The sequence below is a fragment of the Microbacterium sp. CFBP9034 genome (assembly GCF_034045255.1).
In the GTDB taxonomy this organism is placed as follows: domain Bacteria; phylum Actinomycetota; class Actinomycetes; order Actinomycetales; family Microbacteriaceae; genus Microbacterium.
Genome location: NZ_JAXCWC010000002.1, coordinates 1 through 57,671, shown reverse-complemented (window position 1 = coordinate 57,671; position 57,671 = coordinate 1). Strand labels below are relative to the sequence as shown.

The 57,671-nt window shown below is 65.1% G+C and carries 37 protein-coding genes and 1 tRNA gene; 21 read left to right on the top strand and 17 right to left on the bottom strand.

Annotated elements, in window-relative coordinates:
* Positions 1–38 precede the first annotated feature (38 nt).
* The 5 genes from SOM19_RS11560 to SOM19_RS11540 all read left to right on the top strand — a co-directional run bounded on the left by SOM19_RS11560 (position 39) and on the right by SOM19_RS11540 (position 5,245).
* Positions 39–1,151, top strand: coding sequence for a ParB N-terminal domain-containing protein (locus SOM19_RS11560; protein ID WP_320486753.1), 1,113 nt, complete (start codon positions 39–41; stop codon positions 1,149–1,151).
* The gene (locus tag SOM19_RS11555) at positions 1,148–2,080 is read left to right on the top strand and encodes a hypothetical protein (protein WP_320486752.1); all 933 of its coding nucleotides are present in this window, start codon (positions 1,148–1,150) and stop codon (positions 2,078–2,080) included. The genes SOM19_RS11560 and SOM19_RS11555 overlap by 4 nt, the downstream gene beginning before the upstream one ends.
* Positions 2,081–2,737: 657 nt before the next feature.
* Complete coding sequence (locus tag SOM19_RS11550) at positions 2,738–3,100, top strand: helix-turn-helix domain-containing protein (RefSeq protein WP_320486751.1); 363 nt, start codon at positions 2,738–2,740, stop codon at positions 3,098–3,100.
* 13 nt (positions 3,101–3,113) lie between these two features.
* A tRNA-Arg gene (locus SOM19_RS11545) sits at positions 3,114–3,185 on the top strand.
* A gap of 929 nt (positions 3,186–4,114) precedes the next feature.
* Entirely contained in the window at positions 4,115–5,245 is a 1,131-nt protein-coding gene (locus tag SOM19_RS11540) for a GTPase (RefSeq protein ID WP_320486750.1), read from the top strand.
* Positions 5,246–5,348: 103 nt separating this feature from the next.
* Here the strand turns inward: SOM19_RS11540 and SOM19_RS11535 are convergent, their stop codons facing one another.
* The 5 genes from SOM19_RS11535 to SOM19_RS11515 form a co-directional block, all read right to left on the bottom strand.
* Positions 5,349–6,458: an alpha/beta hydrolase family protein gene (locus SOM19_RS11535; protein WP_320486749.1), complete on the bottom strand. Its 1,110-nt coding sequence runs from the start codon at positions 6,456–6,458 to the stop codon at positions 5,349–5,351.
* 26 nt (positions 6,459–6,484) lie between these two features.
* The gene (locus SOM19_RS11530) at positions 6,485–7,498 is read right to left on the bottom strand and encodes a hypothetical protein (protein ID WP_320486748.1); all 1,014 of its coding nucleotides are present in this window, start codon (positions 7,496–7,498) and stop codon (positions 6,485–6,487) included.
* Positions 7,495–7,959: an ImmA/IrrE family metallo-endopeptidase gene (locus SOM19_RS11525; RefSeq protein WP_320486747.1), complete on the bottom strand. Its 465-nt coding sequence runs from the start codon at positions 7,957–7,959 to the stop codon at positions 7,495–7,497. Before SOM19_RS11525 ends, SOM19_RS11530 begins: the two co-directional genes overlap by 4 nt.
* 67 nt (positions 7,960–8,026) lie before the next feature.
* Positions 8,027–8,455, bottom strand: coding sequence for a hypothetical protein (locus tag SOM19_RS11520; protein WP_320486746.1), 429 nt, complete (start codon positions 8,453–8,455; stop codon positions 8,027–8,029).
* Between the two features lie 260 nt (positions 8,456–8,715).
* The gene (locus SOM19_RS11515; RefSeq protein WP_320486745.1) at positions 8,716–9,033 is read right to left on the bottom strand and encodes a MarR family transcriptional regulator; all 318 of its coding nucleotides are present in this window, start codon (positions 9,031–9,033) and stop codon (positions 8,716–8,718) included.
* Positions 9,034–9,165: 132 nt separating this feature from the next.
* Here SOM19_RS11515 and SOM19_RS11510 point away from each other — a divergent pair, with 132 nt between their 5' ends.
* The 11 genes from SOM19_RS11510 (at position 9,166) to SOM19_RS11460 (ending at position 19,856) form a co-directional block, all read left to right on the top strand.
* A complete protein-coding gene (locus SOM19_RS11510) occupies positions 9,166–9,906 on the top strand; it encodes a hypothetical protein (protein WP_320486744.1) in 741 nt (246 codons plus the stop codon).
* Position 9,907: 1 nt separating this feature from the next.
* A complete protein-coding gene (locus SOM19_RS11505) occupies positions 9,908–10,519 on the top strand; it encodes a M23 family metallopeptidase (protein ID WP_320486743.1) in 612 nt (203 codons plus the stop codon).
* A gap of 20 nt (positions 10,520–10,539) precedes the next feature.
* Positions 10,540–10,839: a hypothetical protein gene (locus tag SOM19_RS11500; RefSeq protein WP_320486742.1), complete on the top strand. Its 300-nt coding sequence runs from the start codon at positions 10,540–10,542 to the stop codon at positions 10,837–10,839.
* Entirely contained in the window at positions 10,839–12,293 is a 1,455-nt protein-coding gene (locus SOM19_RS11495; RefSeq protein WP_320486741.1) for a hypothetical protein, read from the top strand. Before SOM19_RS11500 ends, SOM19_RS11495 begins: the two co-directional genes overlap by 1 nt.
* Positions 12,293–13,783, top strand: coding sequence for an SCO6880 family protein (locus SOM19_RS11490; protein ID WP_320486740.1), 1,491 nt, complete (start codon positions 12,293–12,295; stop codon positions 13,781–13,783). The genes SOM19_RS11495 and SOM19_RS11490 overlap by 1 nt, the downstream gene beginning before the upstream one ends.
* A 143-nt stretch (positions 13,784–13,926) precedes the next feature.
* A complete protein-coding gene (locus tag SOM19_RS11485) occupies positions 13,927–15,387 on the top strand; it encodes a putative type IV secretion/conjugal transfer ATPase (RefSeq protein WP_320486739.1) in 1,461 nt (486 codons plus the stop codon).
* Positions 15,377–16,699 (top strand): ParA family protein, encoded by a 1,323-nt coding sequence (locus tag SOM19_RS11480; RefSeq protein ID WP_320486738.1) that lies wholly within the window; start codon positions 15,377–15,379, stop codon positions 16,697–16,699. The genes SOM19_RS11485 and SOM19_RS11480 overlap by 11 nt, the downstream gene beginning before the upstream one ends.
* 12 nt (positions 16,700–16,711) lie before the next feature.
* On the top strand, positions 16,712–18,514 hold the full coding sequence (locus SOM19_RS11475) for a type IV secretory system conjugative DNA transfer family protein (RefSeq protein WP_320486737.1): 1,803 nt from the start codon (positions 16,712–16,714) through the stop codon (positions 18,512–18,514).
* Complete coding sequence (locus SOM19_RS11470; RefSeq protein ID WP_320486736.1) at positions 18,511–18,903, top strand: HNH endonuclease signature motif containing protein; 393 nt, start codon at positions 18,511–18,513, stop codon at positions 18,901–18,903. The genes SOM19_RS11475 and SOM19_RS11470 overlap by 4 nt, the downstream gene beginning before the upstream one ends.
* Positions 18,900–19,397: a hypothetical protein gene (locus SOM19_RS11465; RefSeq protein WP_320486735.1), complete on the top strand. Its 498-nt coding sequence runs from the start codon at positions 18,900–18,902 to the stop codon at positions 19,395–19,397. Before SOM19_RS11470 ends, SOM19_RS11465 begins: the two co-directional genes overlap by 4 nt.
* A 12-nt stretch (positions 19,398–19,409) precedes the next feature.
* Entirely contained in the window at positions 19,410–19,856 is a 447-nt protein-coding gene (locus SOM19_RS11460) for a single-stranded DNA-binding protein (RefSeq protein ID WP_320486734.1), read from the top strand.
* Between the two features lie 64 nt (positions 19,857–19,920).
* Here SOM19_RS11460 and SOM19_RS11455 read toward each other — a convergent pair whose 3' ends face one another.
* Entirely contained in the window at positions 19,921–21,678 is a 1,758-nt protein-coding gene (locus tag SOM19_RS11455; protein ID WP_320486733.1) for a hypothetical protein, read from the bottom strand.
* 1,768 nt (positions 21,679–23,446) lie between these two features.
* On the opposite strand from SOM19_RS11455, the gene SOM19_RS11450 reads away from it, so the two are divergent.
* The 3 genes from SOM19_RS11450 to SOM19_RS11440 all read left to right on the top strand — a co-directional run bounded on the left by SOM19_RS11450 (position 23,447) and on the right by SOM19_RS11440 (position 27,041).
* Positions 23,447–25,879: a DUF262 domain-containing protein gene (locus SOM19_RS11450; protein WP_320486732.1), complete on the top strand. Its 2,433-nt coding sequence runs from the start codon at positions 23,447–23,449 to the stop codon at positions 25,877–25,879.
* Between the two features lie 80 nt (positions 25,880–25,959).
* Entirely contained in the window at positions 25,960–26,682 is a 723-nt protein-coding gene (locus tag SOM19_RS17035; RefSeq protein ID WP_341850258.1) for a uracil-DNA glycosylase family protein, read from the top strand.
* Positions 26,679–27,041 carry a hypothetical protein gene (locus SOM19_RS11440; protein ID WP_320486730.1) on the top strand — a complete coding sequence of 121 codons (363 nt, stop codon included), beginning with the start codon at positions 26,679–26,681 and terminating at the stop codon, positions 27,039–27,041. The genes SOM19_RS17035 and SOM19_RS11440 overlap by 4 nt, the downstream gene beginning before the upstream one ends.
* A 61-nt stretch (positions 27,042–27,102) precedes the next feature.
* Here the strand turns inward: SOM19_RS11440 and SOM19_RS11435 are convergent, their stop codons facing one another.
* The 3 genes from SOM19_RS11435 to SOM19_RS11425 form a co-directional block, all read right to left on the bottom strand.
* The gene (locus SOM19_RS11435; protein WP_320486729.1) at positions 27,103–27,783 is read right to left on the bottom strand and encodes a hypothetical protein; all 681 of its coding nucleotides are present in this window, start codon (positions 27,781–27,783) and stop codon (positions 27,103–27,105) included.
* 299 nt (positions 27,784–28,082) lie between these two features.
* The gene (locus SOM19_RS11430; RefSeq protein ID WP_320486728.1) at positions 28,083–31,022 is read right to left on the bottom strand and encodes an AAA family ATPase; all 2,940 of its coding nucleotides are present in this window, start codon (positions 31,020–31,022) and stop codon (positions 28,083–28,085) included.
* Between the two features lie 199 nt (positions 31,023–31,221).
* Positions 31,222–34,062, bottom strand: coding sequence for an A1S_2505 family phage non-structural protein (locus SOM19_RS11425; protein ID WP_320486727.1), 2,841 nt, complete (start codon positions 34,060–34,062; stop codon positions 31,222–31,224).
* 705 nt (positions 34,063–34,767) lie between these two features.
* Between SOM19_RS11425 and SOM19_RS11420 the strand changes: the two genes are divergently transcribed.
* Positions 34,768–35,274 (top strand): hypothetical protein, encoded by a 507-nt coding sequence (locus tag SOM19_RS11420; RefSeq protein WP_320486726.1) that lies wholly within the window; start codon positions 34,768–34,770, stop codon positions 35,272–35,274.
* A 41-nt stretch (positions 35,275–35,315) separates the two neighbouring features.
* Here the strand turns inward: SOM19_RS11420 and SOM19_RS11415 are convergent, their stop codons facing one another.
* From SOM19_RS11415 to SOM19_RS11405, 3 genes are read right to left on the bottom strand one after another with little or no spacing between them, the layout of a single operon-like run.
* Complete coding sequence (locus SOM19_RS11415; protein ID WP_320486725.1) at positions 35,316–38,861, bottom strand: TY-Chap domain-containing protein; 3,546 nt, start codon at positions 38,859–38,861, stop codon at positions 35,316–35,318.
* Positions 38,851–42,186: a UvrD-helicase domain-containing protein gene (locus SOM19_RS11410; protein ID WP_320486724.1), complete on the bottom strand. Its 3,336-nt coding sequence runs from the start codon at positions 42,184–42,186 to the stop codon at positions 38,851–38,853. The genes SOM19_RS11415 and SOM19_RS11410 overlap by 11 nt, the downstream gene beginning before the upstream one ends.
* Positions 42,173–45,268 carry a PD-(D/E)XK nuclease family protein gene (locus SOM19_RS11405; RefSeq protein WP_320486723.1) on the bottom strand — a complete coding sequence of 1,032 codons (3,096 nt, stop codon included), beginning with the start codon at positions 45,266–45,268 and terminating at the stop codon, positions 42,173–42,175. Before SOM19_RS11405 ends, SOM19_RS11410 begins: the two co-directional genes overlap by 14 nt.
* Before the next feature lie 224 nt (positions 45,269–45,492).
* On the opposite strand from SOM19_RS11405, the gene SOM19_RS11400 reads away from it, so the two are divergent.
* Positions 45,493–45,795 (top strand): hypothetical protein, encoded by a 303-nt coding sequence (locus SOM19_RS11400; protein ID WP_320486722.1) that lies wholly within the window; start codon positions 45,493–45,495, stop codon positions 45,793–45,795.
* Between the two features lie 47 nt (positions 45,796–45,842).
* Here SOM19_RS11400 and SOM19_RS11395 read toward each other — a convergent pair whose 3' ends face one another.
* The 5 genes from SOM19_RS11395 to pglX (SOM19_RS11375) all read right to left on the bottom strand — a co-directional run.
* Positions 45,843–46,949 carry a protein kinase domain-containing protein gene (locus SOM19_RS11395; protein WP_320486721.1) on the bottom strand — a complete coding sequence of 369 codons (1,107 nt, stop codon included), beginning with the start codon at positions 46,947–46,949 and terminating at the stop codon, positions 45,843–45,845.
* 161 nt (positions 46,950–47,110) lie between these two features.
* Entirely contained in the window at positions 47,111–49,318 is a 2,208-nt protein-coding gene (brxL, locus tag SOM19_RS11390; protein ID WP_320486720.1) for a BREX system Lon protease-like protein BrxL, read from the bottom strand.
* A 14-nt stretch (positions 49,319–49,332) separates the two neighbouring features.
* On the bottom strand, positions 49,333–51,843 hold the full coding sequence (gene pglZ, locus SOM19_RS11385) for a BREX-1 system phosphatase PglZ type A (RefSeq protein WP_320486719.1): 2,511 nt from the start codon (positions 51,841–51,843) through the stop codon (positions 49,333–49,335).
* Entirely contained in the window at positions 51,836–55,321 is a 3,486-nt protein-coding gene (pglX, locus tag SOM19_RS11380; protein ID WP_320486718.1) for a BREX-1 system adenine-specific DNA-methyltransferase PglX, read from the bottom strand. Before pglX (SOM19_RS11380) ends, pglZ begins: the two co-directional genes overlap by 8 nt.
* A 24-nt stretch (positions 55,322–55,345) precedes the next feature.
* Positions 55,346–57,671, bottom strand: a 2,326-nt coding sequence (gene pglX / locus SOM19_RS11375) for a BREX-1 system adenine-specific DNA-methyltransferase PglX (protein WP_320486717.1), incomplete at its 5' end; no start/stop codon positions are given.

Sequence of the window (57,671 nt, the reverse complement as noted above, 5' to 3'; positions counted from 1 at the left end):
GCACGATGCGGCAAGAACCACGTGAACGGAGCGCATTCATGCACCGATTGACAGAGCCGGTTCCGGTCGGTGAACTCGATCTCGACCCTGACAACCCGCGCCTCCCCGAAGACATCCAAGGCGCGAGCCAGAGCGCAATCCTTGAGTACCTCTATGAAAACGACGTTCTCGAGGAACTCATCGAGTCCTACTTGACTAACGGATACTTCGAGAGCGAACCATTGATCACTCTGCCTCCCCAGGACGGTCGCAGAATTGTGGTCGAGGGAAATCGTCGGTTGGCGGCGTTGATAATCTTGCACCAGCTGCCTGCGGCCCTCGAGGCAGGGATCACGCCTGAACGCGAGGAAGACATCTCCGATGCCCGCCTTGCAGAACTCGGCCTGGACCAGCTGCCAGTAGTGGAAGCCGACAACCTTGCGGATGTGGCCTCGTTTCTCGGATTCCGTCACATCAGCGGCCTGAAACGCTGGAATGCCGAGGCGAAGGCACGCTGGCTCTTCAAGCAAGTTGAAGCTCGAGCGGACTCCGCCACCGATCGTGGGGTGTTCTACGACGTCGGTCGTCAGGTAGGCAGCAATGCGCGCGGCGTGCGGTCCTCGTACGTCGCATACGGCCTGCTCCGGCACGCTCGCGACGTGCTACACCTCGACCCGCGGACGGTGTCTTACGTCTCAAGCGAGAGATTCGGTGTCTGGCTGCGGCTCCTGGGTACAGCAAACGTCCCCACTTACATCGGGCTCAACAACCGCCCCACCCTTCGGTACGAGGAGGTCAGGGCGCAAGTAGAGGGAGTTGATGCCGATCGTCTCGCCGAGGTGTTGAGCGATCTCACCCCTTCACCCGGCACAGGCCGACCGGTTCTTGGCGACTCTCGTGACGTCACTGAATACTCGGACGTCCTCGCTAGCGAGCCAGCGCGGCTAGCCATGCGGGAGTTTGCATCTCTCGATATGGGCATAGAGATCGCAAGGGAGGGCGACCTAGCTCCGCGCCTGCGGCAAATGACTAAGACGATCGAACTCCTAACCCTCGACGTCAAGCGCTACCAGGTCGGTACTGATGAAGTGAAAGCAGCTGAAGAGTTTGCCGCTACTGCGCGCGGGCTTGCAGCAACCGTCAAGGCCGCACTTCCCGAGGACGACGTGTGACTGTGACAGACGCCGGTTCGGTCATCGAGATAGACATCGACAGATACGGGCAGGACGCCAGAGTGAGTGCGCTGGCCGACTTCCTCGAGATAGCTGCCCTCTCTCGAATCCGAGTGACCAGAGCGGCGCTTGCGGATCTGATCGTTGACAACGAATGGGCGCGCAGGCCGGTTCGTAGATACCACCTCGCCGAGGACATGCCAGAAGAGGCCGACAGTTGGAGCGACGCGGTGTTCCGCATGATCGGCGATCGCGGAGCTAGCCTGCGAGATGTCTATCCATTTGAGGAGCGCGGGCGGAGTGTTCAACTGAAGTCGTCGGCGTGCGACCCGCGAGAATCGGCCTACGTCGCGTTGCTTGCGATAACCGCAGTGCACGCATGGAACCTACCCTGCACAGTCTCGGTAGAAGCGACGCTTGAAGATCTGGTGGCTCGGACATTGCACGCACTGGGGATGACCGTGGCGAACATCGGCGTCACAGATCGCGGCTCAGGCTTTCTGGATGCCCTCCGCCAGGGCGCCGCAACCCTGGGGCTTCGGGCGCATCCAAACCCGACGCCAAGAAGCGTTAGAGCCAAAGATATAGGCGTCGACACCCTCGCTGGCGTGGTTTGGGGTGATCAGCGCGTGGCCGGGCAGTGGCTGACCCTCGGCCAGGTGACTGTCGCGCAGAGTCAGTATTGGCCGCAAAAACTCAACGAACCCGAAGCGCCTCGTTGGGCGGACTACCTGCAGGAACTCATTCATCCGCAGGTCTTTCTCGCTATCCCTCATCACATCCAGGACGATCACTTGCGCAACATGATGGCCGGCCGGCGTGGACTCGTAATTGACCGTCTGCGGCTCGCCGCCCGGATGCCATCTAACACGGCAGCGGAACGAACCGTCATCGAAGCACTACTCGCATCCACCGTCTCGGGTCCCTAACCGGGCCGGTCCCGCGCCGGTAACTCGAGCACGTCTGCAGCGGATCACGCGGCGAACCATGCGATGGCCGTTCGATCGGTCGAGTTCGACCGCCTTGGCAGTTCGTTGCCGGGTCCGCCGGCGTAACCCACGCCACTCGCAAGTCCGGCATGACCCAGAAAGGCAGTCCGCTAGTACCAGATGGCGGGAATTGCCCGACACCGCCGATTCACCTCTGGGGGAGGCGCGCGACGAGTCGTTCGTCAGCGTCGGGCATTGAGTGCTGGCGACTGCACGCAACGGCTCGCTCTCGTCTATCGGGCGAACAGGGATCGCAAGAGAGCCAGCGCATCGTTTGCGCGAACTGTGCCCGCTGGCGTCTCGAGAGGACAGGTTGGGCGTCCACCAGGAGGCAGTCCACGCCCAGGCGGCAGCTTGCATGCTGCGCGCCAGTCGTAGGATCGGAGCTGATTGCGGCGCTGATCACCGGACAAATCGACGGTGGGCGAGAGGTCACCGTCAAGTTCCTGCGTCTCCAGTCGAGTCTCGCGCCCACTCTCGTCCCACTCACGGGCGTACCATGCCATCAGGACGGAACGGCGAGGGCTTCGGGTGATTCCGGGGCCCGTTCCATTTCGTGGGCGGGTCACGGAGGAGTTCATGCGTTACAAGGTCGTAGTGACGAAGGTCGAACAGGCGGAACGTTGGATCCGCGCGGCCGACGAGGATGCCGCCGCGCAGAAGGTCAAGGACGAGCTGGTCAGCCCCTGGGCCTACGCGGGAAAGTGGGAAATCAAGGCGACGCAGGTAGAAGTCGTCGAGACGCAGCCCAACGTGCCGGGATTCCAGCAGGAGTCGTCGTCGGAGTCCAGTGCGATGCTGCTCGATCTGACTGCCGCAGCGAGCGAGCTTGGCATCCCGCACCGCACGCTCTACGAGCTGACGAAGCGCGGGGACATCGAGTACACGAAAGTCGGTGGGCGCAAGTACATCTCGCGGGAGTCGCTTGCCGCATTCATCCAGGCGAACACCCACCGGTAATATCGAAGCGCTGGCCTCCGTAGCTCAGTGGAAGAGCCACTCCGTCCTAAGGAGAGGGTCGGGGGTTCGAATCCCTCCGGGGGCACCGTGTGATGTATCGCGACATATTTCTCGTATGTCGCGAGACATCGGTCATATGCGGCGCCATCGGCCCAGTCAGGTCTCGTTCGGTTGGGCGGCTTCGAACCTTTCCTAGGGCTCCCGCCGCTGGCTGATGCCCCTCAAGCAGCGGCAGGCGCACGAGATCAAGCAGCTGATCCCACAGGCCGAGTTCCCGGATCCACGACACGTCGGTGGCGGGGGTGGACTACGAGGTATCACCGCGGTCAGGATGCGATGCAGCGGCACCCAAGGCTGGCGTGCAGGCCTGACGAACCTGCTCATCATTGCTCCCACCGCGACCGTCAACCCACCTCGCCTGCGCCACCGAACTTGTGACGGCGCTCACTGGAGCACCAGGTGCGGCCTTGGCGGCTCGCCCCGCAGTCGCTCGACATCGTCTTTCACGGGCGTGACATTGCGATTGAGTACCAAGGAGCCCAACACTCGCGCCCGGTCGAGTTCTTCGGCGGGCAGACCGCGTTCGAGAAGCAGCAGGAACAGGATTCCACCAAGCGGTGGTTGTGCAAGAAACACGGGATGAATCTCACGAAATTCATCCCGACTACCTACTGAATGATGTTGTCCGGGAGATTGGCGATGCACTCGCGGCGACGCCCCTCAATAGCGGTCTGCCCACGCCGCAGATCTAGCCAATCGGCTCAACGACGCACACGACACCTAGCGCCGCCGCTTCGACCTGCGGCGAGGTTCCCTATGCGCCGGGTCATTCGCACCCGAGCGGGGCCGCAGTTCGGAAGTACGGACGTTCGGGCGATCAGGCGGTCGTCCTGCGGTGGCCAACCGGCTCCAAATCGACGCAGTGCTCATGCTCAACAGTGAAGGCACTTGGGTTTGATACATTCACAGCGCGTCGTGTGCGTTGGTGCCGACGGATCGGAGTTGGGGTACTCAATGAGTGAACTGGATGACGAGGTTGGCCTCGAGGCGGCCATCGAGGATGAAGCGGCTACCGAAAGGGCGAACATCGCACTCTTCGGCGCCACCGGCGCGGGAAAGTCGACGCTTCTGAACGCGATCTTCGGAGCGCCGATCGCCAAGACTGGCGTAGGTGAGCCCGTGACCAGCAAGACTGAGCTGTTCGTCAACGACGCCGGCACTCTCGCGATCTATGACGGTGAGGGTCTCGAGCTCGGCAAGAAGTCTCCCCTTCGCGACATCCGGCAGCGCATCAATCGGAACCGCAAGGCGGAGGAGGCGCTCATACACGTTGTCTGGTATTGCGTGAACAGCCAAACTGGCCGACTCGAGGATGGACAGCGGCGAATCATCTCAGATGTTGCCGCCCAGGGTATCCCCGTCGTGCTCGTCCTGACCAAGGTGAGCGTTCGAGACGGCGTGATCGACCCAGCAGCGACGGCGCTCGCGGACGCGATCGTGGGAATGAATCTTCCCATCGTGACGGGGCGGCCGATTCTCACGTCGGCTGTCGACGACTCATTCAATGGCGTGGGCCGACATGGACTCGAGAGCCTTCTCGAAGCAACGTATCGAGTCATTCCCGAGGCACAGCAGATTGCCATCGCAGCTGCTCAAAAGATCGACCTATCTATCAAGGCACGTTACGCACGCTCGTGGATCGCGGGTGCCGTGGCTTTCGCTGGTGGCGTCGGGGCCGCGCCGATCCCGCTCGCCGACGTGGCCGTACTCATCCCGGCACAGGCGGCGCTGTTGACCAAGATCGCAGCGATCTACGACGTCCCGAAGGCTAAGGCTGCGAAACTCGTCAGCGCCGGGACGGTCGCCGCGGCGGCCGGTGGGAAGCTAGCCGCTGGAAGTCTGGTGAAGCTTGTCCCCGGCGTCGGATCGGTCATCTCGGCCGGTGTGGCGGCGACTATCACGGGTGTCCTCGGCGAAAGCTGGCGGGCCACAATGGAGCTAGTGTTTACGGGAAAGCTGGACCTGGACGACGCAGACCAGCTGGCCGATCTCGCCAGATTCTTCACGACAAATGTCAAGCAGGGTTCGGGCGCTCCTACAGCGCCCGACATGCCACCGACTCAAGCGGCTCCGACCCCCGGCTGAGCAAGCAGGTTCACGACATCTCATTGCGGGGCTTCGTTTGCAGCAGTCGCATCCTTGAGGCGAGCCGACCAGTCCCGCGGCGGCACCCAGCCGAGTCGAACAGTTACACCGGTGGGAGCCAGAGCCGGACGATATTGCTCCAGTGTTTGGGGTCGGAGTTCCACGACATTGCGTGGTCTGAGTTGAACTCCTCAAGAAGGACCACGTCAGGACGCAATCTCGCCAGCGCGCTCGACTGCGAACTCGGCGCGGACGAGTCTTCGACGCCGTGGAGGACCAAGGTCGGAACGGAAAGCTCGTCGGCACGCACCAGCCAGTCGAAGGCAGCGATCGAGATCCCCGATGGTAATCCGACGACGCGGGAGAGCAATGGACTCTGCAACCAGGGGTGAGCGAAGGCGCCAAACCACGAAGGCAGTCCCGCTCGTCGACAGTTGGCGTTGATCGTGGCCTGCCAGTCGAGCACCGGCGACTCCAAGACAAGTCCGTCGATCACGCCATGAAACTCGGCATCAGCCGCGATCTGGAGCGCTATCGCCGCGCCCATCGACCAACCGAACAGAGTGATCCGGCGGGCGCCGTGCGCGATCGCGAATTTAAGTGCGGCACGAACGTCCTCGGTCTCGGTCGCACCGAGAGTCGAGCGCCCGGAACCTACCCTCGGTCCCTCGCCATCGTTCCTGTAGGTGACGACGAGCGAAGTGATGCCCGCTTCGGATGCGACCTGGACGCCGCGCAACGTACCGGCTCGCGGACTTCCGAGACCGTGGATGTGGATCGCCCAATGATCGCTCTCGCCGCCCGGAGACCCGATCAGCCAGGCGGGCGCCGGACCAGCCGGAGTGTCGACGACCACGTCCTCCCCATCCAGCCCAGCGTCGTGAGGGTCGCGAAAGTAGATACCGCTCCATGACGCGCGCTCGCCTTGGCGAAGACTGCCGTCCGGGGTCACGCCTGTAACAACCCGCGTGACCGTCCCTTCGTCCTCGGCGATCACGTTGCCCAGACGAACCCATCCCCCGCCCCCGAGCCAGAGGTTAAACAGCCCAGGGGCCGCTGTCCGCGCAGTCCGATCAAGGACCACCGCCTCCTCGTCGCCCTGCCGCACAACATCTCGAACGACGAGGTCGTAAGCCCGACCAGATACGGGCGCTGTCAAGCGCCGCGCGATGACGAACCCGACCCCGGCCGCAGCGGCAGCGACCACTGCCACGCCCGCCGAGGCAAGCCCGAGCCCTCTCACTGCGCGCGCCCCGGCCGACCAGGGCGAGCGGAAACCTCGCCGCCACGCGAGCCCGCGCCGCGCCCAATCAGATGCGCCTCGGCTTCGTCGACCAGCACACGCTCATCATCGCTCAACTCGAACGTGACACGGGGGTCGATGACGGCATCCCGAATCTCGACCACCTGCCGGTGCAGCTGCGTCTCGTCATCCTCTGCGGCGATTCCCGCGCCGTACTGACTCAAGCCCGGGCGCACCCGGCTTGCCCGGTCCCAGATCGGCGTCACCCGATCGACTAGCGCGCGAGTCGCTCGAGCGCGCGTTTGCGCCCGCCCCCACCGAAGCGCCGGCTGCCCGGCCAGGCCCAAGCAGAGGAAGACGAAGGTCGTGAGGAAGAGCGGGTCATATGCCGCGCTGAGCCCGAACATCAGCTCCAGGTTCCCGGCGACGTGCGCGAGGTCCATTGCGATGATCACGATCGACAGCGCGAGCCCAGACAGGCTTCCGGTCAGGAGTGCCACTGCCGGCAGGCGATCGGCCGCGCGACTCTCCCCGATCTGCCGCGCAGCGATGGCCGCCATCGCGGTCAGGATTACCCCGTCATACACGAACTGGATGATCGAGTACCCTGCCGCAGCAGGCTGCGCCCCAAGGTCGAGCATGAAGGTCGTCGTCGTCGATCCCCGGTCGATGAGGAGGAAGGATGCCGCAGCCCCGGTGAGCGCGATCGCCAGAAGCGTCCAGCCCAGTGCAATGCGGACGGTGCCCGGCTTGGCTCGGCTCGCTTTCGCTACGCCTCGGCCAAGGAAGAAGATCCCGACCATCAAGGCAAGGTCGGCGAGAAGCGTCGCAACGTTGGTGCCGCCAAGGAGGTCGTCGACCCAGATGTAGACGGGGTCGATGTTGAGCGTCATCGCGATCGCGATCGTGACGGCGGAGTAGGTGATGCTCCGGTCGGCTCGGCCCCGCCGCAGGATGAGGAGCACCGCGACGAGCGCCCACATCAGCGCCGAGACGAGGGTCGGTGTCACCCGAAGATCTCCAGGAATCGCGATTCGTGGAAGGCCGAGCCGCGGATAGCCGCTGCAAGGTGATCGGCAAGGGCCTCTGCGAGGATCTCGTGCGCGGTGTCGAGATCCTGACGACCGAGCAGGCGGCGCCGGGTCGACGCGGGGATGTCGGGCAGCAGGAAGTCAGGAGTTGGGACAGTCTGGTCATCGCCATGATCGAGGATCATGTGCGCGAGTTCGTGCAGCACGAATTGCTGCCGGTGCAGCGCTGACTCACTGTGGGCATGAAGAACGAGATCCTCGGTCTCGGTCTCGAGCCACAGTGCGCAGATGCCGTCCTGGTCGTTCAGATCCGCGAGTTCGACGATTCGGAGAGGGCGCTGCCTCCGGTGCTGTATCGCATCGACGAGATCGTCGAGCGAGAAGGCCCCACCGAGGCGGAGTCCATCCATGGCCGTCGACACGGTCGCTTCGATGTTCACGGCGGCATCACTTCCTTCCGCAACCATCTGCACTACGGTGTCGGCCAGCGACCGATCCGGATTGCAGCTATGTATGCGCCACTTCCTCGTCCAAGAACCTGCTGATCGCCGCGAGCGCCTCGGGCGAGATGTCGCCGAGCGTGCGCGCCGCGTACGACTTCACCTTCGCGGCCCTCATCGACCGCACGAGTTCGAGCTGCGCTCTGACCTTCGCCGGCATCGGCGCGTCCTCCTCCCCGATGAGGAAGGCGGCATCGACACCGAAGTAGTCCGCGAGCCCCTCGAACAGGACGCGGTCTCGCACGTACCGATGACCGTTGACCATGTAGGTCCATCGCGAGCGGGAAAGGTTGACTCCACGCTCACGCAGGAAGCTCGCAAGCTGAGAGTAAGTCGGCTCGCTCCCGGTCTCGGCAATCGCGACATCCAGCAGCAGGCGAAGGCGTGTCGCCAGGTCTGCTGCACCTTCCTTGCTCTCGTCTTCTGTCATCTCCATGACCGTTCCTTTGCCCTCGGGTTAGGCAAGGCGTCTTCGATTGGGCATGCCCAACAACGCCACATGGATGCTCAATGTACTCGTTGGGCATGCTCAACTCAACCCTTGCGGATACGCGCACGATGGACAAAGCTGGTCGCCACGACAACTTTGAGCATGCTCAACACAAGGAGATGCCGCCAACAGCACGGCGGGAAGAGGTCGAGATGTCAGCGAAGACGCGAGCCTCGTCCACGATGAGGACGAAGGATGCCGAGAGCCTAGAACTCCCCGAGCACCTGGCCGAGCCGCATCATCATCTCGGTGACTTGCGCGTCGTCCACGATGTAGCGCACGCGTTGCCCTCGTACGGCGACGTCGCGGGGCGGATCGGCGATGATCAGCCCGACGTCCAGCAGCTTCTCCAGCCCGTTGGCGACGGTCATCTTCGGAATCTCGAGCGCGTCGGCGATCTCGGCCCGCGTCTGCCCAGGGTTCTTGCGCAGGTGACCGATGATCGTCGCCTGCATCATGTTCCCGAGAGCCTTGATCGGATCCTCCGCGTACTCACTGTTCGCGGGGCGTGTGTAGCGGGGCACAGCCTCAGTCTGTCGCACGCCCGGATGCTCGTCCAGATGACAGAAGCAAAAAGTGCTTCACAAGTCGAGTGTAGTGTTATACGCTTCCCTCATGTCAAGGCCGGCACTGCTCAGAAGCCGCGGAGGTAGATGATGATCCAACCGCGCAGCCGGGCCACGCGCCGAGGTCTCATCTGGGCTGTCGCCGGGGGGCTGATCGTGATCGGCGCGGTCGTGGCGATTGTCGTCTCGTCGATGATGGCTCAAGTGCCGACCGCCGATCCGACTCCAACTGGTTCGAGCGGCGCGGCCTCCACGCCGCACGACACCGCCGCTCCTGCAGGGAAGTTCGTCGACCCCGCCGTTATCGAGCGCGGCTGGGTTCCCGAGCCGATCACACCCGACCCCGACGTCTATGTTCGCGCAGCGCTGGCCGCGGCATCCACTTTCGATACCCAACTCAGCACACGCCAGGAGTGGCTCGCGTATCTGGACACGTGGTTCACTCCCGACACCCGATATGCCTCCGAGCAGGACCGCGAAGACGACATGCGCGCAGCACAGCTCGAGCTGCGCCAGGGTGTCGTCCTCCCGGAAGAGGAATGGAAATCGCTTGCGAACGAAGACGGACGCGTGACGGCGACCGTGCCGGGCGAGATCTCGTACCAGCTCGTTCCGGATGACGCGTCCGGCGACATGCGCATCGGGACGGCTGATGTCGTCCTGACATACACGCGCGCAGACGGCGCGGGCACGCAGTCCCCGTACGACGAGACCGTTCGCGTGAGCATCCAGGTGCTGTGTGGAGCGGGCTCGATCCCCACGCCGGACAGCGCGCAGCAGCCCGGAGACTGCAAGGTCGTCCGCTACTTCTCGGGGTCACTGGAGGGCTGACATGGGCGCCCCGGTCGCTGCCGCAGCAGCCCTCGCGAACACCAAGACCGGGCGCAGAGTCGTAACGGGGGCACTGCTCGTCGTCGCGCTCGTCGCCGCACTGTTGCTGACGCCGCTGATCGCCATTCCCTTCGCCGTTGCCGGTCAGTCAGCGGCGGGCGCGATCGCGAATCGCCCCGCGATCGTGGCGAACGGCGCGTGGGGCTACCCACTCGCGGGCGACTACTGGAAGGGGCGCGGGTTCGGCCATAACCCCGTCGTCGGGTGCAGCTACTGCTCGACGAATCACAAGGGCTACGACATGGCGCAGTCGTGCGGTGCGACGATCTTCGCCTCCGGACCTGGCCTCGTCATCACTGCCGGGTCGTACTACGGCTGGGGAAACACCGTCCGCATCGACCACGGCGACGGACTCATCACGCTCTACGGGCACATGCAGTGGGGCTCGATCCGGGTCTCCGTCGGCGACGCCGTTGCCGCTGGTGCGCCGCTCGGCGCAGAGGGCAACACCGGCCGGTCCTTCGGGTGCCACCTGCACTTCGAGGTCCAACGGGACGGCGTCCCGATCGACCCACAACCCTTCATGGCCGCGCTCGGCCTTCCGCTCAAGTGATCCAACCGAGGGAGCAAGTCATGCGAACAGCACTCATCGCGCCGGCCGACGTCGACGTCCCGGACATCGAGCCCGACTTCTCGGCGCCTTTCTTCCAGGGCTTCCAGGTCATCGCGTCCTACATCCTGGCGGGCGCCATGCTCGTCGTCCTCATCATGCTGATCATCGCTGGCGCCGCCCTCGCATTCCGCGGCCTGGCCTCGGACCGCGTGCGCACGTGGGCCGGCGAGAACATCCTCTGGATCTTCATCGCCGCCGCCGTGCTCGGCGCCGCGAGCGGACTGTTCCAATGGTTCGTCAACTTCGACTTCGGGTTCTGATGCGCCGGCTCCGCCCCACCCTTTTCGGTGCGGCGCTGGGCCTCGGGCTCGCGCTGACCGCGGTCGCGCCCGCAAGCGCGACCGAAGCGGAAGCCGCGGCATCCGTCACCGTCGCACCCGCCGCCGGGAACGCAACCCCCGTGACGGGCGAGCCGTGGTCGTCGCCCGCCTATCCCGTCGATTGTTACCAGGTCGACGCGCAGATCACCTGCACGCCCCAGAACACAGCCGACATCAAGCCGCAGCAGTGCTTGATCAACGTCTTCGTCGACGGCGCGAAGGCCACCGTCTGCACGACCGACGAAGCGCATGTCTCCGCAATCAAGACCAGCGGCGGCAAGCCCTTGCTCGTCGAGTACGGCTGCTCGCTCGCCGACGTGGTCTGCGTGACGTTCGAGAACGCGGGGCGAGGGATGGCGCTCTCGGCGACGTCGATGATGTTCGCGGTCGCGCAGAACATGCGCTTCGACACCTCGTCGCTGCTGTGGACCGCTTCGACGAAGGAGTGGTCGTTCTGGCAGTGGGCTGTGCTCGCCATCCTGTTCGGCGCGATGGTGTGGGCAGTCGCCGCCGCCATCGTCTCGGGTGATCGCGCCGAGCTCGTCGGAGCGATTGTGCGAGCCTTCATCGCGATCCCTGCCACCGCGATCAGCCTCTGGGCGACGGGCCACCTTCTCAACGCGGTCGACGACCTCACGTGGTACGTCATGAGCCGCGACGGGTCGGGCGGATTGTTCGCGACCCTTCAGTCGGTCATGTGGGCAGGCGGCCAGGCGAACTACTTCTTCGCGTTCGTCATCCACGGCTTGCTGATGATCGGGATGCTGCTCCTCATGCTCGTCTTCGCGTTCCGCAACATCGTGCTCGCGGCGCTGATCGCGGTCGGACCGATCGCATGGATGCTGTACCCCGTGCGGGCCGTGGGGCCGCAGTGGGTCGTCCGCTATGTCTCCGCCGTCGTCGTGCTTCTCCTCACCGGGCCGCTCACGATCGGGTTCGTCACGCTCATCATCAACGGGCTCGCTACGGTGCGGACGATCTGGGACCCGCAGTCCTGGCCTCTCCTCATTGGGCTCGTTCTCGTCGCCTTCGCGCCGTTCGCTGTGTTCGGCCTATTCAGCTTCGTCGGCGCCGTCGCCGCTGACTCGATCGGCTCACGTGTCGGCGCGGGCGCGGGTCAGGCCGCGTCGAGGGCGGCGAGATCGGCCTCCCACGTGCCGAGCCGAATCGCTGCAATGCCCGCAGGCATCGGCACGCGGACGGCGAGCGCCGGCTCGCGGGGCGGCACCCCGACCTCGGGCTCGTCGACCGGCACCTCCGGGCGCAAACCCGCGGGGCAGCCGACCACCGGGTCCGGGGTGCCGCCGGCCACCTCGCCCTCTTCCTCGCCGCAAGCCTCCACCACAGCGTCGACGGGCAATCCGCCGCGCACTCGTACAGAGAGGACAGCGTGATGACCACTCACGACCTTGCGCGCCCGGTCCGACTTCCCCGGCGTTCACGACAGGGCGTTGTCATGGGCATGGACGGTTGGCAGCTCACGTGCATCACGATCGCTGCGATCGCACTGCTCGCGAGCATGAACCGTTTCGGACCTCCGGGACTTCTCTACGCGGCGCCGGTCTATCTGCCGATCGGAGGATTCGCGTTCGTCACGATTCACGGCGACTCCGCGCCGCGACAGGTCGGCCTGTGGCTCATGAAGCAGATCAGGCACATGGCAGGCGCGACGCGCCACGTCTACCGCCCCGAGCGCGCGCAGCTCGCGGGCACCCTGAACCTTCCCGGCATCCGCGCCTCCATCCGGTTGTGGGATGTCGACAGCGTCGCCTGCGCGTACAACCCGCACGATCGCTCCGTGTCGGTCACCGCCGAAGTCGAGGTGCAGGGCTTCCTCATGAAGGACCTCGCCGAACGCTACGACCTGGCGCAGCAGTGGTCGCCCGTGCTCGCATCGTTCACGCAGCGACCGGGCATCAAGCGCGCGGTGCTTCAGGAGCGCACCATCCCGACGACGATCCGTGCCGCACGAGATCACTATGAATCCGCCCGGCGCCGGCGCGGGGTCGACGAGACCTCTCCGATCGCCCGCAACTACGACGAGGTCATGAACACCTCCGAGTCGTTCGCAGTGTCGCACCGCAACTACCTGACGTTCACGCTCGATCTGATCGCTCTGGGCTCGCAGCTGAAGGCGCTCGGCGGTGGCGAGGATGCGGTCAAGGCGCTCGCTTCGCTCGAAGCGCGCAACCTTGCGGACGCGCTAAGCGCGGCGCGCATCCGAGTGCGGCGCTGGCTGACGGTACGGGATGTCGCGGCTCTCGCCCGCGTCGGGTTCGATCCCGAGTTCGCGGCCAACGTGCAGAACCGTGACGACGCGCACAAGGGCGTCGACCCCATCGCGATCGGACCCATGTACCTCGAAGAACCTCGAGGCGCGAACGGCATCGTCTACAGCGACTCAGCCGTGCACACGACGATGTGGATCCACGAATGGCCCCGGTCGGATGCCGCCATCGGCTTCGTCGAGCCGATCGTGTTCGCACGGATGCCGTCGACCGGAGAGGCGATCACGCACATCCTCTCTATCGTTCTCACGCCGGTCTCCGTGAAGAAGGCGATGCGCCGCATCGAGGACGACAAGAAGGTCTGGCGCGGCAACGAGAAGCTGCGCGCCAAGCGAGGCGTCGACGGATCGGCCGCGGACGCAGCCGACTGGGAAGCGCTCGAGCGGCAGGAAGAGGAGATCGTCGCCGGCCACGGTGAGTTCCGGTATGGCGCCTATCTGACGGTGACGGCTCCCGACCAGCAGAAGCTCGAGCAGGCGATCGCCGGCATGCGCAACGCGCTCGCGCGAGCGGGCATGGAGCCGCAGATCCTCTACTGCCAGCAGGCAGAAGCCCTCATGGTGAACGCGCTTCCTCTCGGTCTGGGGATGAAGTGATGGGCCGTCCCTTCGCGGTCTTCGAGCCGGGCGATCTCACGCGACGCGAGCGGCGCGCCCTCCGGCACGAGGCTGCCGGCAACGCACACGACGACAAACCCGCGAAGAGACGCCGCCGCGACCGTGCGCTTCCGCCAGCAGCTATGTCCGGCCCCTTCGGGCCCGGGCTCGCTCAAGGCGGCTACTGGAACCTCGCGCGTCCCAGCATCCCGGCCCATCAGGCCACCTCGCGACAGATCTCAGGCATCTATCCGTTCGTGGCGGATGCCGGGCTCGGCCATCGCGGTCCGATCCTTGGTGTCGACCTGAATGCCGATGCGCTGTGGCACTTCTCGCCGTGGGAAGCGTACGCCGACGCGTCCGACCGCGGCACCTTCTCGACGAACCTGCTCGTGCTCGGCGCCTATCGGGCGGGCAAGTCGGCCACGATCAAGACGCTCGTGACCCGATCGCTCGCGTTCGGCCATCAGGCTGTCGTCCCCTCTGACCCGAAGGGCGAGTGGGTGACCGTCGCCGAAGCCGTGCCGGGAGGCGTCGTCATCCGTATCGGCGGAGGAAGCGCCGCACGGCTCAACCCCCTCGACCGTGGCCCGCGCCGCGTCGATGCCGACGATGAGCAGCACGAGAAGATGGTCCGTCAGCGGCGCATCACAACGCTCGTCTCCCTGATCGAGATGGCCCTCGGCTCGACCCGACTCACGGCCGTCGAACACGCAGCCATCCACGACGCCCTCGCGCGCAGCATCCGCTCCACCGGCGACCGTCCCACCCTGCGGAGCGTCTACGAGCACCTCGGGACGATCGTCGACGACACCGGCACCGACTTCCGGCTCTCCGACGGCGCGGTCCAGCCGCGGTTCGTGCTGCGTCGCTTCGTCGAGGGCGACCTGTCGGGCCTCTTCGAAGACGAGTCGACCGTCGCGTTCGACGCCGACTCGCCGATCGTCGTCGTCGACACGAGCGAGCTCTTCGCACGCAGCGAGCTGGTCGCCCAGCTCACCCAGGTGTGCACGACGGCCTGGATCCAGGCCGTCGTGTCGGACCGCTCCGCCGGACGCACGCGGTATCTCATCCGCGAGGAGGGCTGGCGTGACATGACGTCGCTCGCGGCGCTGCAGATGTTCCAGCAATGGCTGAAGCTCTCGCGTCATTACGGCATCAGCAACGTCGTCATCCTGCACAAGATGGGTGACCTCGACGCCGTCGGCGACGCCGACTCGAAGGAGCGCAACCTCGCGTACTCGATCGTCGGCGACATCGAGAACAAGTTCATCTTCCGCGTGAACCACCAAGAGGCGGCTGCCCTCCGCGAGCGGCTCAACATTCCTGCGACGCATGTCGAAGACGCACGACGACTGCGCATGGGCGTCTTCCTCGCGTACATCGGCCAATACGCCTACGCGGTCGACTGCTTTGCAACATCCACACCGTGGGAGTTCGAGCTGTTCGCGACCGATTCCGCGATGCAGCCGGCGGACGACGGGATGCTGCAGCTTCTCGACCTCGAACTGCTCGACCATTTCTGGCCCGAGCAGACCCCTGCAGACGACGGCCTCGACGGCTGGCTGTCGCAACCCCGGAAGGAGACCTTCGATGAGCGTTGACACCGCTCTCCGCGTCTACGCGAGCGTCACAGGACCGACCGCGATCTTCACCTCCCCAGACGGGGTCGACCAGCCCATCACCGCTCCGCCGGGCCACGACATCCGTCACATGATCATCAAGCGCGCCGCCTCCGAGGCGCGGCACGCCGCCAGCGTCGTAGAGCTCGTCACCTCGGGCGACCAGGGCGAGTACCACCTCGTCGTCGACGCGCTGGGCGGGGTCACATCGGTGAGCCCGCACAGCAGCACCCCGCAGGAGGACGTGCCGCAGGCGGTGCGCGCAGTTCCTGACTACGAGAAGGCGTCAGAGGGAAAGGAGGTGAGCACCCTGGCTCAGGGGCAGGAGGCGTTCGGGAATTCCGAGACCCCTGCCCCTGAGCCGCTCGCCACGGAACCACGGCCTCGCCCGTCGTTCATCGCGACCTCAACGGTCGCCGCGCCGACGCACAGCGGATGGCGCGGCTTCCTGTCATCGTTCGGGCTGACAGGCGGCCCATCCCGCGCCGAGAAGGAGCGCCGCGACGCCCAGGGGCTCGTCTCTCAGCAATGGGCGGGATGCCGAACCGCCGCCGTCGTGAACGGCAAGGGCGGCGTCGGCAAGACGATGACGACGGCCATGATCGCCGCCGTGTTCGCACGCAACGGCGGCGGCAATGTGCTCGCGTGGGACAACAACGACACAAGGGGAACGCTCGGCTGGCGCACCGAGCAGGGACTCTACGACACGACGGTCCGCGATCTGCTCCCCGCGGCATCCGATCTCCTCGCGCCGACCGCCGGGATCTCGGGCATCGCGCGGTTCGTGCACCACCAGAGCGTCGACCGGTACGACGTGCTGCGCTCGAACCCCGAACTGCTCGCCGCGCATCAGAGGATCGAGCAGGTCGAGTTCGACACGCTCATGCAGGTTGCTGCCCGCTACTACCGGCTGGTGTTCTTCGACTCGGGCAATGACGAGTCGGCCGAGCGATGGCTTCGGATGGTCGACTCGTCGTACCAGCTTGTGATCCCCACCATCGCGGCGCCCGAGTCCGCTGAGTCGGCGGCGCTCCTGCTCGACGCGCTGCGCGAGAGGGACGAACGCTCTCGTTTGCTTGCCGACAACGCGGTCGTGGTCGTCACTCAGACAGAGCCCGCCGGCACCGCCGCGGCGCACCGGATCGCCGACGCCTTCGGCGGGAACGTCAGGTCAGTCCAGCGCATCCCGTTCGACCCGGCGCTCAAGTCCGGACCGCTGAGGTTCGATAGCCTCCACCGGGCGACGCAGGACGCTTGGCTGCGGGCTGCCGCGGCTGTCGCGAGCGGGTTCTGAAGAAGGCGAATCATGAACGGGATGCTGGGCAAGGCCATCGCGATCGCGATTGCCGGGGGTGTCGTCCTCAGCGTCGCCGTCGCGTTCCTGACCGAGGCCGTCGTGTATTTGGTGTGCGGAGCGGGGCCCGAGGCGGAGTCGATGTTCTCGGCGCTGTGGCTGGCGATCACCGGCGATGTCAGCGGGTTCGCACCGATTTCCGGGTGCGAATTGCCGGTCGTCGAGATCCGGATCGTCGACCTCGTCGCCGTCGCGCTCGTCGTGGCGGTCGCGGTGTGTGCGTGGATCGCCTACCGGCGATACCAGCAGTCCGACCAGTCGTTCATCAGCGACCTGCGCCGGCGGCCCGGGTTCGCCGAGGCATCCGAGATCAATCACCACCTGTCGGCGAAAGCAGTGCTCAAGCGGGCACGACAGCTGCGCCCCGACCTCAGCCGGCCGCGCCCGACGGACGTCGGGTGGCGCGTGGGTCGATCTCGCAGGAAGGACGTGTTCGTGTCGATCGAAGACTCCGTCGCACTCGAAGGCCCTCCGCGCTCGGGCAAGGGGTATCGCGTGCTCATCTCAGCGATCCTCGACTGGTCGGGTCCGCTCATCACGACATCGACGACGAACGATAACCTCACGGCGACGCTGCGGATGCGGGAGCGACGCGGAGAGGTGCACGTCTTCGACCCGCAGGGACTCTCGGGTACACGGCATCCGCTCCGCGTCTCTCCCATCGCGGGTTGTGAAGACCCCCTCGTCGCGATGCAGCGCGGCGCCGCGATCATCACCGGCACCGCTCTCGGCGCGTCGACGACGAACGGCGAGTGGGCCCAGGCATCAGGGGTCGTGCTCGGCCGCCTCCTGCACGCCGCAGCGGTCGCCAACTGCTCGATCGAAGACCTCTACAACTGGGGCACAAGCCCGATCCTCGCCCGACGGTCTGCCGTGTCGATCCTCCGCTCCGACGGCGCTCCGGGCTGGGGTGAGAACCTCGAGGCGACGCTCGCCTCCGACGACAAGCTCGTCTCGTCAATCTGGTTCGGCGTGCAGGGGGCGGTCGCTCCTCTCGCCGTTCCGAAGATCCGCGACGCGCTCACGCCGCGCCCGGGCGACGTCGTCTTCGACCCGCGCGCCTTCCTCCATGGAGCGAACACGCTGTACCTCATCGGCTCCGCTTCGGGCGCGTCGGCGATGGGTGGCTTCCTCGGCGCGCTGCTCGACGACATCGTCGAGGTGGCGCGCGTCCGCGCATTGGCGTCACCCGGCGCGAGGCTGCAGCATCCGCTCGGTCTGATCCTGGACGAGATCGTGAACATGTTCCGCTGGGGCAACCTCCCTCGCATCATGGCCGATGGCGGCGGCCGCGGCATCTGCACCTTCGTCGTGCTGCAGGCCCTCTCCCAAGCGGAGACGTCGTGGTCGCGCGCCGAAGCCGACACGATCTGGGCCGCCGCGACCGCGAAGGTGCTGCTCGGGGGCGCGTCCCACGTCGATCATCTGCGCGACGTCGAGGCCCTGCTCGGCACGCGGCAGACGCGGCGCACGCAGCGCTCGTGGTCGACGCGAGAGGCGGGGCACTCGACGAGCGAGCACCACGAACGGCTTGCGCTCATGTCGGTCGACGAGATCCGACGGATGCCTCAGAACGTCGGCCTGCTCGCCTACCGGAATCGCCGCGGCGTGCTCCTCGACCTCAGTGGCTGGGACGAGCGGCGCGATGCCCGCGACATCCAAGCCGGCAAGCGCGACACGGAGCGCGAGCAGCAGACGGTGTTCAGCGAGGTTGACCACCCCGCCCCGGCGCCCGAGGTGGCGAGCGAGCCATGAGCAATCGTCGGAAGACAGGGGTGCGCAGCGCGTACCGGGCGGAGTTCCTCCGCTCGCCGGCGTGGTTCGCGCGCCGCTCGCGATGGTTCCGCAAGCAGGATCGAGTCCGGCGCCCGCTTGTGTGTGCGGCCTGCGGCGGGCTCGCGACGAGCGCGCAGCTGGAGCTCCATCACCTCGACTACTCGGGCGTGCGTTTCGTCGGCGGTGGATGGCGGGCGTTCGAGCGCCACGACGACCTCGTGCCGCTGCATCCGTACTGTCACGATCTGCTGCACCGCCTCATCGACCGCGATCGCGTTCTCGCCTTTCACCGATCTCGCCGCGTCGCATCGGTGATCGCGCTGGAGCGTTTGCGGGTGAAGCTGCAGAGACAAGAGGACGCCTCGTGAACGACGACTTCGACCCGGAAGAGATCGAGCGCCTCATCGCGGCCGAGCTCGCGCGGACCGCGCCCGCGGGTGGCGCCGCCGATCCGCTGGGGACGCACCCTGTCGACTGGCGGAACCTGTCTCCGGAGCAGGCGAGTACCGAGTGGACGACCCTGCGCGAGTGGGTCGAGTGGTTCACCGTCCGCTACAGCGTGGCAGTCAGCGTCGTTCCAGGGTGCTGGTGGAAGCACGGTGCCCTCGTCGAGGAGCTCTCGGCACTCCACGTCGCCCACCTCGCAGCCTTCGACGACAGCGACAGCGGGCTCGGGCCCATCGGATGGCACGAACGCCTCGCGCTCGCACGCACCCGCCTCCAGCACGCGGGGGCGGGATGCTCCAGCGGACACTTCGAACTCAAGTCTCGCTCGTGGGATGCCGTCACTAACGAAGCGGAATGGGACGCGTGGATCACCCAGAGCCACGCCGGCCGAGACACAGTCGTGTCTCACGAATGAGAGGAAGAAAGTATGACGACCAGAATCCCGGTCACCATCGAGGGCAACCTCACGGGTGACCCCGAGCACGGCGCCGGTGAGTCGGGCAACGAGTACGCCCGCTTCACTATCGCGGTCAACGACCGCCGCCTGAACGAGACGACGAACCGTTGGGAGGACGCCGGAACGGTGTTCCACCGGGTCGTCGTGTTCAACCAGCAGGCGCGTCACGTCGCCAGCTCGCTCCGCAAGGGCGACTCGGTGATCGTCGCCGGCGACCTCCGCTTCGGCACCTACACCGACAAGGAGACCGGCAACACTCGCGAGACCCGCGACGTCGTCGCCGACAACGTCGGCGCGTCGCTCAAGTTCGCGAGCATCGCCGTCGAGCGCACCCCAAAAGCCACGAGCCCCGGAGCTGACGCCTCGGGGCCGGTGGCGACGCCGGTCTCGTACACCGGCGCCGGGGTTGCTCGCTGAGCTGAACCAACTCGAGCGGGACGAGAGTCAGCGTACTCTCGTCCCGCTCTCTGCGTCTCACTGGCTAGCGTCGACGTCGCAGCGACGATCTCGCGGCTCGGCGGACTCCCCATGTCGCATCCTGACCGAGCCGCTCGAGTGTCTCGGGCGGAGTATCGATTCGCCGGGCGACGATAGTCCGAACTCGCGTATCTGAGTCATGGGATAGTTGTTCGATCGCGTTCGGTCCCGAGGTCGGGTTGCCTGCAACTGCCAGCCGCACTGCCAAGTCGGGATCGACCGCGAGGACATCGAGGACTGGAGTCCCTCTGTCCTTCCTGCTGGCCAGCCTGCGTCGCACCTCGAGCTCGGGTGTGAGCCAGGACCGTGCGAGCGCTCGCACGGTTGCGTTGGCATCGGCGACGAGGCTCGTCCATGCCGTGGTCGGTGTCCTGCGGTTGGTCGCCACGAGTTGACGCACTTGTGCATTCGCGTCGGATGCCATGCGCGCAAGTGTTGTCGTCGGAGTATGTCTATTCATCGCAACGATTGAGCGCACCAGATCGTTCGGGTCAGCCGCGAGACGGATCAAGACCTTCTCCTCGGTGCGGGGGTGGGCTGCCACATACTGTCGAACTTCGGCGCTGACGTGACCCGCGAGCCTGTCGAGGGTGTGTGGAGCGGTCCGCGCCTGTTGCGCGACAAGGATTGCCACCTTGTAATCGGCATCCGGGCCGAAGGGCAACCGGTGGAGCATCTCTGATGTCGTGTTCGGGTGTTCAGCGAGCAGCTGCAGCTCATATGAGGACGCCGCGTGCTCGACCGTCTCGAGGACGCTCGGAGGGGTGATCGGGTTGTGGAGAAGCGAGGCGATGGCGGCTTGATTGTGGGAGAGCGCCGCGACCAGCTCTGGATCGCGCGTGCTCCAAGCGACGCTCCGGAGAACGTCCCCGGTATCTTCCGCCCGCACGATTGCTCGGCGAAGTGTCTCGTCTCCATGGTGCGCAACGGAGCTTCGAACCCTGGGCAACGGATCGCTGGAGAGCACCTCCAGGATGAACTCGGCTTCCAATGTGAAGTATGGTCCCGCGTGGGTCGCCATCGAGTTCCGGGAATCGGAGTCCATGGCACGCAGGAAGGTGGCAGCAGCTTCGGCCGGCGACGACGGTCGCGGCAGATCGATCGAGTCCTTGTTCTCCTCAGCAAAGGATCTGAGAGTCGCGTGGCGGCTTGCTTCAAAGCTCCAATATTGATTGACGCTCTGGACTTCTTCGTCTTCGCAAAGTGCCTCTGCTACGGATTCCGGAGTTGCTGGGTTGCAGCCTGCCGCCTTGCGGACTTGAGGATCAGAGTCCGCGGTCAGCTTTATAAGGATGTCGACCGGGGTTCGCGGCGATTGCGCGACCCAGATCCGCAATCCGGGGTGCGAGATCAACAATTCCACGGCGTTCCGCGGCAGATTTGGATTCTTCGTAAGTGATCCGCCGATTCCATACTGCAGATCTTTCTCCGCATTACCCGCCAGTTCGAATAGCGTTGAAGTTGGTGTCGCAGGGTTCTCCGCGACTCGACAGCGCACATGGATGTCGCTCTCCCTCGCAAGCTTCGCTAGGACGAAGTCGGGCGCAGCGATGTTGCTGGCTATACCGGACTTCGCAGCAGCACCATCCGGCTTCGAGAGAATGAGCGACTCCGGCACGGAAGGGTTCGACCAAACCGCCTCTCGCTCACTCTCCCCGATTCTGCGCGTCGAGGTGGCAAACTGCTTGAGCGTCTCGCGATCAAGGCTCGGGTTACGAAGGGCGATCTCGGCCGTCTCGGAGCCCCATTCGCCGTAAGCCAAGTCGCGCAGTACCTCAGGCGGAGTGGAGCGGTTCCGCGCTACAGCGTGGAGCACGTGGTGCTTCTGACGTTGTCGACCAGCCACAAGATCTCTGAGGACATCCGCTGGGACCCAGTCCTGCTCCAGGATTCGTGCAGTCGGGAGCGTAGTTGAGGCATGTGCAAGTTCGGACAGAAGCTCGTCCGTCGTTGCGGCGTGGGTGTTCAGGAGTTCGTGCACGGCAAGGCTCCAGCGAGCCCAGTCCCCATATTCGTCCTGGGCCTTCGCGCGATCGCGGATCTCCTTGCGTCGGCGTTTCGACTCGCTCTTTGCTGCTTCTGCGACGGCGCCATCATGGTCCCGCCTGAGCCTCGTGAGGATTGAGTCAGGAACGTCGCGGCTTGTCGCGAGCGCGCGTCGAACGATGCTCGATCTGTCCCTCGCCAGGGACTCCAGGACGGGACGATTGCGGCCGTCTGCGCGCTCTGCAAACCGCGTCCGGAAGTTCTCGTCCGCCCACAACGGCGACGATCGCACAATGTGATCGGGAATGAGGTAGGGGCTGTGGCGGAAGACCTCACCGGAAGCGAGCCGAGGGTCGGACGCGAGTCGCGAGTAGGCGCGACCTCGATCCTCCGGTGAACGCCGGGCGCCGGCAGCATCGAAGCAGACGTCAGCCTCTTCGTCCCACTCTAGGAGGGCGAGGACGGGCGCGGGCAGGCTCCTTGATGAGCGATCGTCGCGAAGTACTGCAGCCCGGTTGCGCGAGTCTCGATCTGCGACTCGGACAATGGGATTCAAGTTGAGGGAGTCAACCGAGTTCTCGGGGCTCAATGGACTGTCGTTCCTTTCGCGACCATGGCTCGGCGGACTCGTCCACCGTCCGTCGCGGCGTCGAGCGATCACGGACCACGGTGGCTGACCGATGCCCACACTATCGGCGTTCGATTCCCACGCGATGTGAGTTGGCCGGCCGATTCTCCCTAAGGGTGACTGAGCCGAGATCCACTCCCGCGCGGCTCTATGCGCTCCTGACCTGCCGGTCAGCGTCCAAGGCCGTTGCCTGAGTTCGGGGCATCCACGGCGCTCACGTCACGGGCCCGGCGGGTGCGGTCGATTCGCGCGCGCGCTCTACGACACCTGTACGGCGAGAGCTCCCCACACTGACGCGTGATCAACTCGCAGCCGGCGAGCAGACGCTCCTTGACCTCTTCGGGCGTATCGAGTCGCCGTCCGCGACTCCCCACAGTGAGCCCCGGCTGCACAAACGGCGATTCGCTGGTCGATGTCGAGCAGCGTCCGAGCGGCCTGAGAGAACCAGTCGTGCGGTGTCTCGAGCGGGGAGCCGACGGAGTAGCGGGATCGCGGGCGGCTCGACCGAACTCGGCGCGCGCCGCGCGCGTCGAGTCGTCGATGCTCACTGCCTGCGACCCGCGCATCACGTGAGCCCCGAAGCTGACGCCTCGGGGCGGTGGCGACGCCGGTCTCGTACACCGGCGCCGGGGTTTGCTCGCTGAGCTGAACCAACTCGAGCGGGGCCAGCGTCAGCGCACCCTGGTCCCGCCCTCCATGCTTCCGGGGAGCCGGTTCGAAGGAGTTGCAGTAACTGGAATCGACGTAAAGATTGATCATCAGCTGTCTTTGCGTCCTGCTCGCAGAATAATCAGCCGGCAACAGCGACGCGCTGCGGACGCTTCAAGGAGTGAAGTTGCGGCGCATTTCCACACTCCCCAGAAGCGGGCCGGCTCGATACATTTCACTAGGAGATGGCCCATGAGAGAAGATGCCCGTGTCGGACCTTGATGGCGTTCCTCCCCGGGTCTCCGTTGAGTTTCTTGTCCAGCAGTGGAATCAAGGGCTACCTGCGGCGGAGCAGTGGCATCTTGGCCTTGTCCAGCGAGACGAGGTTTGGAAGCCCACTCAGCGGGAACAGCTTCTCGACTCGCTGCTGAAGGCGTACCCGATCGGCTCGATACTCCTCGGACGGGACAGAGGAGTCGCGGAGACGTCGATCGTTTTCGAGCGGCTCGCCGACGGCACGCGAGCAGAGAAGGAGGTGAGTTCCGAGACCTGGCAGATTCTTGATGGCCAGCAACGCATGAGCACACTTGCATCGATCTTCTCGAAGGGTGCGAGCGGCCACATGGAGCTGGACATGGTGGATCCGCAGGCAAAGCCGCTCTGGGTGTCCCACGATGATGAGCGGCCTCCGCGGGTCGAGACAAGGTCGCAACGCGTCGACCTGGCTGGCTGGGTGGACTTCTGCGCTCGGCATGACCTTTCCGAACTGAGCACGGTGTCCGGCGATGTAGCGCAAGATCTCCTTGCAGAACTGGATGCCGAGTTTATGGAGCGCCTGACTGGCGGACGTGCCGAGGTCGCGCTTCGCCGACTCGCCGAACTGGCGAGCCTCTGGACGGAGGAGAGAGTCCCGGTGCTTGCCGCGCCGGTGCGTGACCCTGAGCAGCTGCTCGAGGTCTTTCAGAGGGTGAATGGTGGCGGCACCATCGTTAGCCAAGCTGACGTCTACTTCGCTGCGGTGAAGACATTCTGGCCTCACGCGGAGTCCAGCCTTCAGCGAATCGTTGCCCGACTTGATGGTCTCCTCGACAAGTTCTCGGTGCTCGAGCTCATTTCGCGGCTTGCGCGGGTTGCTCTGGGAGCGCGCGATCCAGTCAACGTCAACGTCGAGAACCTGGCCCGGGCACAGGGGCTGGTGCTTCGTCGGGCGCTCACCGAACTGTGTGTCGAGGACGCCATGGTGGTACACCGATTGGAAACCGCCGCTCGCTGGCTGGTCAACAATTCGCGCCTCGGCTGGGGGCTCCGAACCATCCACAAGCGCACGCTCTCCGCGGTGTTGGGGTGGGCCGCTTCTCTTCCAGAGACGGTCGACTGCCGAGCGATGATGGACGCGAACGGCGCAGCGATCGACGCCTTCCTGGCCGGTGTGACACTCCACGGCTATCGGGCGGCCTTCCGTGCCCGTGACCGCTTCGACCGTGTCGCCTTCAGCGAGGGCGTGGCAGCTGGGGTGGACGGACAGCCATTCCCGTCCACGCGCATCCGCGACGTCCTCTGCTTTGATGCTGAGGAGGATCAACTAGCCCGACTACCTTCGATGGACACCCTCGAAAGCCGCCTCCGTGCGGCGAGAATGAACGAGAGCCTGATCCTGTCCGTCGTGCAGCGTTGGGGTTTCCATGCCGGCGAACTGCACATAGACCACATCTACTCCTCGGCTGCTTCAGGCTATGACATGCGCATCATCGGGCCATATGGCCGCATGGTCAGGCATCCGTTGCGCGCAAGCACGATCAACTCGCTAGGGAACTACTGGCTTCTCCCGGGTTCGACGAACGAGTCGCTCGGCATGAGGCGCCCGGACGTGAAGTTTGCGAGTCTCAACACATGGCTTGCGGAAGAGGGATGGCCCGTGCCGGTACGGGCCCAGTGGTCAATAACCGAGGGCGAGAGTGGCGAAGAAGCATCGTTCCTCGCCACTCAAAGGGATCTCGTCGGAAGCAATGACGCAGTCGACGCCGCCATGCGTCGCTTCCAGGTTCTCGTGACCTCACGTGCGGACAGGCTCATCAACGGATGCCTGGCAGACGTTCCGGGAAGTATTGACTTCGCTCGCGGCCGGAATCAGCTTCGAGACACCAATAGACGCGAGATCGACGATGCCCTCGCCACAAACCTCGGCACCACCGCCCTTCACGCTGAGTTCGCCAGCCTCGGCGGATCGCGGAGCAGGACGCTCACGCCGATGCTATGGCACAGCCCCTGGGCGGGACGCGAAGATGAGATGGCGCGCGTCTGGGAGGCCGCGTGTGGACGGCGTGCTAAAGGCAGCCGGGTGGCACGCCGAGCAAATGACCGAGATGCGCTTGCCCGTGGCTTCAAGTACTACCGGCCCGTGAAGATCGCTCCCGCTGCAGACATGTGGGCCTGGTTCGGCGCGCGCTCGTCGGTCGAAGCCAACGACCCTTCGCCACTCGCGGTCATGTTCAACCGTGAACACGAAGCGATCGATCTAGTTCGTCGAACCCTGCGCGCATCATCGCTTGCCGACCTCGTACCTGCGGACTCCGCCGAGGACATTCTCATTCCAATTGAAGTTGACGACAGCCTCCCCGAGCACAAGGTCGTTGACGCAGTAGAGAACGTGTTCGATCAGATCGACATGATCTTCCAGATCTATGGGAGAGCACCGGCGTAGGCGGAACTCCCGGGCCGACCGCTGAGATGGCTCGCGACCGGCGAATACTGTGGATTCGGGGGAGCCGATAGGCTCACGCAATGAGCTTCGGGGAGCTGCCAGAGAGTTGGCGGACTGCGTTAGGGGCGCGCTCATTCGGTGACGCCCAGGTTGACCTGCTCTACGACGGCCTGGACCGAGTGCTCTCACCACCGCCTCAAGGAGGGGTCTCGTCGTTCGCTGCCCCTGACCGAGGACTCGTCTTCCGAGCCCTTCACCTGACATCGCCCGACGAGGTCCGCGTGGTGATTCTCGGGCAGGATCCATACCCGCAGGCTCACCCTGATCCCAACCCACCGCGGCGCGGAGTCGCCGACGGACTGGCATTCTCTTCCGCCGGTCTGTGGCCCCAACCGTCCCTGGCTCCGTTGCTCTGGAACCTGCGACGAAGCGGCTTGCAGACAGTAGCTCCATGCGGGGCCGACCTTGAGATGTGGGCGAGGCGTGGCGTGCTCCTGCTGAACGCATCGCTCGTCTACGCCGATGTGCCCATCGATCTATCCCTTCAGAACTCACTTCGCGAATTTTCCCGTGCGGTGCTTGCACATTGCGCGGCACTTGCAGCGCGGCCCGCCTTTCTTGTCCTTGGCGGCGTTGCCTGGAAGGTAGCCAAGCCAGTTCTCGGCACCCTGCCTCCGGAACAGGTCGTCCGCACCCGGCATCCGAGTCGACCGCCGTGGCCCGGTCCGCACGATCCGGCTGAGCCGTTCGTTGCGGTCAACACGTTCCTTGGAGCGCGTCAGATGGATTGGAGTGTCAGTTGAGCACCGACTCGGCGCGAGCGGCCTCGAAGCAGTGGTGGCGACGCCCGTGGGTGTGGATTGTCGCCGCGATTGGTGTGGCGATCGTGATCTCGAACGCGCTCACATTCCCCGGCGGTAGATACGACTGCATCTGGCAGGGAGAACGACCCGAGGGTGTCGTTGGTGAAGGCGAGCTAGTTGTGATCGTCGGGCAATGGCCGGGCACCTATCCGCTGGATGCTCGCGTCTATACGTCAACACAGGGGATGATCCACATTGACTCGGGGTGGACCCACGCCCATTCAACCTATGCGCGCGAGTTCGAGGCCATGTTCCCTTCGCAGGGTGGCCGCTATCAGGCCCACTGCGAGCTCCCGTAGCCCGCGCAGGCGACGAGCGGGTGCACTGTTGTGCACTCGTTCCTCTAATGAGACGCCAGCATCATCGTTCGCTCGGGCACTCTCCTATGAACCCCAGGTAGCAGACAGCTTCGTGAGACCGCTCTGGGACGTCAACGACCCGCTCGTTCTTCGTGTTCTCGCGAATCGAGAGGCGCCCCGATTCCACCAGTCCGCTGACTTCGCTGTACTCCTCGCGGGAAGCGTCGTTCTTCATCTCCTGGATCAGGTCGTAGTACTGTTCGCAAAGCTCTCGTGAGGACTCGTCGTGGGCGCGCCCGGCGCAAGCGAAGTCCCACTCATCGGTGTACTCGTCGATGCAATCCCAGTAGTTCTGCCCCACGTAACAGACATCCTTGTTGTCGTGGGTGACGTGCCAAGTCCCGTCTGACACCTGGACCGTTCGCGAGACTTCCCCCCGGTCGATTTTCGTCCAGGTTTGCGCGGTCGCGATTGCGAACACGAGAATACCAACGACGATCGCAACCGCGGAGAGCGCGATGGTCACCGGGATCCACCACCGAACGGTCCGGCGCCGCTCGTTGGTCAAAGTCGCGGCGCCCGCTGGTGCAGGTAGGCGCGTCTCACTTGACGCGCCCACCTCCGCTGCAAAGCGCCATGCGTTGACATCGGAGTCTTCCAGTCCGTTCTCTGCCAGCCACTGCGCGTACGCGACCGCCGCCGTTGCCTCCCGCAGCAACGCGGGGCGTTCCGAATCCGTCACAACCCGCAGATTATCGCCAAAGTGGCCGGCCACAAGCACTCCGTCGTGTCCGTGGCTACCGTGGCCGTAACGCCGGAAGCACCGTCATATGCGGATCGAAGCCGCGCCGGCACTCCGACAGCCAGGGGCTCCCGTGCAACGCGGCTTGAGAAGCCCCGTTGCGGCGTCGAGCAGTTAACGTTGTGGCGCGTTGCTCTGCAGCCAATCAACTGCGAACTGGGCGCGGTCATGCGGTGCTGCGTGTGTGCGAATGCCGTCGAGTCAGTGTCGACCTCGAGATAGAACGAGCCCGTCGCGCGTCAGGAGCCGATCGATGGGCCCCGTGCCGATGCCGCGGTGTCGCCGTGGATGACCTCCGCCTCAGCTTGGCGTGCCCGAGCCGTGGTCCGGTCGGCATCGCCGCGGTGCCGGGTACGTCCAGCGCTCTCGGCAAGGCTCCGCGACGCCGCGGTCATTCGGTCAACGAGCCGACGTCGAAGCTCGACGAGTTCACCTCCGACGCCAGAGTTGACCCCACGCCCATGCGCCCGCGCATCCTCCCCAGCAATACGCACCTCGAGCGACCCGAGAGCGGTCTGACTCTCCTCGAGCCACTCTTCGAGCTCACGCCCGGAGCCCGGCCCGCGATCCGACTCGACATCCCGCCCGACATCACCCGGCACCCGCGCGGCCCTGCCCAACTCGCTGCGGGCCGCGCGCACCGAATCCTCGATCGTCACCTCGGTCACCCCGCGCATCATGCTGTCCGCGATCTGCTCGCGCGCGGCATCCGCTGTCCACGCGATCGCGATCGCCTCGTTGTGGACCCCTCCGCGCGTCATGCCGACGTAGAGCCCAGAGGCATCCACGCCGGCGCCGACGATCGAGGCATCCGTCGTCTCGCCCTGGATCCCGTGCACCGTCGCCGCGTAGGCGAGGTGCATGTGGTCGGCGGCGTAGTCGAGGGAGACCCTGCGCACATCACCACTGTCGCCGAGTGCCACCAACTCGAGGTGGTCATGATCGATGCGCCGGATCGTCCACATCGCGCGGTTCTCGACATCCGCCGCCCGATCGTTGAGCCGCGTCTGCACAACGTCGCCTTCCAGCAGTCGCTGCTCACCTTGACCCACCGCGAGGCGGTCGGGTCGTAGCTGTCCGAGCTCGACCCGTCGCTCCTGGATCGCCTCGTTGATCGCGTCGGCCTCCTCGTTCGTGCTGGTGACGAGCGCGATCCGCTTGCGGGAGGCCGCCCAGCGGAAGTACGCCTCGACCATCACGTCGCGGGCGTGCGCAGCATCCGTCACTCGATGGATCTGGTCGCGCCGGTCGAGCTCCGCCGCGACCGCGAGGGCCTGATCCTTGGATGCCGGCTCCCGCATGCGCAGCGTAAGCGCGGCGTAGCTCGGATCGCGGAAGCGATGCACCGCCGTCAGCTCGACGACCGCAGTGGCCCGGCGAGTCATGCACGCCATCGCACCGGCGTGGCCGACCGGCATCGCCTGCAGATGATCGCCGACCATGGCGATGCCGGCGCCCGACTCGGCCGCGATCGTCGCGAGGGCGTTCGCGGTGTGGAGGTCGACCATGCCGGCCTCGTCGACGACGACCCGATCGCCAGAGTGAAGGACGAACCGACGCGGACCGGCGTAGACCTGCCCGGTGCGCGGATCGATCTCACCCTGCCCGAGCCTCGTCCACGCCTCGGCGCCGGCTTCGTCGCGACCCCACCGCCACCCGTGGTCGGCGAGTAGCGCGTGCAGGCTCGAAGCCGCTGCGCCGATCTCGCGGCCCGCGACCGATGCGGCCTTCTTCGTCGGCGCGACCACGACGAGCTGCCGGTGCTGAAGCTCGAGCGCGACGCGGGCAACACGGAGCATCGTCGTCTTTCCCGCACCCGCCGGACCGGTCACAGAGACGAGCCGATCTGTTCCGGCGATGGCTGCGGCGGCTGCGGCCTGGCCGTCGTCGAGGGTGAGATCGGCATCCAGGATCCGGTCCGCGAGTCTGAGGATCGTCGACCGCCGCAGCGAGTCGCCCGCTCGGGTGATCGAGTCGAAGCGCGCCGCAAGCTCGACTTTCAGCCGCGCGGTAGACGAGGCCATGAACGCCTTGATGTGCTGGGGTCGCTCGCCCTCACCCTGGAGCAGGTCGACCGTGTGCGCGAGGCTTCGTGCGACGACGTCGTCAATCAGTTCCTGCAGGTCGTCGCGGTGGGCAACGACACCGGATGCCGCGACAGCGCGCGTTGCGCCGGCCCGCAGGTCGTAGCTGCTGAACCGTCCGCCGCACGCGGTCGAGCGGGTGTCGGCATCCACGATCGCGCGCGCCGCGAGCAGCTCGCGATCGAGGTTTGCGATCGCAACCGCACGGTGCCGCACGGCCTGCCGCGCGCTCAGGATGCGCCCATCGATGGCGCGTAGCTCATCCTGGATCAGCTGCTTCCACTCCGACTCGTCCACGACACCGGGCTTGTTCGGGCGGTCTTTCGCCCAGGCGAGCCGGTCGATGTGCTGCAGGACGTCGTGGTCGGGATGCTGCCCCGGATGCTTCGACCGCCAGTCGAGCAGCAGCTTGGCGCGGTTCGCCTCGATCTGATTCGAGCGCCGCGAGAGCGGGCGCACGGCATGCGCGAGCTGCATGATCTCGCCGTCATCGCCGAGCGTGTATCCGTTGCGGGCGAGCGTTGCGATCCACTCCGGGTCGGTGCGCGCCGCGAGTTCGCCCTCGGCGTTGATGAGCGTGTGCAGCTTCATCGCGACGCGCGAGTCGACGTTCGACCACTTGCCGTCCTGCCCGAGCACCTTGACGTTCAGCCACAAGTGACGGTGGATGTGCGGGTCGAGCGCACGCGAACGACGGTGTTGCAGTTCGACGACTTCGATCCGGTGCAGTGACTCCCGGATGCTGCCGCCAGCCCCCCGGCGAGCGTTGAGCTCGCGCTGCCACGTCGTGATGATGCGCGCGCGAAGGCGGTCTTGCAGTGCTTCGTACTCGTCTGCGAGGTCGTCGTTGACTAGAGAAGCGATGCTGTACGACTTCGGCGCGTTGATCGTCCCGTCGAGGATGAGGTCGGCGTTCGGTGATCTGAGCTCGCGGCCGCGCGGGTCATCGGTGAAAGGATCGTGGCCACCGACCCAGCGTCGGAGTTCTTCGGCGTGGAGTGGGTCAGTGGTGATGTCGCCGTCTTGGACAGTGAAGCGGGTGACGTGAGCGGCGTCGCTTCCGCCGTACGCGGTGAGGGCTTCGACGCCGGTCATAGTACGCAGGTGTGAGTCACAGCTCCCCTTGAAGGCGTAGGCCATCGCCTGCCGAACCCCTTGGGATTCGACACCCCGCTTCCAGCGCTCAAGGCCACCGCGCATAGTTTGAGAGTACGCCGTTTGGGTCTAACTAGCGAGTGCTTACACAGAAAGTGCCTGCGTGCATTGCATGGTGTTCGACTTGTTGTAGGTGGTCTTAGCTCACTTGGGCCTCTGCGATGATCCGGGCCACGGCTTCCTGGAGGAATGGCGCAGGCGCGTAGTACGGCAGCGTCGTGGAGAGTGCCAACCAGGCCTCGTCGAGGGGCACGCCGAGATGCCTTGCCGCATACAGCGCGGCGACAGCAGAAGTCCGAGAACGCGCCTCGGCGCAGTGGACGAAGACTTCCTTGCCGTCGGCGCGGAGTTCGGCGATCACGTCGGCGGCGTCCGCGAGGGTAATGTCGAGACTGAGGTTCTGGTCCGGCTTGTCGATGAGCCAGATACGGATCGACTCGATCTCCGCGGGGACCTCCTTCGTTCCCAACCGGCCGAGTGACACGACGGCACTGACAGTGTTCGGCAGCATCGGCAGAGCGCTCTGCGAGCCGAGCCAGACGCCCTCATCGTATGGGTGACGGACGGGCGCCGTATGGCGGAAGTGCGGGTTCAGCACAGAGTCGCCCGCTGGCCAACCGTGACCGTCCGACTCACCGCGGCGAACGGCCAGGATCGCCAGACGGGCCAGGTCGTTCGTGTTGTAGCCCGGCCAGCCATGCACCTTGCGCTGCCAGGACAGCGGGATGCCGGAGACACCCCACTTCGCTCCGGCGAGGGCACCCGCAATCGCCGCGACGGTGTCTGTGTCGCCGCCGCCTTGGATCGCCCGGTGGATGGCCTCGCGGAAGTTGGATGCGCCGCGGACGGCAACGTGGGCAGCCTGGAACGCCTTCACCACCCAGCCGTTCTCGGCGCTGTAGTCGCGCGGGTGGCCGTGGAGGCCCTGGTCGATCAGCGCTGCGCCGTCGAGGCCGCGATCAGGGTTGATGATGAAGTTGCGCTGCTCCCACGGGTCAAAGTCGCCGGTGCGGATCGCCTGCCGGATGAAGAGGCACCACAGCGCGCATGCTTCGACGTTGCTCGCCTCCCAGTGGGTGAGCTGCGCCACGCGGGCTGCTGCTTCGACGAGCCGCTTCTCCCGCCCGTCTTCCAGGTAGGCCAGGGCGACCGGCGCGGTGCGCATCAGCGAGCCGTTGCCGGCGCTGCGGCCGGTGCTGTCATGGTTCGCCTTCGCCGCCGCGCGAGCCGCCGCCTCGGTGTGGACGCTGCCGAGCCGGTGGAGCACCTGTCGAGTCTGCGTCCCGACATCCTTGGCGGTCTTCGCCCATTCGTCCCACTCGCCGATGATCCAGCCGAGAACCGCCTCGTCGCGGAGCGAGTCACCCCGAGCGACCGCTTCAAGGATCGGGAGCGCCATCGAGGTGTCGTCGGTCCACTCGCCGATGCCGTGCCCGAAGGCGCCAACGCCGAACTCGGGCACGAAGTTGTCAGGGTGGGTCGGGCCGAACTCGTACTGCGAGCCGAGCGCATCCCCGATCGCCATGCCGACCATTGCACCGACCGACCGGTCGAGCCACTGGGCCGGGATCGTCGTCGGCGACTGCTTGCCGTGTGTCTTGCGCCCGACCGCGAGGCCGAGGGTGCGGGCTGGCTGCGCGAAAGCTGCGGCCGCCGGCGCAGCGGCGTGAGCTGGCGCAGCGGCGGGAGCCGGCGTCGCCACGAGCGCAGCCGCAGGCGCCGGGGTCGGCACAGGCACAGCCGCAGCCGCAGCCACCACCGGCAGCGCCTCCCAGAACTCACGTGGCAGTGCGACGTTCGCCCCGGCCCCGGCGAAGTACTTGGCGACCTGGGCGTGCGTGTACCCGGCGATGCCGGTGCCGATCGCGGTGACGAGGAAGACGCACCCGGGATGGCCTGCGGCGTAGCCCAGGAAGCGCTCGATGGCGGCTTCCATCGTCGCCTCGCCGCTCATCGTGTCGATCGCGTAGCTCTGCCCGGTCGGACCGTCCGCGACACCCCACTCGGCTCCGAAGTGGTCAAGCGCGGCCCGCGCAGAGCCACTGCCGTGCTTGCCCCTGCCGTTTGCACCGAACACGAAGACCTCGTACTCGTCGATGGCGGTGATTCGGTCGGCGCTGACAAGGCGTCCTTGGTGGTCGAGGTGCGCGTTCGTGGTCGTCCTAGGTGAAAGCACGTCTCTCTCGGCCCCCTTGCCCCGCTGATCGACATCGTCCGCAACACCGCTGTAGACGCGCGGATGCCCGTACTCGAAGTGAGAACCGCTCGCGTACTCCCCGGCTTGAGGCCATCGCGCGCCGAGCAGCTCGAAGGCGTGCTCGTACTTCTCGCGAAGCTTCGTGCGGGTGTCCCCGGGCAGCTTCGCGACCCGTTGAGGGTTGGTGTTGTGCAAGAGATCCGAGAGCTTCACCGCGCGAGCTGCGGCGTGCTGTGCGATCGCCTCGTAGTACTCGTCTCCCTGACCATCCAGCCGCGTTAGCAAGAGCACGACCTCGATCACCTCGGGGTGCACGCCGGCGAGCGCGAGCTCCTCAGCGGTGATCCCCGTGTCTTCGACGACATCGTGCAGCCACCCCGCGCAGCATTCCAGCGTCTCGGTCAGCGGGTCGAACCGCGATGCAACGGCGGCCGGATGATGGATGTAGTCGACGCCGAGCTTGTCGACCTGCCCGCGGTGGGCGATCACCGCAACGGCCTGGGCACGCGCGGCTTGGTCGATGCGAGCGGCCTGGGGGAGATCTGCCACGGACGGAGCGTTGCTCCAGTCGGATGGAAGCCTGCCCCAGTCGATCACCTCGACGCCATTGCTCGGTTCGGTCTCCAGCAGGTCCATCGGCTCTTCGCTGAGTTGGTCGTCCATTTGCTTGCCTCGTCGATCAAGGTGATGGGGCGGCCAAGTCCTGCGCCGCTCGGGTGTGCGAAAGCAGTCAATTGCTGACCCGTTCGCAAAGTAGATCAGGCTACAAGAGACCACCGACATTGGGGGATCGGCCGCCCTTCGGCAATCTTTGACCATCGGGACGCCGGTGCATACTTCGGCCCCGTCTGTTGCGAGGGGAACGATCGGGGAACGGGCCAGGGCCGAATGTCCGCAGCCACCCGCATACTCGTCGTCGTGCAACTCGCCGCATTGACCTCAGACCCCGTAGCCTCGACCCTCGGCTCGGAGATCGACGTCTGGCTCTCCGAGCTGACCGCGCCCGAGGCAGGGGAGTCGATCTACTGGGCATCCAGTCATCGCTCCGCCCCCGAGGACTGGGTTGCCGCACGGGGTGTCGAACACCTGGCCGTTCTCATTTCGATGTGCACCAGACGTGACAACAACGTGTGCCAGGTCTACGGTGCGCGTGACAAGTCCACGCGATCCACGAATGTCATCGGGCTCCAACCAAATCGAGGTCCACAAGGCGGTTTCGCAATACTGCTTCACGGAAGTGGGCGCGAGTGCCTCGGTGATGTCCGTCGGACCGGCCATCGGTTCGACAACTACGACGCCTTCAGCGCGGTCGCTGCTGCCGAGATGAGTTGGGCATGGGTTACATGCGGAGGAATCCCCCGCGGCGTCAACCTCCGCCCTCGCCGAGACTGAGTCCGCGGCGTCGGTCCTGCTCCCAGTCGGCACGCTTCCCCTAGCTCGGCGGCGGTCTGTCGGCATCGACAACTATCGTGATGAGAAGGAGGACACATGACCGATTCGAGCGATGCACCGCGGCGCCTGATCTACGGTCCCGCCGATTTCCGGGGGTACGACGGCGTCGTCATCGACGCCGACACTGGTGCGCGCTGGGCCGCCGCCACTGCGGCCCGAACGTGGGGCGAGTTCGTCAGCACAATGTGCGGGGAGGATTGGGAAGGCTTCGCTGCGAGAAACGAACTCGAACATGAGGGAATGGATGCTGCGGACCCCTTCAACTTCGAGGAATGGGTGAGCGAGACATGGGACGCCGCTCCTGAAAGCGTCGCCTACGACCTCGCCGCCCGTCGCATCGCAGAACTGAAGGCAGAACATCCCTCTGGACTCAGCGGGGTCGAGCAAGGGGGTGGGTCACCTGGCGGCAACATCGACGTCATCTCCGGTCCCTTGGACCAACTGGAGCTTCTTGCTTCGCTAATCGCGGCACACGATGGGTTCACGCTGGAGCGCGACGACGCCGCGGTCGAGGCGGGGATGCTGCGAAGCATCTGGCGTTAGGGCGGACCAGGGCCCAACACGCGGCATTCACAACGCGAAAGTCACTCCCGAGCCAGGCGCCGGGCGACATAGGCGTCGAGCTTCGGACTGTGGGGTCCAAACTCGATGTCGTCGTCGGGTGTCAAAGAGACTGCATCCAGGAGCGTTTTGGTCAGAATCTCTGCGATGCGCTCTAGTGGCACGTCGCTCGAGAAGGCCTGGTGATGATTGGGCAGGCCATCCTTTGGGTCTGGATCGCTCCACCCCAGGAAGCGCAGGGCCTCCAGCTGTCTTTCGTCGAGAGGTCGCGACAGGTATGCGTTGCTCGACAATTCGCAGGCGAAGCCACCTGCGTACTCGCGCAGGCCTTGGACATAGGGCGAGAATTCCGCCCCTGCTCGGTAGGTCTGCGCGGTCCAGACGTCGATCTCGCGGAGCAGGTACGTGAAGATGGCCCGGAGCGAATTCGCCGTCGCTGAACCTGATGCACCGCTCGCGTCCGATGGGTCGACGGCATCCGATTCCTGCGTTGGTTCGTCCAACGCGCGCAGACTAGCGACTGTCAGGGAGAGCTCGCCGCTCCGCCCGAGGAGGTTCGCGAGTTGGTGTTCGCCGCGTGTCGAGAAGGCCTGCGCGAGCTCGGCGATCGAGGACGCATCGGAGTCGATCCGATCCGCCAACGACTCGATAGCGTCTCCACTCGTAGGGCCGCCGGTCAGCGCGGCGACCTGGCCGAGCGGGTCGAACGCAAACGCGAGGGCTGTGACCTCGAGCGTTCTGTCTGCGTGAAAGATGAGAAACGCAATGTCGCCGGCAGCAAGCCCCAATTGCTGGACCTCTGTTCGGATGCTGCCGATTGCAATCTGCGGGCCTCTCCACGACAGGGTCACCGTGCCACCTCCGCGCACGGGAACGTCGCGCTTTTCGGCTTGAAGCAGATCGAGCTCTTCGCCGAGTGCGTTCGGCAGGGGTGTGCCGCTGCCACGCAGGTGCTCGCCGGTGATTGTCAACCGGTAGGCGACCGCCGTGCCGTGCCGGAAGAGACCGCGTGTCTGGGCGAGACCCTTTCGTCGCCCAGGATGCCGCATCTCTCGACGGGTGCGTCGGCGCACGATGCCGGCCTGCGTGATGAACGGATGAGCTGCGGCGTACGTTGCGATGCTGTTCGCTGACACATCTACTTGGGCTGTGATCTTCTCGACGAGCGTCGACAGAGCCGCACCCTCGGGCGAAGCATCCACAATCTGCCCGATGGACTTCTTGATTGACTGGTATCCCTTCAGCCCCCATTCCCTGAGCGCCCAGCTCTGGCGGCCCACGCGGGTGAACCGCTCGTCGTCCGCGAGCGCATTCTTCACGGCGCTCACAGCTCGTGGAACCCCGAGGCGCTCGTGAATTTCCTCCGCCGTCAAGGGCGCTTCCTCGGCCGCCAAAACTACGGCCGCGCGGTCGGCGATGCCGGCTGCGCCGACGAGTGCGTATCCGAGGAGCCGCTTCGTGCCGCAGTAGTCAAGCCACTCGTCCGTCAGAACAGTGGAGGACTCATCGATCGTGGCGACTTCCACGTAGGCGCGCCCGGTCGCGTGCCTCACGAGGAGTGCCTTGGTGCGGGCGACGGCGTCGGCGACACGAGGCCGGGCCGCCCAGTCGTCCCGAATCTCGTAGGAGTCGTCGAGCCGATCGAGCACACGCCACACGGGAGCGTCCATGCTGTCGATGGCCGCGGCGAGTGACGGAAACTGCTGTAGGAGGACCCTGAGGGGCAGCACGTCCACGATCGCCGCCCGGATCACGCCAGCAAGCCCTGCGAGCTCGCCCTCGGCGACCATGGCGGCAACCCGCGTCTTGGCCTTCGCTTCGCGTTGCCGAACGTATTCGCGAGTTATGCCGAGTTCGGCGCCGAGGACGTCGAGGGTCTCGGGCTTCTCAGCGAAGACCCGCCGTTGAAGGATGAGGAGATCGCGCTGGTCGAACTCCGCCAAGAGGCGCTCGAGAAGGTCGCTTGCCGACCCATTGCCCTCCGGTGCGGAAAGGACCTCGCCCGCCGAAAGTTGGCCCAACCGCTCTCTCGCGGCGACGACGGCCGGAGGCTCGGCAACCCCATCCGGAACGACGAAGACCGAGGCACTCTCGGCACCGAGCAGCCGATGCCAACGCGCAAGAGCCTCGATATCGGCCAGCGATTCCGCACGCCAAAGGTCAAGACCAAGACTCGATGATTCGGCCTCCACGACACGGGTGGCATCTCGGTCGGAGGACTCGGTGGGCTTGATCGAGACGAGAAGAAGACTCCTCAGGGTCTCGAGCACCGACCCCACGCCGACGCCACCCCAGCCGAGAACATCACCGACGGTGTACGGCGCGAGACCTGCGAACGTTGTCACGCCGTCGCGGACAAGTCGATTGTGCACACGTACCGAGAGCCGAAGCGCCTCGAGCGTGACATCTGGCCCGATGTGAGGGAATAGCTGTCCGAAGGTTTCCGACTGGCGACGCTCGATGATCGCCCGCGCATTCGCCTCGGTCTCCTGAGTCGCGACGGGGGCTGTGCCATTCGCCGGCAGTGCGGCGGAGGGAAGAGCCGCTAGGTTCTCTTCCGCGGAGGGATCTTCGCGTTGATTCAAGATGTCCAGGTCGTCAGCAGACACGCGTCCCACGAATCGTCTCCACAACCAGGTGAGAGCGTCATAGTCAGCAGGACCGAATTCGTCGCTGGACAGGATCGATCGCCCCAGAATCGCCGCGAGGTGCCACCACGCGGTCTTTTGGACAAGATCCCCCTGCTGAATCCACGCCGGCCGCGCGGGCAGCAACTGCGCGTGTCTGTTCATGAGGTCTTTGGTTGACATTCCAGTCGTGTTTTCGAGCGAGCGAAGGATGCCGTTGGCCAGCGCCATCTTCGAATGCATCTCGCCGAACCACGCCCTATGCAGGGTCCGATTCCGCTCCGATCGGTCCTCTGCGCTGTATGACATCCATGGCCACTGGCCGCTGCGAGTCGCCGCCGTGAGCGGGTGATCCGAGCCGATCTGCCGCACGCTGCTCTCGTCTACTTCGACGAAGAGCCGCACCACGGCTCGCACATCCGGGACGAGAAGCACCGCGAGTTCGATCGCCGCATCCACCGCGTTCGTCCACGGCACGCGATCACTCTCGAGATCGAGCTCACCGTAGACAGCCCGACTCACGGAGATGTCCTTGTTGACTGCCCTCCATCCCAGCGACTCCATCAAGCCACGAACGTCGGCGCCGTCCGCCTGCTGCGAGCGTGGGGTCCAGACGGCACGCGCCTGCTGGCCGAGGCTGATGCTCGCGACGCCGACATCTTCGACGTCCACGCCGATCATCAGACCGAACAGCGTGGGATCCTCGGCTGCACGGTGAAGCTCACGAGCGAGACCCGCCCACCCGGCCGAGACGTCGAGAAACGGCCTCCGGGCGATGAGAGAACTCACCGTAGTGCCGTCGCCGATGACACTCAAGGAGTCTTCCGCGCCCGTCCAAGCGACGAGGGACCGCGCCTCGTCCGCGCCTCGGGCCATCACCGGGAGAAAGCGCGCGCCCGCCGCTTCGTCGTGCAGCCAGAACGTGTGGAAGTCATGCGTCATGCAAATCCCCTGCCCCCAGATCTCCGCGGGGCACGTCGACGACCTGTCCTGCCGCCCCGGTCTCATTCAGAAAGACGAGACAAGCCCGCGCTCGCTCACTCGTTGCCGCCTCCAAAGCACGCACGTACGCCTGCAATTGCGGAGCGTAGTGCTTGGCACGAGCGGCGAGGGCAGCGGCATCCCGAACCGTGTCCGTCTTGTAGTCCACGATCACCAGTTCACCCGCGGAGCTGCGGAAGACGAGGTCGATGAAGCCCTCGAGCACCAGGCTGTCCTCGATTGTGCCGACGTACATCTCGCACCAATGCTCGCGGTCAAAGGCTGTTCGCACGACCTCTGCCGCGAGTGCGGACCGCGCGAAACCGGCAACCGTCGAGAGAAGATCCGGGATGCCTTCCGCTAGCGCCTGCGCGCGGGCTGCAGCGTCGACTCGCGAATCATCACCCTCGACCACCTGGAGGGTCCCGTGCACGGCACGGCCGATGACATTGCCGTAACGGCCCTTGAGCGACGACGGCAGGTCAGCACCTCGCACGCCCTTCGCAGCGCCGGCGATCTGCTCGGATAGCGCAGTATCTCCCGCCGCGTCATCCACCGCCCACTGGACCTCCGGCTCCGTTCCCTCCAGTCCGGATGCCGTGCGCGCAGAAGGAGCCTTCGACCGAGTGCGTGCGGCCGTGACGTCCTCGATCCACTCTTCGTAGTCGCGACCTGACCCGGGATCGCTCCGCAGTTCGAGTGGTGACGCCTGATCTTCAGCGCCGGACTCGTACCGCTCGGCCCCGGCAACATCGACCGCGCCCGCGTCGACGAGGATCTTCGCCGCAGTCTCTGGGCCGCGTTCAGCGCGGTGCAGCGACACCACGAGATGATCGCGGGCACGGGTCGCAGCGACGTACAGGAGGCGCCGGCGCTCGGCGTCATCCATCTGCTCGTCGATGGGTGAGGCATCGGCGAAGTCGTTGGTCTCGATCGATCCGCCGAGCTTGACCGCGTACCCGCGATCGCGCCAAAGCAGGCGAACACCCGTCTCATTGCGCGGCTGGCTCGTCATGCCGGAGAGCACAACCATGCCGAACTCGAGTCCCTTCGCGGCGTGCACGGTCATGACACGCACGACGTCGACGTCGGTCTCGGGCAGCAGCGCTTCAGCGACCCGCGCGGCGTCTTGTGCCTGATGTGACGCCCAGGCGATGTACGCCCGCAGCCCGCCGTGCTGAACGTCCGACCACGCGCGCGCCTGGTCGATGACGAACCGAACGCGTCCCCATTGATCGCGCGCCCTGGACGAGGGCTCCACTGTTGCCGCAACCTCGAGAACTCGACGGTCGACCGCGAGCTCGGTGAGCAGCTCGGCGGGGCTCAGCCAGCGGCTGCGACGATAGAGCCCGTTGAGGTACGCCATGGCTCGCCCGACAGGCGAGTCGGCGAGTTCGTCGCGCACCGGCGAGGTGACCGAGAACCGCCCGCCCCCGCTCCGATAGCGGAAGAGATCGTCATCGCCACACCCGAAGAGGGTTGTGCGCAGCGCCTGCACAGTCGCAAGCTGGTCGCTCGGGTCGGCGATCGCTCGCACCGCCGCCATGAGCGCGCGGATCTCATCCGCTTGGTAGACAAGGGAGCTTGATTCTGTGCGGTAGGGAATGCCGGCGTGGTCGAGGGACGCCTCGAGGAATCGGAGCGAAGTGCGGGCGGGCAGCAGGATGGCAATGTCGCCAGCGCGTACCGGACGCCATTGCTCAGCGCCTTGATCGAAGACGGTCCAGCCCTCTGCGATCGCGGTGCGGACGACGGACGCCACGTCCGCAGCCTCAGCCTCACGCAGGGCATCCGCGAGTGTGCCCCTCTCGTGTGGGTCGGCGCCGAGCACCGTCACGGCTGGTCCCGCGTATGAAGGATGGATCGTGCGGTGCGCGTCGAGCCCTTCGTACTTCGGCTGCCTGCCGGGATTCTCGACGATGATCCGGGCAAAGACGTCATTGATCCAGTCGAGAACCGACGGCACCGTGCGGAAGTTCGTCGTCAGCGACACGCGTCTCCCGAAGTGCGCGCCCGCGTCGAGGTAGGTCTCGATGCTCGCCCGGCGGAAGCGGTAGATCGATTGCTTGGGGTCACCGACGACGAACAGAGATCCGGCAGGCACGGAGACGTCCCGCCAGTCTTCGGCTTCGGCATCCGCTCCGCCGGCGATGCGGACTGCGAGCTCGATCTGGATCGGGTCGGTGTCTTGGAACTCGTCGAGCAGGATGCGCCGGTAGGTCCGCTGCAGGGCGACGCGGGCATCACCGTTGCGACGCAGCAGGTCGCGAGAGGCGACGAGCAGGTCGTGGAACTCCAACGCACCCGATGCGACGCGCTCCTTCGCCGTCGCGAGCACTTTGACTGCGAGCGCGCGCGTGAGCGGCCGCAGCAGAGCCTCGGAAAGGTCCTTGCCGAGCTGATCGGCGGCAGTGCAGAAGTCGACGACTTGGCTTCGCACGTCATCGATCCGGCCATCCCAGTTACCGGCCGCGCCGATTTGGCCGCGACCGACCCGCAGCGGATCTTTCGAGCGGTTGGCTGCCGCAGCAAGAGCGAACCGTTCGGCGGGTGACGTCGCCGCACGCAATCGGCCTGCGATGACGGCGATCGTGTCTACGGATGCCGAGAGTCTGTCGCCATGGCTCGTGCAAATGCTCCGCAATTCGGCGACCGCTACCGCATGGCGGAGGAAGGCCTCCGTATCCGGAGCCACGAAGTTCGAGTCACCCCCTGAGAGCACGTGGCTATCGATGAGGTCCCAGTCGCTTCCGAGGGCCCGGGCGAGCGAGCGCAGGTGATCGGGCTTGATGCCATTTGCAAGTGCGAGCAGCAGCGGTTCGGCGAGTGCGTCGTCATCCAGGAGTTCTCGCCACATGACCGACCAACGACGGTCGAATGCTATCGATGATCCGACCTCGTCAAGCACTTCGACGAGCGGTGGCATGCCCGCCTGGATCGGAAATGCAGTGAGGATCCGCTGCGCGAACGAGTGCAGCGTGCCGATCGCGGCGCCGTCGAGGTCGTCGAGCGCCGCCTGCGCCCTTGCGCGCGAGCTCCGATCACCGGCGAGCCGATGCTGCTTTTCGAACTCCGCGCGCAGGCGGTCCCGAAGCTCGGCACCGGCCTTCTCCGTGAAGGTGACCACGGCGGTGTGGGCGAGCGGTACACCGTCATCGAGCACCGACGTCGCGACGCGGTCGACCAGGGCGCTCGTCTTTCCCGACCCTGCACCCGCATCGACGAAGAGGCTTGCATCGACAGCCTCGCGGATTTCGCGGCGCGCGGTCTCGTCAGTCAACGTCATCGCTGGCCACCTCATGAATCGTCGGATCGATGAGCGCGAAGAGATCGGCGAGTGCCGCATCCGTCTGCTTCCTCGCTGATGCGGATCGCACGTGACCGTAGCCGACGCCGTCAGGGTTGCAGTAGCTGCACCGCGGCTTCACCTGCGACCAGTCATCTTTCGGTGGACGCGCAATGAACTGGCCCTCACGGATGCCACGCACGAGTGTCGATAGTGCTGTGCGATAGACCTTCTCGAGGTTCTCGTCGAGCACGACAGGCACCACGTCGCCGCGGCTTCGTCGCCCCACGAACCAGTAGCGTGCCTCGACCCGCTCCTTGCCATAGGCCGCACGAGCCGCGTAGGCGTAGAGCGGCAGCTGCAGTTTCGTCCCGCCGACGACCGGGTCGGTCGAGATCTTCTTGAAACTGTCGGAGCGTCCCGTCTTGAAGTCAGTGACGACGAGCGTTCCACTTCGGGTCTCGTCCACTCGGTCGGCGCTCCCGCGCATGGTGAGGACGCCGTCATCGATTTGGACGCGAACGGGCGGCGCTCCTCGCAGCCCGAATGCGAGCTCGCTGGCGACGACCCGAGCGTCACGCGCAGCCCGCGCGCGGTCGTCTTCGTCGAGGATCCACTCCAGGTCGGCGAGCAGGGCTTCGCGCTCGCGCTCCCACAGTCGCGGATGACCGGTGAGTCCGCGTCGCTCATAGCTCGCCATGATGTCCGCTGCGATCTCGCGCATGCGCTCGCGCTGCACCTGCGACCACGGTTCGCCGTAGTCAGGCAGGCCGTCGGCGAACTCCCGAGCGAGACCATCCATCGTTTCGTGCACGATGTTGCCGATGTCGCGCTGCTGAATCGTGATGATCTCTTCCGGATTCTCGAGCGCGTTGACGCTCAGGAGCCGCTCGACGAAGAATGTGTGCGGACAGCCGGCGTATCGTTCGAGCGCGGTCGGCGAGATCGGGATGCTGCCTTGGGCGTAGTCGGGCAGGCCTTCGACTTCGGTGAGATTGCCGTCGAAGCGAGTGAAGTCATCGGAGAGGCGGGCGGCCGTCAGGATCTCTGCGGCGTCGATCGCAAGGTCGTCGAGATGACCGCCGCCTGCCTGGTGGCGGAGACGCCACTCCTGCTCTGTGCTCGGGAACTCCGCGAAGCCGATGCCACGCCAGTGCGAGTCGACCGTGACGATCTCTGGCGCGGATGCCTCGAACCAGCGTGTCGCTTCGAGATCCGGCATCCGTGCCACGACTCGAAGGGTCGGCATGAGCCACCGACTCGGCAGACGCTCGGAACCGCGGCGAAGGTCACCGCGGGGAAAGCTCGCGGTGACGCGAGGGGCGCCGTCGAGGGCGGCGAGCAGGGCACGGTGCTTCGCACGGAGCTTGTCACGGGACGTCTGGAGCGGCACGGCTTCGCGGACCGTGTCGGGCAGCAGCGGATCGGGCACCTGTCTGCCGGGATAGAGGTCTTCAGAGAGCCCGAGGAGGAACAGATCGGTCACGTCGAGCGATGCCGCGGCCGAGATCGGTCCGACGAACACGCCATCTCCGAACCGGCCGACGCGCGGGCGACGCTGGTCGAGATCCACGTCAAGGATCTCAATGAGCTGGTCATGACTGGGCTCGATAGCGAGCTCGTCGAGTTCGGAGAGTCCCCGGAGGGTCGTTTCGATCGCTGTCGCGGCGCGCTGTTCGGGATCGGGGAGCCGATTCATCGAGTGCGCCGCGCCGAAATAGACCCGGAAAGCATCCAGCCCCCACTGGCTGAGGCTTGCCCAGCTTTTGCATGCCCGACCAGCGCGGAGAATGGCAGTCAGATCTCCCACGAAGGCGCGCAGTGCTGCGACTGCGTGGAGCGCTCCCTCCTGGTAGGTGAGCGATCCAGGGCTCACCGCCGGGTCTTCGCGGTCCTGATCGAGGCGGGCCTGCAGGCGCACGCGATGCTCGTCGAGCCGTGTCGTCCAGTCGCCGCCCGTGATGCCGGCGTCGCGGGAGAGCCGCTCCCACTGGGTGCGGGGAACCGTGCTGCCGTCCGCAGCCAGGATCGGCGCACGCCCGAGCCAGTCGAACACCGCAACTCGCTGCAGGTCATCGGGGTCGAGAGCGAGCATGGTGAGGAACGCGTCGGCGATGGCGCGGTCGCGAAGCGGCCGCAGGCCCGGCCCGCTTGCGGTGATTCCCGCCTGTGCGAGGTGGTCGTGGAGCAGCTGTGCGTACGGGACGTCTTTCGGATACAGGGCCGCGATTCGGTGCGCCGCGGTGCCGGCGGCAAGGAGCGCGACGATCTCGCGGACCGCGGCACGGACTTCGTCATCCGCATCGGACGCATGGATGACGCGGGATGCCGTCGCCGGCGCACCCGCGTCCGCTGCTGTCGACGTCTCATATGCGGGAGCATCGAACTGCGCCCGCAGATCGCGGTCGAGCTCCTCATTCCCGGTCGTCCCGACGATGACCTGGACGCCGACGGCCCCATCCAGCGAGAGCAAGAACGCGGTCTCCAGCTGGTCGAGCTCATCCGGTAGGTACAGAATCACCGCCCCAAGTGCTGCCGCGACCTCGGGGTCCTGATCGACCATCGCCGTGGCATCCCGCAGCACGGCGGCTTCGTCTCGTCTTCCCGCGAGTACTCCCCCAGCCACCGTCCCGTGCAGACGAACGAGATCCGCTGCCAACGGGCCGCCCGCCGCCACCGTCGCAAGCTGGGTCGAATCCAGCCCACGCAGCTCTCCGTGCGCCCGCGCGAGTGCACGCACCGTCGCGGGGTGTGTCGCGACCAGCTCGAACACCCCGGGTGCTGCATGCAGTTCGGCACGCCAGACAGCCGTGAGCCGAGCCGAGGTGACCGGCGGAAGCGTCGAGCCAACAAGCGACAGTAGGTGGTCGGCGACGCGGCGCAGGGTGGTCACGTTGACTGCCGCAACCCCGCGGCGTTCGCCGACGCCGTGAGCGAGCGCGCGGCGAGCCGTGATCGCTGCGATGTTGTCGCGGACGACGACAGTGACCGGCGCCAGCGAGTCGTCGCTCTTCAGTCGCCCGACAATATCTCTGAGCGTGTCGAGCGCCGCCGCGCCGTGTGCGGATGCCAGCGTGCGCATCGTGCCTCCCCATTTGCAAAGTCTTGAAGACTACATGACGCCTGCGACATTCATGAGAATCCGACCAAGGCTAATACCTGGACCATGCGGGGCTCGGGCAATTGCCGGAGTCAATGTCGGTGACCCGATGTAGTCTGATCGACTTTCCCGAACTGGGGAGGTGGGTTGGGCGCGAGCCCGTCCTTTCGGCACCGTCGATGCACCCTGACGAAGCGGAGAGATCCATGGCCAAGAAGACATACCACGACAGCGAACTTGAGCACGTGCCCGCTGTGATGCTCGGCGGACCGATTGACGGGTCACGGTATCGCATGCCCGTCTTTCCGGATGGGGTCGTTCCGACAGCCTTCAGCACACCGTTGCAGCAACCGCACGAGTCGAGCCCCCGCGCGGTGTACCTTCGCGAGGGCGAGGCGCCCGTTGGCGGCTACTACGTGTACTTCTTCGATCGGATCGATGGCTCGGGTGGCGCGCCGGTCCTGCATGCGACACCGGGTCGCAACCGGGAGCGGACCAATCAGGGGTAGCGATCGTCCGTCGACGGGAAGCCTGTTGCAACCACATTGGGACCCAGCTACTTCAACGGCGTGCCGCGGACTACCTGGTTCAGCGGATAGGAGCGAACGTTCTCGGCGCCACGAGTCGACTCGTGCTTCACGAGGATGTTGCCGGGGCGCTTCGTGTCGACACCGACGACGACCCCGGTCCAGTCGAGGCCGAGGCGATCGACAACGACGACCCTCGCGCCGACGTTCGCGTTTCCGACCCCCGCCGCTGCTGCCACAGGCGCCGGCTTTAGCCCGACCGGTGCGGCGCGCGCAGGCCGCTCCGCGGGCTGCGGTGGCTTCGGCTGCGCAGGGCGAGCCGCACCAGCGGCCTGCCCCCTACCAGAACCCTTCGAGCTCCCGGCAGGGAGCAGATCGCGAACCTGCTCCAGCGCGGCTGCAGCAGTCGGACGAGCGCGCGGATCGTAGGCCAGCATCGGGGTGATCAGGTCTCGGGGCACATGTTTCAATGACGTGAGCTGGGCGCCCCCACTCATTGCACGGCGCACGGTCTCGTCCTCACCGAAGGGATCCGTGCCCCAGAGATCTGGTAGCCGGACGCCGGCGGCGATCGCGAGAGTAACCCCGAGCTTGAAGACATCAGCTGCGGGCGCGAAATCCCGTTCCTCAACCACCTCATCGAGTTGCTCCGGGGCAAAAAAGCCGGGCGTTCCGCCAAAGCGCCCCTTCTCGTTCGCCTTCGAGACGAGACCGAAGTCAATGAGGCGGGCTCTGCCTGGCTCGAGCATGACGTTGTCGGGCTTGAGATCGAGGTGTACGAGTCCGACATGATGGATGGCCGCGAGAGCCGAGAGGATGTCGTGCGCAAGATCGAGGAGCTGATTCTGGTCCATCGGCCCGACCGTGCCGACCTGCTCGGCAAGGCTTCGCCCGCTGATGAGTTCGGTCGCGAACCAAGGCACGGACCAGCCTGCCCGCGTCTGCTGCGTCGCGGCCTCGAAGACTCCGGGAATGTACGGACTGTCGATCTTGCTGAGGATCCTTGCCTCGAGGAGGAAGGCGTTCGCTTCGCTCGCGAGCCAGGCATCGAACCGCGCCGGCGGGATCGGCACCTCATCCGGGGCAGGCGGCAGCATCAGCTTGATGACGCCACGATTGAGTTGTCCGCCAGCCACGCCGACCCGGGTAAGGGAGTGATCTTCCCTCTTCCAGATGGCTCGCCACGTCGTGCCCTGGCCTCCGCGCCCCAGCGGCTCCGTAAGCTCCCAGTTACCGACCTGTCGCCCTCGGATAACCTCCTGGAGCGCGGCCTGTGCGGGATGCAGACCTGCCACCGTCAAGCACCTTCGATCGGCGTGCGGGCGTAGGTGAAGGTCGTATCAGACTTGATGCGCCGGAATTCCTGCCGAGCCTCCGCGATCGCATTCGTCGGAGGCTCCCAGATGTCGAGACCCTTTCCGAGCAGAATCCTCCAGCCGTGGTCGGTGACGATTGAACGGTCGTGGATGCCATCGACGAGACGGATGTCGAGGTTGACGCCGAAGCTCAGTGCAGCTTCGCGCAAAGCGACGAGGCGCTCGAGCTGGTCCTTCTTGAGGTGATCTTTGTCCGTCTGCGTGGTGATGAGTTCGACGACGACCTCATCAGCCGGCCCCTTGGCGAGAGCGATAAGGCCAAGGAGGTCGCCGACGTTACGAACTTGGTGTGGCATCCGAATGTAGGGGTCGACGATCGTGATCTTTGCGGCACCGACGACGTACGGCAAAAGCACGTTCTCGTACGACACGCCCGTCTGTCCAGCTTTGAAGTCTCGAATTCCCTCGAAGAGGGGAGTTGAGGCATCCGGTACGACAGGCGTGTGGCTACCTTCCGGCACGATCGGTAGCGGCGGCGCAAGCGATACGAAAGCATGCGCCTCGTATGCCGGCTCCGGCGGGGTGTAGGTGGGCAGGTCACCGCCAGCGGCACCGGAGCCCGCGGCTTCCACGTCCCAATCGCGGCGATAGAGCTGCGGGTACTGGTTCTCCTCGACCGTGACGACGTCGTGCCAGGCGCCAAGCGAGTCCTGATAACCGAAGCGCGGCGGGTTGTCTCGCATGGTGGCGTCGATACGGAGAATCTGGTCCTTGACGCGCTTGCGGCCCTCGATGGCGTAGGCGAGCAGCTCTTCCATCTCCTCCGGGGTGGCGGTTCCCGTCGGGTGGATGAGCTTCATAAGACCGGAGAAGGTCTTGTTGATGCCGTCGCGATCGCGGGTGGAGATGTCAGAGCCGAGGCTGAAGTGCGCCTGGTACTTGTCAGAGAAGTCCTCGGAGCGCTTGGAGTGGAGGATCTCCGCGAGGTAGTCGACGACGAAGCCATAGCCGTCGGAGAACATCTCTGATCGGATCGGCGAGACTTCCCAGCCGGGAATGTAGTGGTGGATGCGGTCGAGCCACGCCGCGTCGCGGTACGAATCGGGGAGCTCGTCGAAGAGATCGGAATGTTGGAGCATGTAGGGCACGGTGTGCGACGTGTTGCCGATGAAGACCATGGAGGCTTCAGCTCCGAGCGGCTGGTTGCCGCGGTTGAACTGCTTGTTCGCCATGTAGTTCTTCATGATGTTGACCAGGTTCTGGTCGGTACGGCGGTTCGACGCGAACTCGTCGAAGGCAACCACGTCCCAATACCCGACGAGGCCGAGTTTGCCGTTCGCATTGTTGACGAAGAGCTTGGCGACCGTGACTTCGCCGCCGGAGATGAGGGCGCCGTTCGGTGAGAGCTCACTGAACGTGTGCGACTTTCCTGTGCCCTTCGGACCAAGCTCGACGAGGTTGTAGTTGCGCTCGACGAACGGGATGAGCCGGGTGAGCGCGATGAGCTTGCCTCTGGGGCTGAACTGCTCCGGGTTGAGCCCGATGGACTGCACCAGCACGTCGATCCACTCGTCCGTCGTGAACGAGGTGCGCGCCGAGTGGTATCGGTCGAAGTCAACGCCAGCGATCTGGATCGGTTTGAGGCTCGCGAGCACCCACGGCTCGGTCGGACCATCGCTCGGCTGATACTCGATGTCGCAGATGCACCAGACGCCGCCAACGAGCAGCTTCTGGTTGCTCGTGACGGTGTTGGCGTCGATGGGTACGCCTTTGATGTCGAGGTTCTCGAAAGACGCCTCGTAGAAGTCCTGCTTGGTGTTGAGGTCGACAGTGACCCGGTCAATTATCCGGTGCTTGCCCTTCTCGCGGATCGTCGACTGAATGAGCACCTTCTCGTTCCGGTTGACGTAGTGCTCAGCGAGGATGCTGCGCACCATGTCGATGCCGTCCTGGATGGTGTCTTCGTCGTCGGAGGCGGCGTACTGGCCGAGGAGATACTCGAGTACGTATCCGGGCACGACGGCGTTGCCGCGTACCGCTTTGACGAGGTCCTTGCGGACCACGGATCCGGCGAAGAGGTCATTCACCTTCCGATCGAGGTCGGACTCCTCTTCGGTGAAGGCAGGCACATAGACCTCTTCATCCTCGGCCACACCGAGATTGCTAAATGCCTCGTCGAGGTTCGTCATGGATCCTCCTCCCCCTAGAAGTCTGGCGTAGCCGTGATCCGGTTCGTGAACATGTGCTTGTAAGGCACCTGCCACGAATTGCTGTTCGCGCTCGGCTGTTCGAGTCGGAGTTCGACTTGCGCGCCAAGCGGTACTCCAGCGTCGGGGCGGATCTGAAGCTTGACCTCCTGCAGGCGATCGCGCTCATCACCCGACGCGGCGAAGACGATGACCACCTGGTCTGAGATCAAGGCATCGCCGTAGTAGAAGGCAGCGCGGAGCTCACGTGCGTGGGTCCGCTCGCTGATGGGTTCGGACTGCAGCAGGCTGATCCGCACGATCGCGTTTGTCAGCACGTCGCTCTTCGGCTTGATCTGCACGTCGACGGGCCTAACCCCGCTCTTGCCCTTGCGGGTGACGGTGACGACGGGCACGACGACTTCCTGCAACGTCGCGCCACCGTGGACGAAACGATCTGCGGCACCCTGTAGCTTCTGCGTGAGTCGGTAGATCGACTTCGGAATGTGCACCTGCCAGTCGCCGACGAGTCCGAGCTGTGATGACGCGTACGTGTTGAAGGAAGCTGTCTGTTTGAAGTCCTCGCCGAGCAGGAAGCGTCGGTCTCGGTACTTGATGTCACCGTGCGGTTCTTCATCTAGTTTGCTGCCATCGCCGATCTTCGATTCCTGGAAGAGAAACCCGTGATCGCTGGTGACGAGCACGTTCGCGTCGGCGGAGGTGAGATTGCCGATCAGCTTCGTCAGTTCTGCGATGGCGTCTCTCGCCGCCTCGGGCGTGCCAGACTCGGCGCCGAGCTTGTGGCTGCGCTTGTCGATGGTGTCGTGGTACACGTACACAATCTTGTGTTGCTGCAAATAGGGCCGTAGCTCGTCCTTGATTTTCTTCGCGAGCACGTCCTCGGCGCTGATGGCGGTACCGCCGATCGCGTCGAGGATCTTGGTTCGGTTGACGAGGCCGCCGGCCGGCTTCCCGTCGACGACGACGTCGCTTCCCTTGCCCGCAAATCCGATGGTCGTGTGCGGAAGCAAGGACGCCATGCCCAGCTGCGTGTAGCTCGGCAGGGCACCGAGGATGACGTCGAGCTTCGCGTCGTAGGCGATCTTCGTATCGCTCCGCAGTGCAGAGGCGAGCTCGTCGGCGACCTCATAGCGGAGCGCATCGGAGATGACGACGACGACGCGGCGCCCTTGCGAGACAATCGGGTCGACGAACGACTGGTAGAACGATCCCTGTGGCCGGTAGGCGACTGACTTCCACGACTGAACTGCATCGATCTGCTTTTGCCACTCGGTCGCGAGCGGAAAGACGTATTTGTTTGTGTAGAAGAGCTCGACCTGCTCGACGAGTGGGGCGAGCTGATCGGCATGCTCGGTGGCGTGGGTGGCGAGAAGGAACTGTCGGTAACGCTGGTCGATGCGGTACCAGCGGTCCTTGTACTTCGAGAGCCCGTCGTCGAAGTCAGCAATTGCGACGCTTAGTGTGCTGATGTCATGCAGCAGTTCGGCGGCGGAACGGATCGCGGTGTAGAGGGCGCGGATTGACGGGTCGAGCGTGTACCAGAAGGTGGTCTGGCGGGCCCTCTCCGCTTCCTGTAGGTCGCGGACGGTGAGGCTCTGGTTGCTGACGCCGAGCGCGAGGTCGCCGATGATCTTCCAGTCGATCGCCTCGAAGGCATCGGAACTGAGCAGCTCGTCGTAGTGGCGATCGGCGATCTGGGCTTCGACGCCGAGGTCGCGCTCGACGCGGCGGGCAAGCGCTGCCATTGCCTCACGGCTTCGGACATCGTTCCGCCACGCGCTGTAATCGTGCCGAAGCCCGACTCGAGCGGAACCGAAGTCGGCATTCGCGTGTGTGAACACCCACTCGACGAAGTCGCCGACCTTCGGGTTCGCCGACTCGTAACCGTAGATTCCTTTGGCCCCTTCCCAGTAGAAGTCAGTCAATCCGTAGGAGAAGAGCGCGTCGTAGCCGTTCGACGATCCAGCGGCATTCTCGATGAGCAGAGCACGGGTCAGCTCACCGAAGCTGTGCGCCTTGACCCCGAGCGCCACTGCACTCATCTTTGCGCGGAGCATCTTGCGGTCGTCTTCGGCGCTGAGTAGACCCTTGAGCTTTGCCTTGCGATCGGCGCTGTTGAAGAACTTCGGATGCTGAGCGACGACCGGTTGGAGGGAGAGCGGAAGGCCGAGGTCTTGCGCGTCCATCGAGGCACGATCAGCGGTGAAGACGCCGTAGGCGAGTTCGAGGTCCCAAAGCCAGTTGCCAATGCCGTCGGGGATGCCGCCCTTGCGGTAGACGATGAAGGCCTGGTTCGGCTGCTCCGTGAGCAGCCGATATTTGACCGCATACTCGTCACGGTCGACCCGGATGACCTCAACACCGTCGAGTTCCGCCTCGAGCTGGTCGAGATCGGCCTCGTACTCGCCCTCCGGGTCGTGCCAGAAGGCGATGTGACGATCACCAGCCTTACGTCCGCTCGCGAAGCGCTCAGCGAGTCCGTTCTTGAGTACGCCGAGGTCACTCACCGCCGCTGCCCTTCTTGAGACCGATGTCTTTCAGTGCAGCGCCGAGCATCTGGTAGTTGACGAGTACGCCGTCGTCGAGGTCGAGGGCGATCTGTTGGCCGGCGAGCGGGAAGAGCACGTCGTGCTCGTAGTCGCGGAGCTCGACGAGAACCTTTCGGATGCGGTCGGCCTCCTTCAGCGCTGCCGCTACTTCACGAGGGGACACGCCACCCATCCCGGCCGCGACGCGCTCCTGGTGCTCGAGGTTGGCCTCAAGCTTGCCGATGAACTCGCGCAAGTATCCGGTGAGCACCGTCGAGGCGGTCGACGGGCTGTAACGGTGCAGGTAGATGAGCGCGCTGAATGATCCCTTCGGACTGCGGAACAGCCAATAGATCGGGCGCTTCTTGTACCGCTTCACATGGTCGTCATAGAACGATTTAACGAAGTAGTCGCGGATGTCCTTCACACCGAGCGACTCGGTGACGAAGCTGAGGTTCTCCTCGAAATGTTCCTCACCGAACGCCGCACGAAGGAACGTGCGGAAGCGGGCGGCGATGTCGTCTTCGAACCAGTCGCCATCGACGATAGGGATGACGTTGTCCATGTCCGGCATGAACGACGGCGCAGGGACCCTCGCCAGATAGTCCTGGAGCGTGCTCCCCTGGTTCGCGAGGATCAGCCCCGGCTCATCGAGGCTGTACCGCCCGAACATGCAGCCAACAGCGTAGGAAGTCAGATCACGAACCGCATCACCGAGTGACAGTCGCTCGTAATCTGCCTGTGCCGCCGACGGATAGCGGAAGGCGGGGTCAGCGAACAATGAGGTAGTCGTACGCGTTGCGGTCGCCGACGGTGCGAGCCCGTATGCCACCGCGATGACGTCGTCGTTACGCCTCTCAAGCTCGGTGACTTGTTCAGTACGTCTGGTTGAAGCCGCCCAGAGCGTCCCCCAACCCTGCTCCACAGAAGCGTCCGTCCGCAGTCGCGACGAGGCGAATCCCCAGGAAAGTTCCTGTTCGTTCCAGTCTTCTGTTGAGAGCGCGACCAACTGGTCGATGTGCGACAGATCGATCGACTCGAAGTCTTGTGCCACTGGAAGGTTACTGAGGTTGCCTAGGCGGAAGTCGAGGGTCGGGCTGAGGGCGCCGAGAAACGGCAATGCAACGCGACTGTTCAAGAAGGCAAGGGCGAACTTAAGCACCTCGGGAGACCCGAACCCCGACGGTCCGGTCGAGTCGAAACCTAGGCCCCGCCCGTAGTATCGCAGAGAGAAGTTGCTGCCCGCGATCCGAGTCCAGGACACAGACTCGCGGAAGAAGTACTGGGTGTTTTGAGGTCTGGCCCTGGGAGACGCCTTGATCTCCGCGCCGTCATTCGACCAGTCAACGACGTACTCCTCGTTGCCTGCCCACCGCCGAAACGGCCCACCCTTCTTGTACGGCAGCCAGTTTCGCACCCCGCTGGGCCGGGATAGGCCAATGGACGTGCGGTCTTGAGACACCTCCCACCAGCGACGAAGGAACCGCTCGTTTTCGCCCGTATTGATCCCCTCACGGAGCTCGATCACTTCCCCGAGCCGGTGTCCTTGGCCGAAAGCATCTACCTGCTCGTCATCGAGTCTGTAGGCCAGTACCCCCCCGGGAACTGTAGAAAAGTCTCGAAGCGAATGAAGGTGAACCTGTGGTGCACGCGCAGCGCGCAGCATCTGCCGTGCCGCGTCAGCCATCGCAGCCTCCCCGTAGAAGCCGGTCAGGTCGATGAACGGGGCCACCGCATCCGGTGAGCCAGCACGGTTCCACACCCACGCGACGGTCGAGACGACCTCGCCACCGATGGTGTCAAACGCCCCGGACCCGAGATGGATAAGTGAGCTCATCCGGCTAGATGCCACATATCGCTCGCGCAACGACCGGAAGCTGGGCAGGAACATCCACGACTGCATGGAGATCATCCCGATCGCTCCGAGCGGCGCCACAAGGTGCCAGCACCGCTCGATGAACATGGCAAACAAGTCCGACTTCGAGTCCCGATATTCGGAAGCCGAAAAAGCAGCTAGGTCTGCTCCCATCGTTCCCGCCCCCATATATGGGGGGTTCGCTACCGCGATCGAATACGGCTGGGACAGATACCCGGTCTGCCTGAGTACCGCGCCAGCCTTCTGAAGAGTCTTGCCATGGAGCAGATCACCGTTGGCTTCAGCACCCTCGATCGCCGCTTTGAGTGGTGCGATGAGTTGCTCGTTGGGTTGGATGAGCGAGCCGAAGGTGTCGGCGTGCTCGAAGGCATTCCAGAACTCGTCAACGTCGCTGCGGACAACGTTCACACCGTTCGCAAGCGACCAGAGGTAGTCGAGCTCCGCAGGCTCGAAGTGGATGTTCTCCAGGACACGAATGTTCGGCTGGATGGGGTTCTTCAGGAAGAGCTTGCGTCGCGCGGCGGCCTTCATCGTGAGAGCGAAGGCGGCGAGAGCGCCGGCGCGGGGGTCGATCTCGGTGCCGTAGAGGTTGTGCTGCAGGATCAGCCCGGGGATCTCGGCGGGGTCGTAGCCCTTCTCCGTGTAGATCGCGTAGAGCAGGTCGAAGGCGTAGGTGAGCATGTGGCCCGATCCGACGGCCGGGTCGATGATCTTCAGCTCCTCCGGCTTTGCGATCTGGAGGAAGTCCGTCTCCTCGTCGACGGGCTTGATGTAGTACTCCATCCGCTCCGCCAGGCGAGAGGACGGGTTGTTCAGCAGCCAGAGGCGCCCGAGCGAGTTCTCCACGAGGTAGCGCACGATCCAGTGCGGCGTGAAGAGCTGGGTTGCTGCGGGGATCTCGGCGGCGCCGGCCTTCTTGTTCTTCTTGAATCCGTCGAAGACCTCGTCTTTCCGCTCCGAGATGTAGAACTGGTAAAGCCATCCGATCACCTCGACGTCGCGGCATACGTCCTCGGTGAGGGTCTTCACCGCGCGGTCGCGTACCGAGTCAACGGCAAGCAGCGCCGCCGGAATGAGCAGCTCGGTGTAATCGCCCTCGCGCTCGAACATGAACGGCATCGCTTTGTGCCAGGAACGGCAGTACGCCTCGAGGAGCAGGCCGTAGGCCTCCCCGTCGGGGTCTTGGCTCGGGCGGGTTCGATTGAAAAGCGCAGTGATCGTCTCCTGCGTCTTCGCCGGCACGACGGAGCTGTCAAAGGAGCCCGCCTTCGCCTCGGCGAGCACCTCTGGTTGACCGGTCGTGCGGCCCGCTTCGGGCGAGACGATGGCGGATGGGGTGTAACGGTTGGCATCCATGAAGCGCAGCGCGATGATCCGGTTGAACCAGGTGTACGCCACCCGGTCGACCACCTGGTCGCGACCATCCCTGGCAATCGCCCCCTCCAGATTGCGAACCGCCGCATGCGACTCGACCCGGGCAAGCGAGTTCTCCTCGAGGACGACAGTGACCCGCGCGCCAACCTCCTTCATCAGATCGGTGCGCGCCCTCGTGGCGAAGGACTTCAGCGGTGCAGTCTCCATCAGCGCGTGATCCGCTCTCCGAGGTCATTCACTGTTCGCGCCTTTCGTCAGCCCGATGTCTTTGAGAGCGGGCCGGAGCTTCTGGTAGTTGACGAGGACGCCGTTGTCGAGGTCGAGGGCGATCTGCTGACCTGCAAGTGGAAAGAGCACGTCGTGCTCGTAGTCGCGGAGCTCGACGAGCACCTTGCGGATGCGGTCGGCCTCCTTCAGCGCGGTCGCGACATCGCGAGTCGACGCTCCGCCCATGCCGGCGGCGACGCGCGCCTGGTGCTCCAAGTTGGCCTCCAGCTTGCCGATGAACTCTCTCAGGTACCCGGTGAGCACGGTGGACGCCGTCGAAGGGTTATAGCGATGCAGGTAGATCAGAGCGTTGAACGAGCCCCTCGGGCTGCGGAAGAGCCAGTAGATCGGGCGCTTCTTGTACCGCTTGACATGGTCGTCGTAGAACGACTTCACGAAGTAGTCGCGGACGTCCTTCACTCCGAGCGATTCGGTAACAAAGCGCAGGTTCTCCTCGAAGTGCTCCTCACCGAAGGCAACGCGAAGGAACGTGCGGAACCGAGCGACGATATCATCCTCGAACCAATCGCCGTCGACGATCGGGATCACGTTGTCCTGGTCCGGCATGAACGACGGGTTGGGTACCTTCGCGAGGTAATCCTGAAGCGTGCTCTCCTGGTCCGCCAAGATCAGTCCTGGCTCGTCCAAGCTGTACCGCCCCAACATGCAGCCAACGGCATAGGAGACGAGGTCGAGTACCGCCGCAACCGAGGCAGCGTGGCGCGCGGCGTCCGGGGCAGCCGACCCAAACCGGCTGAGGTAGTTGGCGCTGAGCGCGACATTCTGGATTGGAATTTCTGGACTGAGCGATTCCTCCAGGCCGTACACAACGGCGAACTGCCTGTTGAGGCTCTCTTCCAGTTCGCGCGCGATTGATGTGGCCTGCTCGCCCACCGCTATTGCACTCTCAATTGCTTGTTTCACGGTGGTCTTAGGGTGCTCGAAGAGGGTTAGGCGAGCGAAGTCCCACGAGCGCTCGTCACGATTCCAGTCCGTCCGGTATATCTCGATTAACCGCTCCACAATGCCTTCGATCTCGTCCGAGGAGCGCACCCGAACGGGTAGCTCCGCGATCGTGCCGACTTCAAGGTTCATCGAGGTTGACGATGCGCGGAGCATTTCGCGCGCCACAACGGAGTTACCGAACGCCAGTGCAGACAGCAATGTCGAGTGATCTATCGCGAAGATTGACGTGCCCGCCACATCAAACAGGAAACCGGCCGGGAAGTAGCGGAACGCGGGTTCGGCTGTTCCCACTTTCGACCAGGACGCCGACTCGCAGAAGTAGTACTGAGGGCTGCGTATGACTGACTTGGGTCGCTCCGCCATCAGCTCCCGTCCGTCGTCTTCCCAATTGACGACATACTCCTGGTTTCCGTACCAGCGCCGGAACGAACCACCTTTGTTGTATGGAAACCACTTTCGCCCGCTCTCCGCGGCCGCCTCTCTACTAGGTAGGGCAAGCCCAAGCCGCGCCGCGCCGACCTCAGTCCAAAGGCGAAGGAACCGTCCATTGTCGGCGGTAGCCATCCCCTGTCTCGGATCTGCGACATCAGCCAAGCGCTGGCCGCCCGCGAAAGCAGCCAGTAGGGCCGGGCTCATCCAGTAGCTCAACGTCCAACCGGGGACCTGCGCGACCTGGCCACCACTCAACTCAAATCGGATTTCGGAGTCCGCAGTGGCTGCTGTTTCGAGGAGTGCCGCGTTCTTCGAATTCTCGTTCGGGAGGTCGTCCAGTTTGATGAAGACTCCGGCGGTATCGCGGTCCTCCACGGCTGCAAGAATGAAAGCCGAAGTCGAAACCACAGCCCCTGCGATCGACTCGAAGGCCCCGGTCCCGAAGTGAGCCACCACTCTCACGGCAGTGGCGCTCACGAGCTTCTTCCGGAGCTCCTCAAAGCTTGAAAGGAACATCCATGACTGCATCGTGATCATCGCGACGTGGCCACCACGCTTGGTCAGCTCGCCGGACCGTTCAATGAACATCGCGAAGAGATCTGACTTCGAGTCCGGGAATCGGTCTCTTGCGAAGGCGGACAGCCTGGGTGCCATGTTCTTGCCACCCATATACGGTGGGTTGGCGATGGCCACGGAGTACCGCTGCGTGAGGTACTCCGCCTGCTCGATCGCGCGGCGGGCGCTCGCTAACGTGGCGCCGTGCACGAATTCGTCGACACCCTCGACCGCCGCCTTGAGTGGTGCGATGAGTTGCTCGTTGGGTTGGATGAGCGAGCCGAAGGTGTCGGCGTGCTCGAAGGCATTCCAGAACTCGTCAACGTCGCTGCGGACA

Coding starts and splice junctions, on each gene's coding strand:
- SOM19_RS11560 (WP_320486753.1), top strand. CDS start 39: ATGCACCGATTGACAGAGCCGGTTCCGGTCGGTGAACTCGATCTCGAC.
- SOM19_RS11540 (WP_320486750.1), top strand. CDS start 4,115: ATGAGTGAACTGGATGACGAGGTTGGCCTCGAGGCGGCCATCGAGGAT.
- SOM19_RS11520 (WP_320486746.1), bottom strand. CDS start 8,455: ATGGAGATGACAGAAGACGAGAGCAAGGAAGGTGCAGCAGACCTGGCG.
- SOM19_RS11510 (WP_320486744.1), top strand. CDS start 9,166: ATGATCCAACCGCGCAGCCGGGCCACGCGCCGAGGTCTCATCTGGGCT.
- SOM19_RS11505 (WP_320486743.1), top strand. CDS start 9,908: ATGGGCGCCCCGGTCGCTGCCGCAGCAGCCCTCGCGAACACCAAGACC.
- SOM19_RS11500 (WP_320486742.1), top strand. CDS start 10,540: ATGCGAACAGCACTCATCGCGCCGGCCGACGTCGACGTCCCGGACATC.
- SOM19_RS11495 (WP_320486741.1), top strand. CDS start 10,839: ATGCGCCGGCTCCGCCCCACCCTTTTCGGTGCGGCGCTGGGCCTCGGG.
- SOM19_RS11490 (WP_320486740.1), top strand. CDS start 12,293: ATGACCACTCACGACCTTGCGCGCCCGGTCCGACTTCCCCGGCGTTCA.
- SOM19_RS11485 (WP_320486739.1), top strand. CDS start 13,927: ATGTCCGGCCCCTTCGGGCCCGGGCTCGCTCAAGGCGGCTACTGGAAC.
- SOM19_RS11480 (WP_320486738.1), top strand. CDS start 15,377: ATGAGCGTTGACACCGCTCTCCGCGTCTACGCGAGCGTCACAGGACCG.
- SOM19_RS11475 (WP_320486737.1), top strand. CDS start 16,712: ATGAACGGGATGCTGGGCAAGGCCATCGCGATCGCGATTGCCGGGGGT.
- SOM19_RS11470 (WP_320486736.1), top strand. CDS start 18,511: ATGAGCAATCGTCGGAAGACAGGGGTGCGCAGCGCGTACCGGGCGGAG.
- SOM19_RS11460 (WP_320486734.1), top strand. CDS start 19,410: ATGACGACCAGAATCCCGGTCACCATCGAGGGCAACCTCACGGGTGAC.
- SOM19_RS17035 (WP_341850258.1), top strand. CDS start 25,960: ATGAGCTTCGGGGAGCTGCCAGAGAGTTGGCGGACTGCGTTAGGGGCG.
- SOM19_RS11430 (WP_320486728.1), bottom strand. CDS start 31,022: ATGACCGGCGTCGAAGCCCTCACCGCGTACGGCGGAAGCGACGCCGCT.
- SOM19_RS11425 (WP_320486727.1), bottom strand. CDS start 34,062: ATGTCGGTGGTCTCTTGTAGCCTGATCTACTTTGCGAACGGGTCAGCA.
- SOM19_RS11420 (WP_320486726.1), top strand. CDS start 34,768: ATGACCGATTCGAGCGATGCACCGCGGCGCCTGATCTACGGTCCCGCC.
- SOM19_RS11415 (WP_320486725.1), bottom strand. CDS start 38,861: ATGACGCATGACTTCCACACGTTCTGGCTGCACGACGAAGCGGCGGGC.
- SOM19_RS11410 (WP_320486724.1), bottom strand. CDS start 42,186: ATGACGTTGACTGACGAGACCGCGCGCCGCGAAATCCGCGAGGCTGTC.
- SOM19_RS11405 (WP_320486723.1), bottom strand. CDS start 45,268: ATGCGCACGCTGGCATCCGCACACGGCGCGGCGGCGCTCGACACGCTC.
- SOM19_RS11400 (WP_320486722.1), top strand. CDS start 45,493: ATGGCCAAGAAGACATACCACGACAGCGAACTTGAGCACGTGCCCGCT.
- brxL (WP_320486720.1), bottom strand. CDS start 49,318: ATGACGAACCTCGACGAGGCATTTAGCAATCTCGGTGTGGCCGAGGAT.
- pglX (WP_320486718.1), bottom strand. CDS start 55,321: ATGGAGACTGCACCGCTGAAGTCCTTCGCCACGAGGGCGCGCACCGAT.